Here is a 56,761-nt window from a genome sequence, read left to right as displayed (position 1 = left end):
GAGTATGAATTAACAGAATTTGGAAAGACGCTTATTCCTTTACTGAACTCTATTGCTGAATGGGGAATGGAAACTGCAAAAAATAATAAACGCATACAAGCTGTTGAATAACACTTATACGGATTGTGGAACTTTTTAATAAAAAAACCCGGATTTACATATATAAAATGTAAATCCGGGTTTTAGCTTTAATTGTCTTAAAAACAATTAGGATATATCAAAATACAGTTTAGTTTAACTGCATATCTGCAATAATGTTCTGGATTTTTTCGTCTAAGAATTTTTCAGCATCATCAAAATCTAAAACTGATTCTAATTCGGCATTAACGCTGATATAGAATTTAATTTTTGGTTCAGTTCCGCTTGGTCTTGCACAAATTTTAGAACCGTCTTCGGTATAATAAATCAATACGTTTGATTTTGGAATATCCATCGAAGATTCTTCGTTTGTCAATAAATTCAATGCAGTTGATGATTGGTAATCTTCAACCATAATAACACGCTGTCCGTTGATTTCTTTTAATGGGTTCTGGCGTAGATTAACCATCATCTGGTTGATTTCTTCTAAACCTTCCATTCCTTTTTTAGTCAATGAAACTAAAAATTCTTTGTAGAAACCATTTTCTACGTAAAGTTGTAAAAGTTCTTTGTAAACAGAGCTTCCTGCTGCTTTTGCCTGAGCGGCAACTTCGCAGATCAATAGGGTAGCGGCAACAGCATCTTTGTCTCTAACAGCATCGCCAACCATGAATCCGAAACTTTCTTCACCGCCGCCGATAAATTCAAGTTCAGGAAAATCTTTGATCATTTTAGCAATCCATTTAAATCCTGTTAAGCCTACTTTGCATTCAACTCCATAACTTGTTGCCAGTTCCATCATCATTGGAGTCGAAACGATTGTTGATCCAACGAATTGTTTCCCATTGATTTTTCCAGCTTTTTTCCATTGTTTTAAAAGGAAAGAAGTCATTAAAACCATAGTCTGGTTTCCGTTAAGCAAAATCATTTTACCGTCGTTATTTCTAACAGCAACACCTAAACGGTCACAGTCAGGATCTGTTCCAACCACGATATCAGAGTTTGTTTTATCGGCTAAAGCTAAAGCCATTGTTAAGGCTTCAGGTTCTTCCGGATTTGGAGATTTTACAGTTGGGAAATCTCCGTCTGGAACGGCCTGTTCTGGTACAATATGTACATTTTTGTAGCCTGCCTGTGATAAAACATCCGGGATTGATTTTATAGAAGTTCCGTGCAGTGAAGTAAAAACAATGTGAAGATTGTCTTTGGCTTCAGCCGGAGTATTAAAACTTGCGTTTTCTATAGATGATTTTATAAATGCTTTATCAAGTTCTGTATCGATGTACTGAATTAAGCTTTCGTTTGCATTGAATTTGATTTTGTCATAGCCTAAGCTTTCAATTACATTGACAATTTCTTTGTCTTGTGGAGGAACGATTTGTCCGCCGTCCTGCCAGTACACTTTGTATCCGTTATATTCTGGCGGATTGTGTGATGCAGTAAGAACAATACCGCATTGACATCCTAAATATTTAAGTGCAAAAGACAATTCAGGAGTTGGTCTTAAATCTGAAAACAAATAAACCTGAATTCCGTTTGCAGAGAAAACATCAGCAACAACTTTAGCTAAAGTATTACTGTTATGACGACAGTCGTAAGCAATAACAACTTTTAAAGGTTCGTTTGGGAAAACCTGATGCAGATAATCAGATAATCCCTGAGTGTTTTTTCCAAGTGTGTATTTGTTGATTCTGTTGTTTCCTACGCCCATAACACCGCGCATACCTCCGGTTCCAAATTCCAGATTTTTGTAGAAACTTTCTTCAAGATCTTTTGGAGAAGTAGTCATTAATTCTTTTACAGCTGTCTGCGTTTCCTGGTCAAATGTCGGCGTAAGCCATTCGTTTACTGCGTTTAATATATTAGGTGCAATATTCATTTTAAATTTCTTTTTAATATTTTAATTAAAGATAGAGAAATTTTGGAAGTTATTTCCTGCTATCATTTTAATTTTTTTTGTCTCTCCTTGATAAAGTATTGGAGAAAATGTTTTTAAAAATTAACCTCTCGTGATACTTTATAACGTTCTTCGTTGTTTTTGGTTCTTAAGATAATTTCTCCTAAAAATCCGGCTAAAAACAGCTGAGTTCCCAGGATCATTGTTGTTAAAGCTATAAAAAACCAAGGGTTATTAGTTACCAGGCTGTATTTCATTCCATTATACATGTGGTATAATTTTGAAACTCCAATATATCCGGCAGATAAAAAACCAATAATAAACATGATAGAACCAATAGCGCCAAATAAGTGCATTGGTCTTTTTCCGAATCTTGATAAAAACCAAATCGTAATTAAATCAAGGAATCCGTTAATAAAGCGTTCCATTCCAAATTTGGTTTCGCCGTATTTACGTGCCTGATGAATTACTACTTTTTCACCAATTTTTCCAAAACCGGCATTTTTTGCCAAAACCGGAATGTAGCGGTGCATCTCGCCCGAAACTTCAATGTTTTTAACTACAGTATTTTTATAAGCTTTTAATCCGCAGTTAAAATCGTTAAGCTCAACACCAGAAGTTTTTCTGGCTGCCCAGTTAAATAATTTTGAAGGAATGTTTTTAGCCACTACAGAATCGTAACGTTTCTTTTTCCAGCCAGAAACTAAATCGAATTTCTGTTGTGTAATCATTTCGTACAATTCAGGAATTTCATCCGGACTGTCTTGCAAATCAGCATCCATAGTAATAATAACATCACCTTTTGCTTTTGCAAAACCTGCGTGTAAAGCCTGCGATTTTCCGAAATTTTTCATGAAACGAATTCCCTTTACATTTGGGTTTTCGTTAGAGAAACCTTCAATAATATTCCAAGAATCATCTGTACTTCCATCATCTACAAAAATGATTTCATAAGAGTAATTATTAGACTGCATCACTTTAATAATCCATGAATAGAGTTCTTTAAGCGATTCCTCCTCGTTTAGAAGCGGTATAAGTATAGATAGATTCATTTATAATTTTTATTCTTGAGTAGTTTTGCTTTTAAAAAATGCTGCGAAAATTAATCCGAAAATTGCGCTGATTACCATAGCAAAAACTGATCCTTTTAATAATTCAAGAGTCGAATAAGGATTTGTTAGTTTCATTTTAGCAATAGCTTCGTTGATTGATGAAGCCGGAGCGCCAAATTTCTGCATCATGTTTGCAGTATATTTTACCATTATGTCGCTTAAAGTGTCTTTTGCACCCGGGTCAATAACGTTAAATAAGATAATATTAAAAGAAGTAGAAATTAAAATACCAATTACTGCTGCTATAAAATAAGTGGTAAAAGCATCTTTAAAAGGAAAAACACCGTTTAATTCTTTCTTAGTTTTAGAAAGTAAAATGATGCTGATTGTAATGCTGATTGCGATGCCTATTAATCCCATCCACCATGCAGTAAACAAGTTTAAATCAATAGCATAGATAGTTGCAGTAACCAATGCAGATGCAATTCCAATCATTACACCATACGCAATACCATTCTTTTTTATAACTTCATTAATCATATTTCTATATGTTTTAAAATTAATCCACAAATATAGCAATTCCCAATATACATCGATGAGAAAAAAAGCTTTTTGAATTTAACTAAAAAAAAGTAAGCTAAGTATTTGTTTATTAAAAAAGAATTGTAAATTTGCACACTCAAAATTAATTAAAATTTTAAATAAAAAAGAGCATTGTTTGTTTATACCTTTTTCTAACCATGGAAAAGCTTCAAAATAAAAATGTTCTAAACAATAAATAAAAAGAAAGATGAAAAAAGGAATTCACCCAGAAAATTACAGATTAGTTGCATTTAAAGACATGTCAAATGATGACGTTTTTATCACTAAATCTACTGCAGATACAAAAGAAACAATTGAAGTTGACGGAGTTGAGTATCCAGTTGTAAAAATGGAGATTTCTAGAACATCTCACCCTTTTTATACTGGTAAATCTAAACTTATTGATACTGCAGGACGTATTGATAAATTCAAAACTAAATATGCAAAACACGCTAAAAAATAATAGCTGTTTAAAATATATAAAAGCCTTCCAAAATTGGAAGGCTTTTTTTTTACAAATTAATTTATAGGTTAAGAAATTTCTATTTTAAAATAGCTGTGGTTTTAGTAACCACGAGTACGTTGTGAATATATTGCGTTCCAGTGGTTGAAACAGCTGGCTATGTTTTGGTATACGAAATCAAAATCTAATAGGATTTGGAAAATAATCGTAATCTAAATGTACGAAAATTGAAAATTTGCGGCTATTTACATATAAACATGATTAATCTAAAAAATAAATATTTGTAACTTTGGTCTCGGTAACCAAATCAAATTTTAACACATTAAATTAAATTTATGAATTACATTCTTTTCGACGGTCCCGTCCGGAATGCTTTATTACCTTTTACTTTTACACGACCAGTTGCAGATATTTTAATCGGAATTATGACAATTCGTCAAAAGTGGGAGGCTCGTTTAGGTTCTACTATAACAACTATTACTGAAGACTATCTTTCTGCCAAATTCCCAATGGTAGAAATGGAAGAGAACGTAATGATAAACGCAGCGTATTTGCCAAATGATACGCTTGCAGAATTAGTTTCTGATTTAAAAGAGAATCAGGCAATTTTTAAAGGCGATGATGTAATTGCTTTTTTTACAACCGAAAACCAGGAAGAAGTCGATTTTGATACGTACGAAATTATTCAGTACAATGAAGAATGTCTGACAGTTGAACATACATGGGATATTTTCTCAAAGAATGATGCTGCCATTCGTGCCGATTTTGCTTTTTTAACCGAAGACAGAAAATCACAGCCTATTCCTAAAAGCGTAAATGTTATTGCGCCAGAAAATGTATTTATTGAAGAAGGAGCAAAACTGGAGTTTGTAACTTTAAATGCATCTAATGGTCCTATATATATAGGAAAGAATACCGAAATTATGGAAGGAACGGTTATTCGCGGGCCTTTTGCTTTATGCGAAAATGCAATGGTAAAAATGTCGGCTAAGGTTTATGGAGCAACAACTGTTGGTCCGGGATCCAGAATAGGCGGTGAGGTTAAAAACTCAGTTCTTTTTGCGAATTCAAACAAAGGACACGAAGGATTTTTAGGAGATTCTGTTTTAGGTGAATGGTGTAATATTGGTGCTGATTCGAATAACTCAAACCTAAAAAACAATTACGAAGAAGTGAAATTATGGAGCTATGAAACAGAAGGTTTTGCTAAAACCGGACTTCAGTTTTGCGGTTTAATGATGGGAGATCATAGTAAATGCGGTATCAATACGATGTTTAATACAGGAACCGTAGTTGGTGTGAGCGCGAATATTTTTGGATCTGGTTTTCCTCGTAATTTTGTTCCGAGTTTTTCTTGGGGCGGTGCTGCAGGATTTACAACTTATGTAACCAAAAAAGCTTTTGAAACGGCAAGATTGGTTATGAGCCGAAGAAATATTGATTTCGACGAAACAGAAGCAGCGATCTTAGAGCATATTTTCGAAGAAACTAAAAAATGGAGAAAAGACTAATGAGATAATTAGTCAATTTGAAAATGAGATAATTTTACAACCCGACAGGTTTTTGTGATCTGTCGGGTTTTGTTATTTTAAGGTTTTAGAGAATTTTCTAATTTCCGAATTGACACATTTTCTAATTTTACTTATTTATCAATCTTAATAAAATCCCCTTTTAAACTGAATTTCAATTCTAAACCATTCGTTAGTTTTGTTTCATATCCTGAAGATTCGATTTCTATTTTGGTTACTTTTTCTTTCGGGAAGTTTTCTTTTATATAAGAAGCAACCTTTTTAGGAATAATAGATTTCGGAATTTTAGAATTTTTGCCGTCAACTTCTTTCCAGTTTCCTTTTTTGTCGAATTCAATTTCAATCTGGTTATCAAATTGAACTTTGTATTCTGTCGAAAGGATTTCTTTGTCTTCCAATATATAGCTCGGTTTTTTCGATCCAAAATGTGTTTTTAAAAATGTCTGCGCGTTTGCGGGTAAAGCTTCTTTTTTGATTACAGTTTTTTGCGCATTCGCAGAAAGTCCAAATAGTAATCCTGCAATTAAGGAAACAGCCAGTTTTAATTTCGTTTTCATATTTTGCTGATTTTTAAATTTATATACAAGGTAAGATTAAAATTTTAAAATTGAGAAATCTAAGTAGGTTTAACATCAATCATGCTTCTTTTTTTGCCGCAGATTAAAAGATTAAAAAGATTTTTTAGAAGGAATTTAAAAAAGAGAATCAGTGAAAATCCTTTTATCTGCGTCGAAAAAGATATTGTCTAATTGACACATTTTCAAAATTATCTAATTATCAAATTGGACATTGTCTAATTAAATCTATCTTTGCAGCACGAAAAAAATGGGTTGTCAGATAAACGATTAACCGATTAAACAAAATTCACAAACACAAATGATTACAGTTAACGATATTTCGGTTCAGTTTGGCGGAACTACACTTTTTAGCGATGTTTCTTTTGCTATTAATGAAAATGATAAAATTGCCCTTATGGGTAAGAATGGTGCGGGAAAATCGACACTTTTAAAAATAATTGCAGGTGTAAATAAACCTTCTACAGGAAGTATTTCTGCGCCAAAAGAAGCTGTAATTGCTTACTTGCCACAGCATTTGCTTACTGAAGACGGTGCAACTGTTATGGAAGAAGCATCAAAAGCTTTCAGTGATATTTTTAAAATGAAAGCCGAAATTGACGAAATCAACGAACAGTTAACCGTTCGTACTGATTATGAAAGTGACGAATACATGAAATTAATCGAAAGAGTTTCTGACTTAAGCGAAAAATTTTATGCTATTGAAGAAATAAATTACGAAGCTGAAGTTGAGAAAATTTTAGTTGGTTTAGGATTCGAAAGAGAAGATTTTACACGTCAGACTTCAGAATTTTCAGGAGGATGGAGAATGCGTATCGAATTAGCTAAAATCCTTTTGCAAAAACCAGATTTGATTTTGCTGGATGAGCCTACCAACCACATGGATATCGAAAGTATTCAATGGTTAGAAGATTTCTTATTGAATCAGGCTAAAGCAGTTGTGGTGATTTCTCACGATAGAGCGTTTGTAGATAATATTACAAACCGTACTATCGAGGTTACAATGGGAAGAATCTACGATTACAAAGCAAAATACACCCATTATTTAGAGTTAAGAAAAGACCGTCGTATTCATCAGCAGAAAGCTTATGACGAGCAGCAAAAAATGATTGCCGAAAACCGTGCTTTTATTGAGCGTTTCAAAGGAACATTCTCAAAAACAGATGCTGTTCAGTCTCGTGTAAAAATGCTTGAAAAGTTAGAAATCGTTCAGGTTGATGAAGTAGATACATCTGCATTACGTTTGAAATTCCCGCCGGCAGCACGTTCAGGGCAATATCCAGTTGTTGTAAAAGAAATGTCAAAATCGTATGGAGATCATGTGGTTTTTAAAGATGCAAACATCGTAATCGAACGCGGACAGAAAGTAGCTTTTGTTGGTAAAAATGGAGAAGGAAAATCGACTATGATTAAAGCAATTATGAAAGAAATCGGCGTTGATTCAGGAAGCGTTGAAATTGGACATAATGCACAAATTGGATACTTTGCTCAAAATCAGGCCGCTTTATTAGATGAAAATGCTACTATTTTTGAAACTATCGATAGTATTGCGGTTGGAGATATTAGAACGCAGATCAAGAATATTTTGGGAGCTTTCATGTTTCAGGGAGATGATATTACTAAAAAAGTAAAAGTGCTTTCCGGAGGAGAAAAAACACGTTTGGCAATGATTAAATTGTTGTTAGAACCAGTGAATTTATTAATTCTGGATGAGCCTTCGAATCACTTGGATATGAAGACAAAAGACATTATTAAAGATGCATTGCGTGATTTTGACGGAACATTGATTTTGGTTTCTCACGACCGTGATTTCCTAGACGGATTAGCAACTAAAGTTTTTGAATTTGGAAACAAAAGAGTAAAAGAGCATTTTGAAGATGTTGCAGGTTTCCTTGCTCACAAGAAAATGGATTCTATGAGAGAAATAGAAAAATAGAGTCTAAATACATATAGATCAAAAAGCACAAGTTCATTCTTGTGCTTTTTTTTGTTTTAATAACATTATTTTAATGCAACTTTTTTTACAACACTTCTATTTTTTTTGTTATTTTAGTACTTCATTTCGTGTCGACTATAGATAGTTAACTTTTTGATCTTCAAAAAGGATAGTGCTGATTCTGAATTCAGTTATAAGAAACTAATATTTTTATTAATTTGAAGTCTATGAATAAAATTCTACTAGTTCCGATTATTATTCTCTTTTTTATAACTCCATTTTCTCTGCATGCTCAAGGCGATGTAAATGCTGGAGAAAAAACCGATAGCGAGATAAAATATCCTCAATATCAGCTAAAAGGACTTTTACAGGCAAGATATCTGGAAAGTTTTGGCGACAATGTTGATGTTCTAGGAGTACATCATTCTACTGGAGATGTTACCCAGCAGTCTTTTGATATTAAAAGAATGCGTGTTGGCTTGAATACCAGGTTAAGTGAAGCTACAGAAGTCGTAATTCTGGTAAACTTAGCCGATTTTAAATCAGATACCAAAGGCAAAGTTCTCGAAAACGCTTACGGAAAATATACCTTCAATAAATATATTGCTTTGACCGGAGGACAGTTTCGTCCGGCATTTGGAATTGAAGAGCTTGTTCCTGTAGATATTATCAAATCTTTTGACTTCTCAAATCAATATTATGAATTCGGAAAAAACGGCTGGACCAGTTTTCAAATTGGGGCTTCGGCAACCGGATCTTTTGATATTGGAAAAATTCCGGTTAGTTATGCTGTCTCAGTTTTGAACGGAAATGGAAAAAACGTAGAAATGGATAAAGACAACGGAAAACAATATTCTACAAGATGGGTTTTTGAATTGTCTAAAGAGCATAAAATAAATCTGGGTTTAAATGGTGGTATTGGAAAAGTGTTTAAAGAAGATGTTTTTGCAGTTGGAGCTGATATAACCAGCGATTTTAAACTAACAGACCGATTTACTTTTGATCTTCAAATTGAATACAAACAAGGAACAAATCATAATTTATATTTTTCACTGCCAGCCGAAAGCAGAGTAGGTGATGTTTCCAATTATCAAATGCGCGGGATTTATTTTCTGCCAAATTTGAGATATGTGGTAAATTATAAAAAACTAACGGCATTAGAACTATCATGTCGTTACGAAACTTTTAATCCTAGTTACAAAGTAAATTCAAATGTCAGACAAACTTATACACCTATGATTAGTCTTGAATTTGGAAAAAATTATACAGGAAGAATTGAAATGGGGTTTGAAATTGACCGTTTTGATAAAAATATCCCGGATACATCAACCTATAATGATGAATTATTCCTGATTCAGTTACAACTCCGACTTTAGTTTTAATATAAATCTAAATTATTATGAAAGAAGTACAAATTCCTCAAACCCTGATTACCCTTGCTGTTGGAATTGCAATTTGGTTTATTCCTGCACCAAATGGAGTCGTTATTGAAGCCTGGCACTTGTTTGCGATTTTTGTGGCCACTATTTTGGGAATTATTCTAAAAGCGGCTCCAATGGGGACGATGTGTATGATTGCAATTGCGTTAACGGCTTTTACGCAGGTTCTGGCACCGGGCGATCCTGGAAAATCAATTACGCTGGCCTTAAAAGGATTTGGCGATAAAGTAATCTGGCTTATCGGAATTTCGTTTTTTATAGCCAGAGGATTTATAAAAACAGGTTTAGGAAATAGAATTGCTTTTTTATTCATTCGAATTTTCGGAAAAAGCTCTCTTGGATTGGCTTATGGATTAGGTCTTGCTGATTTAGTTTTGGCTCCGGCTGTGCCAAGTAATACAGCAAGAGGAGGTGGAATTATTTATCCTATAATGAAATCCATGTCAATGAGTTTTGGTTCTGTACCGGATCAGCCTGAAACACATAGAAAATTAGGTTCTTATTTAACATTGAATTGCTATAATATGAATTTAATAGCTTCATCAATGTTTCTGACCGGAACGGCAAGTAATCCAATGTGTCAGAAGTTTGCGCTTAATTTAGGGATTAAAATAACCTGGATGTCATGGGCAGCTGCAGCAATCATTCCGGGATTGTGTGCCTTTTTTGTGATTCCCTTTGTGTTGTATAAGATATATCCGCCAGAACTAAAAAAGACTGGAGATGCACCGCAGATTGCCATGCAGAAATTAAAAGAAATGGGGCCGATTACCCGTAACGAATGGATGATGCTTTTAACATTCTTTATCCTCTTGTTTCTTTGGATGACAGGCGATTTGTTTTCTATAGACGCTACAACAACTGCATTTATTGGTTTGGTGATTTTATTGCTTACTTCAGTTTTAACATGGGATGATGTAAAAGCCGAAAAAGGAGCGTGGGATACCATTGTATGGTTTTCGGTTTTAGTAATGATGGCGAGTTCGCTTAACGAACTTGGATTTATCGGCTGGTTTAGTAATGTTGTAAAAGCCGAAATTGGAGGTTTGAGCTGGCAGATGGCATTTCCAATAATTATATTGGTCTACTTTTTCAGTCATTATCTTTTTGCAAGTGCAACGGCACACGTAGCGGCAATGTATGCGGCACTTTTGGGTGTTGGGGTTTCACTTGGTATTCCGGGGTTGCTTTTGGCTTTTATGCTTGGTTTTATGGGATCAATTTACGGAACGTTGACGCATTACGGACATGGTCCGGCTCCCGTTTTTTTCGGAAGCGGATATGTCGATTTAAAAAGCTGGTGGGTCAAAGGTTTGGTAACCGGACTTGTAATGCTTTTTATTTATATGGGAATTGGCGGATTATGGCTTTGGGTAATAAATTATTTTTAAATTCTGATTCCCGGCGGTAATAATTCTTTGTACTTTGGATTTTTTTTGAAAAATGCTGCGATTTTTGGATGAATCGGCACAACTCTGAAATTTTTTTCTGTACTTAGTTCCATAATGTTTTTAAGTAAAGTGTCAATTACAGACTGGTTTTCGAAGTTTTCGGGTGTGTTGATTTTGGTTAAAAAGATTTTCTTTTCCTGAAAAGAATATTCAACGCTTAATAATCCCTCAGGGACTACGGTTTCAAATTGTCTGGCAAAGGTATTGTCTTTGATTTCCATAGTTTCAGTAGGCTCCATATTTGTCATGTTTTTGGGGTGGATAAAATATTAGAAAAAGAACGATAAAAAATAAACAAATAAAATCTTTGGAAAAGATATTTAAATGCGAGTAATTTGGATTGCAAAGTTAATCATTTGATTTTCAATATTGAAGTATTTTAAGTAAGATTTGGACTAGTTTTTTAAACTGCTCTGTTTTGTAGTTTAATTTGTTTTAATATGTAAGAATGGTGTAAGATTTGCTGTGCATATCATTGAAAAAAGTAAAAATATTTTGAAATTAAAATTCGCAATTATAATCCCTTTTCATACAAATGAGTAAAATTCCAGTATATTTTATGCCCGGTTTGGCGGCAAGTCCGGCAATTTTTGAAAGAATCCAGTTAGATGAATCTGTTTTTGAAATGTGTTTATTAGAATGGGAAATTCCGCATCCAAAAGAAGCCTTGTCAGATTATGCGCTTAGAATTTCTAAAAAAATCAAACACGAAAATCCTGTTTTGGTTGGAGTTTCTTTTGGAGGGATTTTAGTTCAGGAAATCGCAAAACACATTCAGGCTCGAAAAGTTATTATTATTTCTAGTGTTAGAAGTAATATTGAATTCCCAAAAAGAATGAAAATCGGAAAAACTACAAAAGCCTATAAGCTGATTCCGATGAAGCTGATTTTAAATATCGAAAGTCTGGCAAAATATTCTTTTGGAGAAAAAGTAAATAAACGTATTAAGTTATATGAGAAGTTTTTAGCGGTTAGAGATCTTAACTATTTGCAATGGGCTGTAGAATCAGTTATTTTATGGGATAGGAATAAGGTTGATGAAAACGTAATTCATATTCACGGCGACAAAGACGAAGTTTTTCCAATAAAATACATCAACAGCTGTATTGTGGTAAAAGGCGGTACACATATTATGATTCTCAATAAATATAAATGGCTTAATGAAAATCTGCCTTCTATTATATTAGAAGATTGAATTTTTTAAGTTTTTCAGTCTCAGTTTTCAGTTTTGAACTTTGTCAATGATGTGCAAAGATTTATGCGTAATCTTGTCATTTCGACGAAGGAGAAATCTTCGCAAGCAGCTCCTCAAAAGTATATTTTAAATCTTTGTAGAGTTTCGTGCGAAGATTTCTCCTTCGTCGAAATGACAAAACGGGACGTTTGCGGTATAAAAAAATCCCAAACTCCTTAGGAATTTGGGATTTGATATATTGAAATTTAAAAAAATTAGATTTTCTTCATTTGCTCTTTCATCATAGAAATCTGCTCTTTCAGCATTCCCTGCTTGTCTAATTTCTTAGCTTCGTTTAATAAATTAGTAGCTTCAAGTTTTCTTCTGCGTGACATTGCAACTCCTGCAAGGTTTAATTTAGCTACTGCTAAATCCATATCCATAGATAATCCCAGCTCAATTGCTTTTTTGAAATGTTTTTCAGCCTGGTTAATGTTAGTCTGCGATAACATGATACCTTGTAAATAGTTTAAGTATCCTTGTTGTTTTCTAACTAATGCTCCTTCCGGATTTTTGATATATGATAACCATTTATTTGCGCCTTCAAAGTCTTGTTTTCTTAATTTAAGGAAGGCTAAAAGGATAAATTCGTTTTTAAAATAAAGAAAAATTGGAATTGCAGTCAATAATATAAGAAAGATTCCATTTCCGATATTACTTTCTGTAAATTGCCAAATGCCCGCCACTACAAGAAGTCCGGCCAAAATAAGTTTAATATTTTTGTGAAACATAATTAATGTAAATTTGTGATTGCAAAGATAGTAAAAGGAATTAAAAATATTTTTATAAAACTGCTTGCCAGAAAAAAAAGTCTTTGTATATTTGCACTCGGTTTTTGAATAACGATATCCAAAACCAAATAACGAGTTAATAGATACCATTTTTAAAGATACAAAGCAATGAGCAAAAGAACATTTCAACCATCGAAAAGAAAAAGAAGAAATAAGCACGGATTTATGGACAGAATGGCTTCTGCGAATGGAAGAAAAGTTCTAGCGCGTAGAAGAGCAAAAGGAAGACATAAATTAACTGTTTCTAGCGAGCCTAGACACAAAAAATAATGTTTGTATAAACATACATAAGGCGATTACTTTTTTAGTATCGCCTTTTTTTATACCTTGTCGGTAAAAAATATCCCAACTTTCTAGTTTATAACGCACTAGATATGTTTTTTAAATCGTAAATAACTACACAATACATACAAAATGCCTAAAGACACATCAATAAAATCAGTTTTAATAATAGGGTCAGGACCTATTGTTATTGGCCAAGCTTGCGAATTCGATTATGCGGGATCTCAATCTGCACGCTCGATTCGTGAAGAAGGAATTGAGGTTATCTTGATTAACTCGAATCCAGCGACAATTATGACCGACCCATCTATGGCGGATCATATTTATTTGAAACCTTTAACGACAAAATCGATTATTGAAATTCTTAAGGAACATCCTCAAATTGATGCTGTTTTACCAACAATGGGAGGACAGACAGCTTTGAACTTGTGTTTAGAGGCTGAGGAAAAAGGAATCTGGCAGGATTTTGGGGTAAGATTAATCGGTGTTGATGTAAATGCAATTAATATTACAGAAGACAGAGAGCAGTTTAAACAGCTTTTAGAAAAAATTAAAGTACCAACTGCACCTGCAAAAACAGCTACTTCTTACCTTGAAGGAAAAGAAATTGCTCAGGAATTTGGCTTCCCGCTTGTTATTCGTCCTTCGTTTACACTTGGAGGAACAGGAGCAGCAGTGGTTTATAAAAAAGAAGATTTTGATGAGCTTCTAACTAGAGGTCTTGAAGCTTCTCCAATTCACGAAGTTTTAATTGATAAAGCTTTAATGGGATGGAAAGAATACGAGTTAGAGCTTTTAAGAGATAAAAATGACAACGTTGTAATTATCTGTTCTATCGAAAACATGGATCCAATGGGAATCCATACTGGAGATTCGATTACAGTTGCGCCTGCAATGACATTATCTGATACAACTTTCCAAAAATTACGTGACTACGCTATCTTAATGATGAGAAGCATCGGAAACTTTGCGGGAGGATGTAACGTACAATTTGCAGTTTCTCCAGACGAAAAAGAAGATATCGTAGCAATCGAGATTAACCCTCGTGTGTCTCGTTCTTCTGCTTTAGCATCAAAAGCAACTGGATATCCAATTGCAAAAATTGCTTCTAAATTAGCTTTAGGATACAATTTAGATGAATTACAAAATCAAATTACAAAATCTACTTCGGCTCTTTTCGAACCAACTTTAGATTATGTAATCGTAAAAATACCACGTTGGAACTTCGATAAATTTGAAGGTTCAGACAGAACTTTAGGTCTTCAGATGAAATCTGTAGGTGAAGTTATGGGAATTGGACGTTCTTTCCAGGAAGCACTTCACAAAGCAACTCAATCTTTAGAGATTAAGAGAAACGGTTTAGGTGCAGACGGGAAAGGATATAAAGATTACGAATTAATTATCGATAAACTGACTCACGCAAGCTGGGACAGAGTTTTCGTAATTTACGATGCGATCGCAATGGGAATTCCGTTGAGCACAATTCATGAAATTACAAGAATCGATATGTGGTTCTTGAAACAATACGAGGAGCTTTACACTTTAGAAAAAGAAATCTCAAACTATAAAGTTACAGATCTTCCTAAAGAGTTATTGCTTGAAGCGAAACAAAAAGGTTTTGCTGACAGACAATTAGCGCACATGATGAATTGTTTAGAAAGTGAAGTACACACTTTGCGTATGGAACAAAAAATCAACCGTGTGTTTAAACTGGTTGATACTTGTGCGGCTGAGTTTAAAGCGCTTACTCCTTATTACTACTCAACTTTTGAGGCTGAAATTGAAAAAGCAAACGGAGAGCGTTTTGTTGACAACGAAAGTATCGTAACAGATAAAAAGAAAGTAATCGTTTTAGGTTCCGGACCAAACAGAATTGGACAAGGAATCGAGTTTGATTACTCTTGTGTACACGGAGTTTTAGCAGCTAAAGAATGCGGTTACGAAACGATCATGATTAACTGTAATCCTGAAACGGTTTCTACTGACTTTGATACAGCGGATAAATTATATTTCGAACCAGTTTTCTGGGAGCATATTTATGACATCATCCAGCACGAAAAACCAGAAGGTGTAATCGTTCAGTTAGGAGGACAAACAGCTCTTAAATTAGCAGATAAACTTTCTAAATACGGTGTAAAAATCATCGGAACTAGTTTCGACGCACTAGATTTAGCAGAAGACAGAGGAAGATTCTCAGACTTATTAACTGAGTTAAATATTCCTTTCCCAAGATTTGGAATCGCTGAAACAGCTGACGAAGCTTCTAAATTGGCTGATACTTTAGATTTTCCGCTTTTAATTCGTCCTTCTTATGTATTAGGAGGTCAGGGAATGAAAATTGTAATCAATAAAAAAGAGCTTGAAGAGCACGTTATCGATTTGTTGAAAGCAATTCCAGGAAACAAATTATTACTAGATCACTACTTAGCCGGAGCAATCGAAGCTGAGGCAGATGCGATTTGTGATGCTGATGGGAATGTGTACATCATCGGAATTATGGAGCACATTGAGCCTTGCGGTGTTCACTCTGGAGATAGTAACGCAACATTGCCTCCTTTTAACTTAGGAGAATTTGTAATGCAGCAAATTAAAGATCATACACATAAAATCGCCAGAGCTTTAAAAACGGTTGGTTTAATCAATATCCAGTTTGCGATTAAAGATGATACAGTTTACATTATCGAGGCAAACCCAAGAGCTTCTAGAACGGTTCCGTTTATTGCAAAAGCTTACGGAGAACCTTATGTAAACTACGCTACAAAAGTAATGTTAGGTCACAATAAAGTAACTGACTTTGATTTCAACCCGCAATTAAACGGATATGCAATCAAACAGCCAGTTTTCTCTTTCAGTAAATTCCCGAACGTAAACAAAGCGTTAGGACCAGAAATGAAATCAACAGGAGAAAGCATCTTGTTTATTGATGACTTAAAAGACGATCAATTCTACGAATTATACTCTAGAAGAAAAATGTATTTGAGTAAATAATCTCAAATTCTACTATAAAAGAAAAGCTCCAATGAAAATTGGAGCTTTTTTTATTTTAAATAGGTTTAAAACTTTTATTCGTTTTGACCAAAGCTCATATTGTCTCTGGTATTTTTTTGCACAGAAATAGCACCAAACAATGCTAATAGAAATGCAAATGCATAAAAACCTTTTTCGCTTGGTAAAATTGTTGCATTCCATAATCCAACAACTAAAAGAACAATTGATAATAAAGTTCCAAACCAGCAGATTCCGTAGTAAATATCGGTTACCGGAAGTTTTTCAAGTCGGTCTCTAACACTTTTTTGTAAAGAAACAACAGCAAAAAGTCCGAACATTAAAACAGTGAAATAATATCCTTTTTCGTTTAACAGCATTTCAGCTCTGGCAAGTCCAACAATAAAACCGATTGTTCCGGCTCCAAGAGCAACCCAAGATGCTGCGATAAAGGCATTTGATGTTTTTTGTATCATAATTTATTATTTTGGTAAGTTGCAAATATAATTAAATTGCATTCATATCAAAATAAATACCTGTTATTTTGCTCAGTAAAATCTTTCAAATATATATAAGAAAAAAGCTCCAGTTATGGAGCTTCAGTCGTTTATAAAGTAAGTAAAAGTCTATTGTTTAATTAATTGCTGCAATGGTTTTAACTGCTCCATGTCAATTTTTGATTCTTTTAAAACTGACATAAGTGTTATAATGTTATTCGGGTTCATATCTTTTCCTAATACTCGAACTACAGCAAAACCATTTTCTTTTTTATTGGCAAAAACCACAAATTCTTTAATGTTTTCATCTGAGCCAACATAACTTATTGATGCTCCATCTTTTCCAGAACCAAATTTCATTAGTTCCTGGTATTTAGGATTTTTTAATATCGCCGTAACTTTTTTACGTTCCGTTTCAAATTCTGCCTGATTTTTATCTGTTGCTTTAAAAGCTAAGATGTTCATTTTATCAAATGAGTTTACAGCTTCTTTTTGCTCTGCCGAAAGTTTTGTTTTTTCTAAGTTTAAAATATCAGACGAAACATCAACAGAAATAAAATCTTTTTTATCTGTATTTTCAACAAAATATTTTTGCAGTGAAGGTTCAGAATTACAGCTTACTAAAGTTAGTAATGCTAAAATGGCTGTGGTGAAAACATTGACTTTCATGATTATTTTTTGTTTTTAGAAGCTTTCTTTAAGTCAGAACCGCCAGGAAGCTGCATTTTGTCTGTTAGAACAGAGATCTCATTTAAATCAAAGTTTCCTGTAAGAGACAATAAAACAGTTTCGTCGTTTTTTGCTCCGTCAACAAACATTAGTAATTCTTTGATTTGAGTGTCGCTTGCTCCAGATTTTACCATTATTTTGACATTTTTACCGCTGTCGTTTACACGCATCAACTCTTCTAAACCTGCAGTTTTGATGTATTTATCTGCAGAAGCTTTCATGTCAGCTTCGATTTTAGGATTTTTAGTTGTAAACACTTTTAGGTAATCTAATTTTTTAATCAGATTAATATATTGCTGTGTTTCTTTATCAGAAGCATCAACCTTTACCTTGCTCATTAAATCGAACATTTTTTTGTTTACAATTACTGATGTTACATCGTCCTGACCATCAAATTTGTCAAAAGCACCTTGTGCATAAAAAGCTTGGGTAACGAATGCGAAAACTAGTGTTATGATGAAATTTTTCATTTTTGTGTGTTTTAATTTACTGTTTAAAAATTCTGTTTTTTGATTGTTCATATTCGTTAATGTATTGTACACTTTCGATACCTACATTAACATTGCTCGATAATAGGGACAAAGCTTTTTGTGTTGCTTTTAAAGCTTCTTCCGGATCATCGTAGGTTCCTAATTCTGATTGGGCTGTAACCGAAGTTGTTTTTTCGCCAGTAAAATAATAGGTTCCAATTCCTAGTAAAACAACAATTGATGCTGCAATTGATAGCCACGCCACATTTCGTTTCTTAGTTTTTAGTGGTATTTCCTGCATTGATTTTTGTTGTTTTACCTGAGAGAAATAACCAAAAATAGGTTTGTACTGCTCCAAATGCTGCGCAACATCTGATGAAGAAAAATATTCTTTTAATTGATTTTCTTCGGTAATAGTAGTTTCTCCCTGAAAGTATTTTTCTAATATATTTTCTATTTTATCTAATTCCATAACTGTGTGCATTTACCATTGATTCTCTTATTTTTTTTCTTGCTCTCGAAAGTGCTACCCTGATTGCGGTTTCGTTCATGTTGACAATTTTCGCAATTTCTTCAAATTCATATTGTTCAACATCCCGCAGCTGAATTAATATTTGAAGCTGTTCCGGCAGCTGGCTTATAATTTTTCCTACCCATTCTAAACTATCTGCATCCTCCAGTTTTCGGTCTAATTGCGGCTCCCGATCTGTAAAATTATTATGTACAATTTTAAGATTTCCTGCTCTTTTCGATTTTAACTGATCTAAACAATAATTTTTTGTCATGGTCATCGCCAAAGCTTCAACATTATTGTAAGCGTCAAGATTCTCTTTTTTGTTCCATAATTTTACCATTACTTCCTGAGTTGCATCTTCAGCTTCTTCGGTACTGGTAAGCAATCGTTTTGCCAGACGAAACACTTTGTCTTTAAAAGGATTAACTAATTCTATAAACACATTCTGGTTCATAAATTAAAAGGTTATTCGTTAGCTTATATAGTCAAGACGAGGCACAATTATATTTGTTACAACATAAATGTAATTTTTTTTGCAAAAAAGAATAATACTTAAAACTAAAGGTAGTATTTTTACGTTAATACAATACCGAAACCTACTTTTATGAAACCAATTTTAAAATCGATACTGTTTTTGTGTCTGTTATCATTCTTTTTGCAATCTTGTGAGGATGAGGACGATGTGAGAACTCCTGCTCAATTGCAAGTGAATGATTTTGTGTGGAAAGGCTTAAACGAGCTTTATTTGTGGCAGGGTGATGTGGCTAATTTAGCAGATGATCGTTTCAGTTCTCAGGAAGAATTAAACTCTTATTTAGAAGGATATTCAAATCCTGAAGACTTATTTCAGGATTTATTAAATAAACCAGTAAGTAAATATCCAAGTAATGCGATTGATCGTTTCAGCTGGATCGTTTCAGATTATACCGTTTTAGAGCAGGAATTAGGCGGTATTACAAAAAATAACGGAGTTGATTTCAGGCTTACCAGAGTTGCAGAAGGTTCAAATGATGTTGTGGGATATGTTCGTTACATTATTCCTAATTCTGATGCATCTTCAAAAGCCATCAAAAGAGGAGATTTCTTTACAAGTGTAAACGGAACAAAACTGACGGTTTCAAATTATAAATCATTATTAGTTGATCCGGATAGTTATACCTTAGATTTTGCAGATTATAATGGAACTGCTTTTGTTTTAAATGGAAAATCAGTTGCATTGACAAAAACTGTTTTAGAAGAAAATCCAATTTTAATAAACAAAGTAATTAATACCGGCGGACATAAAATTGCTTATTTAATGTACAATGGATTTTATGCTGAGTATGACAGTAAATTAAATCAGGCTTTTCAGGGATTTAAAAATGAAGGGGCAACAGATTTGGTTTTAGATTTAAGATATAACGGGGGAGGTTCTGTACGTACTTCTACACGTTTGGCAAGTATGATTACAGGGCAGTTTGAAGGAAAAATATTTTCGAAGAGACAATATAATTTCAAACAAATGGCGGGTATGACTGCTGAGGATCTGGAAGTTTTAAACGAACGATTTGTAAAAGATATTGACGGCACTCCAGTAAACAGTTTAAATTTATCGACAGTTTATATTTTAACAACTTCTAGTACAGCATCAGCAAGTGAATTGATTATAAATGGACTAAAACCTTATATTAATGTAGTTCAGATTGGAGAAACGACTACAGGTAAAAATGTTGGATCAGTTACACTTTATGATTCGCCAACTTTTACTAAAAGAAACGTGAATCCAAACCATAAATATGCCATGCAGCCTTTGGTATTTAAAATCTCGAATGCATCAGATTTTGGAGATTACACACAAGGTTTAGTTCCTACTTATGTTCAGTTAGAATATTTACGCAGTTATGGAGTTTTAGGAGATACCGCTGAACCGTTGTTAAATATGGCAATTTCTAAAATCACTGGAGCAGCAGCTAAAAAAGTACAGAATGATCACGGTTTAGTTTTACCTTATATAAGTGATTCTAAAAAAATCAACGGATTACGAAACGAAATGTATATAGACGGTAATGCCGGAGAGTTTATAAAAACTTTAAAATAAAAAAAAGGCTTTCAGAAATGAAAGCCTTTTTTTAAACCATAAATTCAAAAATGAATTAATCGTTAAAGTAAAAACCATTTGGAGATATTCCTACTGTAAATGATTTGTTTTTTGTTCCTGTAAGTGAATAAATGTATGCTTCTCCAGGATCTTGGTTATTTATAGCATCAGCTGCATAAATTTTATTGTCTTCTACTGCAAAACCGTAAAGATTTGTAACATCCGCAGCTTTAAATAATGCTGTTGCTGGTAAAGATGTCGCATTAGCAGCCATAGAATAAATGTTGTTTCCAATAGTATAATATACTTTGCTGTCTTCGATATCTAAGAATCCCGGATGTGTTATGCCTGTAAAATCTAATGTTGATGATACAGTATTAGTACTTAAATTCACTTTTACAATTTTTCCGGCAGTTTCAACATCTGCATAATATGGTTTCCCGTTACATAAAATATATAAGGTTCCGTTATCTTTTACCAAGTCGCTTGGCACATCTCCCACAACAAAATTGGTAACAACCGTATTAGTAGCAGAGTTGATAACTGTTAACGAATTCCCTTGGTTCCAGCCTCCTTTGTGTGCTACATAAAGTTTACCATCATTTTCAATAATTTTTTCCGGACCTTCAGCTACTGAGATTGAAGAAGTAACTGTATTAGTAGTAAGATCTAAAACTGCTACATAATCATCAGCAGGATCGCTTCCTTCTCCCCAGTTTGTTACATATCCTTTTCCGTTTGCAAATGCAATAAATCTTGGATTATTTAAATTAGCAGTAACTGTAGCAATGCTTTTAAAAGTATATCTGTTAACTACTTCAATTTTATTTGATCCGTTTACAACTATATATGCTGCATCATCTTTAAAACCAATAAATAAAGGAGTATCTCCAGTAGTTTTACCAGGATTAACTAAAGAAAAAACATTGTTTTCGATACTCAAATCATCTGATAAATAAGAAATAGTTCCGTTGGTTTTTCCAAAATTACCTTCATTAACAATAAAAATTCCATTCTCATAATCGCCGCGCGGCTCATCGTTATTGTCATCATCGTTGCTGCAAGACACAAAAAATGCCGAGCTTATAAGGACTGTTAAAAATAGTTTGTTAAATTTTTTCATGAAATTTAAAAATTAAGGTTTATGTATATAGTATAATTTCTACCCGGCATTTGTCTGCTTGTTACGGGTTGATAATTTTCGTTCCACAGGTTTAAAACCTGAAATCCAATTTTGTAACTGTTTTTTGCTCCAAAATCATAATCGACACCAATATTTCCAACATTATAATCTTTAATTTTTGATGCACGATTATTAAAAGGTGTAGTGTAAACTTCTCCATTATAGAGGTATTGAAAGTAAGAAGACAGTTTTTTCCAGTTGTAAGCGACAGAGCCTGTTAATTTATGATAAGGAACATAAATTAACTGTTTGTAGATTAATTCGTTTTTAATTAGCTGCTGACTTTCTGAAACTGTATAAGCGTACGTGCCGTTGATTGTGAAATTATTTTGCCCAAATTTTGGTTTCCATTCTACAAGAACTTCTGCTCCGTAGGCTCTCACTTTATCTGTGTTTTCAGGCGCCCATACATCACCGCCACCTTCACCCGGAACCCAGCGCAGTAAATCTTTAATAGAATTATAATAGGCAGTAATTGATAAAGTAAAGTTTTTTCTAAAGAATTCATTGCCAATTTCTGCCTGATAAGAAGTTTCGGGTTTTAAATTAGGGTTGCCGCTTCCTTCCCAAAACAAATCATTATAGGTAGGCATTCTAAAATTCTTTGAAGCATTGAATTTCAAATGATAAAAACTGGTGAAATCATATTTTGTTCCAAATGAAAAAAGAAAAGGATTACCGTAGTTGTCTGTAATTTCCTGACGAATACTGGCGTTATAATCCCATTTTTCAGTTAACAAATGATGCAAAAGCAGACTGGCAGTACCAACTTCTCTTTTTACATTATCAATACTCGAACCGTATCCTTTGTTTCGGCTGTAGTCTACAATTGAGTTTAATTTGATTTTATCATTTACATCAAAAGCTAAATCGTATTTTATGATTGAAGTTTCAACTTTTCCGTAAGTAAAATTATTGGAGGTAATACTTGGAAAATATTTATAAGATTCGCCAATATGTGCTGCTCGCAATTTAGATGTAAAACGTCCCAGCTGACTTTCCCATTCTAATAAATTACGAGTATTAAAATCGTTGTATTTTGTTTTTGAAGCATTTGGCGATGTTAAAGAAAAGTGACGTTCTGAATCGTAAAACTGGCTGTAAGCTTTTAAAGTATTATTAGCATTGATTTTATAACCAAAAGTAGTATTCATACTTGTGTTATAATATTGGCCATTAATGTTTCTTTCGTCTGAATTGCCAGGATATTTAAAATCATTATCAGAACTGTTTCTTGAAATACTGACCTGTAAGCTGTATTTATCTGATGAAACTATAGTGCGGTAATTTGCACTGTATGTATTGTAACTTCCAGCGCTGAAAAAAACATGATTAGAAAATTCGTTTTTAAAAAGTAAATCATTGTTCAGGTGAATGCTTCCGCCAATAGCGCTGCTTCCGTACAAAACACTTCCACCTCCGGCTTTTACTGTTATAGAATTAAAATCTCTCGTTCCAATAGTATTAAAATCGGCCTGACCTAAAAATTGTGAATTTATATTTATACCATTCCAGATAACAGCGGTCTGTGCGCCTGTTGTTCCTCTAAAAGATGGGGCAGAAGTCATTCCGAGCCCATTTTCTTTGAAATAAATAACAGTATTAAAATTTAAAAGAGAGGTTAAAGAAGGCTGGTTTGTGTCGAGAATTGAATCGTTTAAAACCTGAACAGACTGCGAAGTAGAATATTTCTTAAGATTAGAATCTGAAACTACAACTTCTTTTAGTTTAATAGAATCGCTCTGCGCCCAAGTGAATTGGCACAACATCAAAAGAAAAAAAGCAAAACGTATTCTTAAAGTCATAATTTCTACACTCTTTTTCCCGAGAGCTCGATATTCGTTACAAAGGCAGGTCTCCTGGCTTGCGTCTTGTTGTTTACCTTCCCATTCGCGGGGGCGAGCAGTGGTTTTGCAGTTTACAACAAGCATTCTTTTTTAGAACTAAGCTTACAGTTGCGGGTACAGCTCAAGATTTTACTTGATTCCCTTTTTAATGTGTTAATCAAAACACAACCTTAATTTTGTGCAAATATAAAGTTAAAAATACTGATAATTCAAATATGTATTGTTTTTGTAATCAAATAATCAAACAAATAGCCAGATTATAGTTCAATTCTTATGACTTCCCCAAAATCGACTTTGTTTTGAAAAGCCTCTTTTAAAGGCAGTGAAGTTTGATGGCATAAAATGCTTCGTATAATACCCGCATGAGCTACAATGATTACAGGATGTTTAAGGTCTGAAATCTGCTCAGCTAAAAAGCCGCCGACTCTTGAATGTAATTCTGTAAATGATTCTCCATTAGAAACGGGAATATTTACAAAATCGTCCATCCACGGATTTAACTCTTCTGGCGGAATCTCATCCCAGGGTTTTAATTCCCAGTCGCCAAAATTCATTTCTTTTAAGCGGTCATCTTCCTGATAAGAAATGGCGTTTGTATTTTTGTGAATATGTTTTGCCAGAATAGAACAACGTTTTAACGGGCTTGAAAAAATTACCGCTTGAAACGGCAATTCAGATATAATTCTGTCAAAGATTTCGTCAAAAGGCGCAGCAATATCAACATCCGATTGTCCGTAGCAAATTCCTTTTTCGCAGATCGTTTCGGTATGGCGAACTAGATAAATTTCCATATAAAAAGAATACTTAAATAATATACAACTTCACAAACCTGCTGCGTGGCGCCAAGACAATCACCCGTGTAGCCGTCAATCCATTTTTGAAAATAACGAGCCAGAAAATATCGGGTAATAAAAATTGGAATTAAAGCCAAAAGAGTTTTATAATTGAAATAGGAGAGTGCCAATAACGGAATTAATCCGAAGAAAAATGAACCCAAAACTTCTCTCCAGCTGTGGTTTTTTGCTATTGGTTTACTTTTACTCGAAGCATCATCGCGAGAATATTCATGTGTAAAAATAATACTGATTGCTGCTAAACGACTTAAAGAATGTGCAGAAATAAATAAAAGAAAAAACAGAAAAATGCTGTGAGTAAAAAGTGAAATAGATTCTGAAAGCAGTTTAAATTTTACCAGAAAAAGCAAAACCAAACCAATTGCTCCATAAGCACCAATGGCGCTGTCTTTCATAATTGTGAGGATTTTTTCTTTAGTCCATCCTCCGCCAAATCCGTCGCAGACATCAGCAAATCCATCTTCGTGAAAAGCACCGGTAGTTAAAACCGAAATAATAATTGAAAAAATCACTGCTGTTTCTGTTGAAAGAAATAATGAAAAAAGATAAAAAGCCAGAAATGAAATTGATCCGACAATCCAGCCAATAAAAGGGAAATATCGTGTGGCTTTATTTAAATAATCAGGATTATGATCGATGTTTTTTGGACATGGAATTCTGGTGTAGAACATTAAACAAGTAAAAAAAATATGTAGTTCTTTTTTCATTTATGGATAATTGAAGTTATAAACTGTGACTGAAAACCGCGACTGAAAACTATTTCCTGCTAACGCCCGCGCTTTCAAAACTAGCCATTTCATTCAAAAAAGCTTCTGCCGATTTTAAAATAGGAAAAGCAACTGCACAGCCGGTTCCTTCTCCCAGACGCAGATCTAAATTTAAAATGGGTTTTGTTTCAAGATATTCCAGCAGTTTTAAATGTGCTTTTTCGGCAGAACAATGACAAAAAATGGCATTTTGTTTTATGTTCGGATTTATTTTAAAAGCAATTAAAAAAGCCACACTGCAAATAAAACCATCAACAAGAATCAGCATTTTGTTTTCAAAAGCTGTCAGCATCCCGCCTGCCATCTGCATAATTTCAAAACCTCCAAAATAAGCAAGATGCTGTTTTAATTCGGCTTGACCGGAATAATTTTCCAATGCTTTTTTTAGAATATTTTGTTTGTCGAACAGTTTTTGGTCGTTAATTCCCGTTCCTTTTCCAACGCATTCTTCTATAGGCAACCCCGTTAAAAGACTCATTAAAATAGAAGCTGTAGAAGTATTTCCAATTCCCATTTCGCCAAAACCAATACAGTTAGAACCTGTTTTGGCAATATTTTCTACAATTGATTTTCCTTTTTCAAAACACAATTGAAGTTCAGTTTCGCTCATTGCCGAAGCGTGAAGAAAAGATTGTGTGCCTTTTGCTATTTTGGCATTAATTAATTTAGCATTTGTTGGGAAATCGTAATTTACGCCCGAATCTACAATCGATAATTCGATACTATTCTGCTTGCAGAAAACATTTATTGCAGCACCGCCATTCAGAAAATTATTCACCATTTGGCGCGTTACATCTTGTGGATAATCACTTACGCCGTGATTGGCAATTCCGTGATCAGCTGCAAAAACAACAACATTAGGGTTTATAATTTTCGGATTTAAAGTTTCAAAAACAGATGCCATTTGAAAAGCCAACGTTTCTAATTTCCCCAATGAACCAAGAGGTTTGGTTTTTGAATCTATTTTTTCTTGTAAAAGTCCAGCGAAATCAGTTTTAGAATCTGCTTTGTTTTCTTTTTTTAAATCGAAATCAGAAATATTGATTTGATGAATTTTATTGATTTCCTTGCAATCTGCAGTTTCAGATTTTTGTTTCCAGTGTAATTGCTGTAACATGGGCTGATTGCCATAATTTGTAGCAGGTTTTCCAATGCAGAAATAACCAAGCGGTTCTATATTTTCGGGTAAATCAAGAATTTTTTTGAATTGGAAATAATTTAAAATCGAAACCCAGCCCATTCCGTAACCTTGTTCTGTTAGTGAAAGCCAAATATTCTGCGCTGCACAAACCGAACTGAACTTCACAGCCTCATTACTGCCAATGGTTCCAATCGTAAACTGATTTAAAACCGATCGATCGTAAGCAATAATAAGTCCAATTGGTGCTTCTTCTATAGCTTCTAGCTTTAGCGATTTGTAAAGTTCTTTCTGTTCCGGATTATCAGTAAGTTCTTCCGCTTTTTTATTATAATCTAAAAACAGGTTTTTAATCACACTTTTAACAGCATCCGATTTAATGATATAATAACGTGTCGCATCGGTCAATCCAACAGATGGCGCCCAATGTCCAGCCTGTAAAGCTTTTTGAATGACTTCATCAGGAACCTCATCGGTAGTAAAATGTCGGGTGTCGCGGCGTGATTTTAATATATCGTCTAAATGGCTCATAATTTTTCAATTTCAAAAATCAATATCAATGACAAAATTCAATTTCAAACTTCAATATCAATTTACTCTTTATGTAAAGATACTCCACGATATTGGAATTTGGAATTTAAAAGTTTAGAATTTGTTTTATTGATTCTTGAAATTGAAATTGATTTTTGCGATGGTTAACCTTTTATCTTAACTGGAATTCCGGAAACCATTAAAACTACTTCATCTGCTTTTGAAGCCAGAAACTGATTCATCCAGCCTTGCAGTTCTGTAAATTTTCTGCCAATTTCGGTAGCAGCGTGAACTCCCATTCCAATTTCGTTGGTCACAATAATCAACGTTGCATTTTCTTGATTTGCTATCAATAGAAACTCTTTTTTTGCTTCTTCTAAACTTGATTCAACATTATTTTTATTGTCTACGAAGAAATTGGTAAGCCAAAGCGTTACACAATCAATTAAGGCGACTTTACCTGAAAAATCAATTTCGCTGACATATTTTTCCTTTTCAATATTTGTCCAGCGTTGGTCTCTTTCCTGTTGATGACGATCGATTCGGTTTTGAAAATCTGAATCCCATTTTCTGGCCGTTGCCACATACATAGGAGAATCAGAAAGCTGTAATGCCAGATTTTGTGCATAAGTGCTCTTTCCTGATCGTTCGCCGCCGGTAATTAGGTAAATCATTTATAATTGTTAATTATTGATTGTTAATTATTAATTTATTGAAGAAGTTTTTTTTATTGATGAATTTTTAGAAGTTTTAAGAATACTCGTTATTAGTTTTAAAATTGAAATTGCATCATTGTTGATGTTTTCAAATTCTTTTTCATTCAAGTAATCGGTTGCTTTTAATAATTCTAACCAATAAACAGTTTCATTGGCTTCCTTTTGAGCAATTGAAAATTTATGAATAAAGTCGCTTTTACTTTCTGCATGCTCAGCTTCTCTAATGATTGCCCCAACGCTTGTTCCTGATCTTAAAAGTTGTTTAGAAAGTATAAATTCTTTTTTATCATTATTTAGATATTGATATAATCGGATAATTCTGACTGCAAAATCAAAACTTTTATTTTTAACAACATTGTTTTTCATAATTAACCACTAACAATTTATAATTAACAATCAATAAGGGCAATGTCTGCAATTGTTTCCACAGCAAGTACCACGTTTTAGGTGATACCAGGTTTTAAAAACCATGTTGCCGTTTTCAATGTAATAGTCAATTCCCTCAATTAGTTTAGTTGTTTGGGGTAAAGATATGGCTTTATTTTTAAGGGCATTTTTAGGAGTAATAGTCTCGATATAAGCATCGATTTTGTCTTCACAGGCTTCTTTAAAACAAACAGGACATAGACAGTCCGCTCCTTCAGAAAGGTTGAAAATAGGAGGATAGTCATTACACCAGCATTTACTTTCAACCGAAATATCTCCACAGCTGAATTCTGATTCGCAGCTTGAGCAAATTTTAATTTTTGTGGTATTCATAAATGTAAAGATACAATTTGTTGTTTTTGTAAGAATAAAGGTAAGTAAAAAAAATATAAAATGCTTTACCTTTGTTCCTTTCGAAAACGTAAAATATGAGACATTTATTCCCTAAATTGATTTTTATTTCTTCTTTTTTTATCCTCTTCGGATGTAAGAAGAACGAAACGAGCGAAGTAGCAAAAACAGATGCTGCAAAAAACAGTATCGAATATGCATCTGGACTTTCGATCGTTAAATATGACGATTATTCAGTAGTTACGGTTTCAAATCCCTGGCCTAATGCGAATAAGGATTTCAAATATGTTTTAAAAGAAAAAGAAGCAAAAGTGCCGGATAGTTTACAGGCTTATACTTCAATTCAGGTTCCGTTAGAATCTGTTGTAGTAACTTCAACCACTAATATTCCTTTTTTAGAAATGCTGGAAGTAGAAAACAAGCTGGTTGGTTTTCCGCATACCGATTATATTTCGTCTGAAAAAACCAGAGCTTTAATTGATAAAGGTTCTGTGAAAAACGTTGGACAGAATGAAAAATTAAATATCGAACAGTTAATAGAATTATCACCAGATTTAATTGTGACTTTTGGTGTTGACAATAACAACCCGATGCTGGATAATTTAAAGAAAAGCGGATTGAATATTTTAATTCAGGGCGACTGGATGGAACAGTCTCCGCTTGGAAAAGCAGAGTGGATCAAACTTTATGGAGCTTTGTTTGGTAAAGAAGAAAAAGCAAAAGAATTGTTTGATAAAATTGTTCAGAGTTACGAGCAGGCAAAAAAACTGGCGGCAGAAAAAGCAGTAAACTCTACCGTTTTATACGGATCTATGTATGAAGATGTGTGGTACGTTGCAAAAGGAAACAGCTGGGTTGCTGAGTTTATGAAAGATGCTCATGCCAATTATTTATGGGCAGATTTAAAAGGAACAGGAAGTGAAGGTTTATCTTTTGAAAAGGTACTGGATAAAGCAAAAACGGCGAGTGTATGGATTGCTTCAAGTTCGTTTAAAAGTCTGGATGAACTGCAAAAGGCAAATCCGCATTATGGAGAATTTGATGCTTTTAAAAATAAAAATGTATATAGTTTTGAAGGAAAACTGGGAGCGACAGGAGGAACAGTTTATTATGAACTGGCACCAAGCCGTCCGGATTTAGTTTTAAAAGACTATATCAAAATTTTTCACCCTGATTTACTGCCAAGCTACGAATTTACTTTTGCATCAAAACTGAATTAAATTGGCTGACAAAAAACGAAATACCATTTTATTTGTCATCTTGGCGTTAGGTCTTTTGCTGATGTTTTTTGCGAGCATTAGTTTAGGATCCGTTACGATTCCGTTAAAAGATGTTTTTTCAAGTTTAACCGGAGGACACGCAGCAAAATCGACCTGGGAATACATTATTATAAATTATCGCCTGCCAAAAGCGATTACCGCAGTTTTGGTTGGAACCGGGCTGTCGATCAGCGGACTTTTAATGCAGACGCTTTTTAGAAATCCGCTTGCAGGTCCTTATGTTTTAGGATTGAGTTCCGGGGCAAGTTTAGGTGTTGCTTTTGTCATTTTAGGGGCTGGGTTTCTGCCTTCGTTTTTAAGTGTAATTGCTTTATCGTCATACGGAATCGTAATTGCATCGACATTTGGAAGCACATTGGTTTTGTTATTGGTTTTAGTAGTTTCTCAAAGACTGCGTGACACAATGGCAATTTTAATTGTGGGATTAATGTTTGGAAGTTTTACAACTGCAATTGTAAGTGTTCTAACGTATTTTAGTACGGCAGAACAATTGCAGAAGTTTACATTTTGGTCAATGGGAAGCTTGGGAAATCTTTCGTGGTCAACAATTGGAATCTTGACTTTTTGTGTTGGTATTGGTCTGCTTTTAAGTGCTAAAAGTATTAAGCCTTTAAATGCTTTGCTTTTAGGAGAAAACTATGCAAAAAGTATGGGCTTAAATTTTAATCAGGCGAGATTGATTATCATATTTGCAACCAGTATTTTATCTGGAGCGATTACGGCTTTTGCGGGTCCAATTGCTTTTATTGGTTTAGCAGTGCCGCATATTGCAAAACTGACTTTTCAAACGAGTAATCACACTATTTTGTTTTGGAGTACTTTGTTTTTTGGATCAATTATAATGTTGTTTTGTGATATTGTTTCGCAAATGCCGGGATTTGATGTAACGCTTCCAATAAATGCCATAACGTCTATAATTGGTGCGCCGGTTGTAATTTGGCTTCTAGTACAGAAAAGAAATTTTCAGTAAATTTTTGGCCGCAGATTTTACTGATTAAACGGATGGTTACAGATTATTTTTAAATCTGATAAAAGAAAAAACTCAGCATCTTAGAACCTTAGCATCTTAAAAAAATGACAAGTATCTTAAAAACTTCAAACTTAACTATTGGGTATAAATCCAAGAAAGCAACTGTGACTATTGCTGAGAATTTGAATTTAAATTTAAAGTCAGGAAAACTGATCTCTTTAATTGGTGCAAATGGAATTGGGAAATCGACTTTACTGCGCACGATTACCGGAATTCAGCATCCGTTATCTGGAAATGTTTATTTGAATGATGCAACTATTTCGGTTTATAAACCTTTGGATTTAGCGCAAAATTTAAGTTTGGTTTTAACAGAAAAACTGCCGCCAAGTAATCTTTCGGTTTTCGAATTAGTTGCACTTGGCAGACAGCCTTATACCAATTGGGTTGGAACTTTGACCCAAACTGATATCGAAAAAGTTCAGGAAGCGATGGAATTGACTCAAATAGAACATCTTTCTCATAAAAAACATTACGAAATAAGCGACGGACAATTGCAAAAGGTTTTAATCGCTCGCGCTTTGGCACAAGATACACCGCTCATTATTCTGGATGAACCAACAACACATTTAGATTTACTGCACAAAGTTTCATTATTTAAATTGCTGAAGAAACTAACTCAGGAAACTCAAAAATGTATTTTATTTTCTACACACGATATTGATCTGGCAATTCAATTAAGCGATGAAATGATTGTCATGACTCCTGAAAATGTTGTGCAGGACGAACCTTGTAATTTAATTTCAAACGGAAATTTTGCAGCTTTGTTCAAAGATGAACATATAATTTTTGATGCTGAAAAAGGAAAGTTTATTGTAACTTAATTTTTCTCAATTAACCAGTTAAACAAATTAACGATTAAACCTTTTTAAGTCCAATCTGTCTTTTAGCTTCACCAACTACAAAAGCAACTGAATTTGCAATATTAAAAGAGCGAATCAGCGGTGACATCGGGATCGTTAAATGATTTTCAAATCGAGCCATAAATGCTGCACTCAAACCAACGCTTTCTTTTCCAAAAACCAGCCAGTCGCCGTCCTGAAATTCATTCTCTAAATATGATTTTTCAGAATGAGAACTCATCAAAAATACTCTGGAGTGATCAGGAATTTGCTGGATCCATTCTTCAACATTCTGATATTCGGTTACATCAAGATGCACCCAATAATCCAAACCCGAACGTTTTAGGTTTTTATCGTTAATTACAAATCCAAAAGGATGAATTAAATGAAGCCGGCTTTCTGTACCTACGCACAATCTTCCAATGTTTCCGGTATTGTTTGGTATTTCTGGTTCTACAAGAACTACGTTTAGCATTATCGTTTATTTATTAATTCGTTTAATCGTTTATTTGGAAATCGTTTACTTCTAAAACTTCTCCTGCTTTTAAGTTTTGCAAATATACGTTTCCTATTCGAACACGAACGAGACGTAAAGTAGGAAAACCAACTGCTGCGGTCATTTTTCGAACCTGGCGGAACTTTCCTTCGTTTACAGTAATAGAAGCCCAGGAAGTAGGGCCATGACGCTCGTCTCTGATTTTTTTGGCTCTTGGTCCAAAATCAGGAATTTCGCTTACAATAAAAGCAGTGCAGGGTTTTGTTTTGTATTTACCGCCTTCAAAACCAATTTCTACTCCTTTTTGCAGTTGTTCAATGGCTTCAGGCGTAATTATACCGTCGACCTGAACATAATATTCTTTGTCTACTTTTTTGCTTCTTATCTGCTCGCTTACTTTTCCATCAGTTGTCAGCAAAAGCAAACCTTCAGAATCTTCATCTAATCTTCCAATTGCCATTGTTCCTTCGGGAAAATCGTGCAGTTCGCCCAAAAGCTTTTTCTTTCTCTTCAATTCATAAATAAATTGACTCAAATAGCCGTAAGGTTTAAAAAGAATGAAGTGTCGATGCATGTTTAATTTTTTGCAAAGATAGTGTTGTTCTGCAAGTATTAAAGTAAATCAGGTGATCGATTATTCATTTTTCGTTTTCATTTTTTTCAGCCATTCATATACAAACCAGATTGCTGTAATTGCAAATATAACCAGCAGTATGGTATAATAACTTTCGAAAAAATCATGAAAATAGCTTCCAATAAAAATATAGGCAGAAGCCATACACAGTTTTATCAAAATGAATTCGGCATTAGACCAGCTGGTTTTAATTTTAAAAAAGTTCATTGGTTTTAGGGTTTAAAGGTTTGATAAAGAGAAGAGTTATGAGATTTTAATTAAAGTTATGAAATTGCTTTATAAACTAAAAGCAATGTTAAACCATTTCCTTTTAAAATTTAGAATTCGTAATATTAATATAGAAACTCAAAATAATAAGGATATGGAAACTAATAATTTAGGCTCTAAAAAGATAAATGGAGTACAAAAAGATATAGATGAAACGAAAGGGAAAAATATTTCACACGACGGAAAAGCTGATGATGCCAATTTAAAAAAAGAGGTAGTAACAGATGCTGAAGGAAATAAAGAAGTTGTGGAAAGAGCCCGAAATGAAAATGAAGATATTAAAAAAGTAAAAGACAAAGTGAACCCGGATAACCCAAACGCAAACCGAGGTGTTTCATCTGATGAAGAAGCTGAAAAAACGGTTGAGAATAAAGATCGTAATTCTGATATTACGTCAAATCGTTATCCAAACTCGCATCCGGATAATCATAAAGATCGGGGAAATATGAAATTAGATGAAGATAATTAAAATAAGAAAAAATGAGCAGATTTATGTGATTTTAATGTGAAATAACATTTGATTGTGATAAAGTCTTAATCTTGTTTTAAACTCGGTTTTTCTCATGGTCAGCGCGCGATATCTTCGTAAATTTAGAGTACAAATTTTTAAAAATATAAAAAATGGCACTTTTAGAAAATAAAGTAGCTTTTGTATCTGGAGGCGGTTCAGGAATTGGACGCGCAGTAGCAGAAGCCTACGCTCGAGAAGGAGCAAAAGTTGTAGTTTCGGATATTAATGTTGAACACGGTGAAGAAACCGTAAAAGTTATAAAAGCCAGCGGCGGAGAAGCTTTTTTTGTAAAAGGAGATTCGTCGAGTGCAAGTGATAATAAACACATGGTTGAGGTGGCTGTTTCAAAATACGGCCGATTGGATATTGCCTGCAACAATGCCGGAATGGGCGGACCTGCAAAACCAACCGGAGAATACGAACCGGAAGCCTGGGATCGTGTAATTGCACTTAATTTAAGCGGTGTATTTTATGCTTGTCGTTATCAGCTTGAGCAAATGGAAAAAAATGGCGGCGGAAGCATTGTTAACATAGCTTCTATTCACGGTCAGGTTGCGGCGCCGTTAAGTCCTGCTTATACGGCTTCGAAACATGGAGTAGTAGGGCTGACAAAAAACATCGCAGCTGAGTATGCACTAAAAAATATTCGTTGTAATGCTGTTGGTCCGGGTTATATCGAAACGGCACTTCTAAAAGATAATATGAATAAAGACACAATGAATGCGGTTGCGGCAAAAGCACCTATGAACCGTTTAGGAACAGCAGAAGAAATTGCCGAACTGGTAACTTTTTTAAGTTCTGAAAAATCATCTTTCACAACAGGAAGTTATATTATTGCCGACGGTGGTTATACCGCAGTTTAATTCTTTTTGTGCTAAATAGTTTACGAAAAGCTGTCTCTTTTGAGACAGCTTTTTTTGTTTTAGAAAATAACATTTATACAAATAAAGAGTGTTTTCTTGTTAAAATTAAATATTGTATGTAAAAAACTACTATAACAGAAAAACTCCAGAAAACGCGTTATACTTAAGAATAATGAAATTTTAAAGCTAAAAATATGATTTTTTCTGACAGATGTTTATAAATTACGTTACGATAACTTTATGTTTTTACAATATTCTCTTAACTTTAAACTAGATAAATTTGAATTCTAAAAACTCTATTATAAAAACGTATGAAAAACAATTACTCTTTTCGTCATTTGATGACATTTTTAGGTTTTTTTTATTGCTTTACGCTAAGTGCACAAACAATGCCGGCGGCACAGACTTTACCTGTTGAACAAAATTTTGAATCATGGCTGGCTGCAGATGCACAGTTTCCAGCTGGGTTTCAGGGTTGGACTCTTGGTGGTAATGACTCTGGAGTAACTCAATATCTAACTTCTCCAACTTTTACAGATTATAACACTATACTTACTGGTAAAGGTGCAAATACTAATTCAGGAGGATTTTATAATTATGTTGGTAAACTAGGATTTTTAAACACGGGGAGTGTTAATCTTAATATTGGTTTTGCTTTTTCAAGTGTTGGAACAACAAATGTTCAGGTTCAGTATGATGTTATGACTATTAGAAATCCTTCTGATGCCTCAAACACGAGAGTAAATGAAGTGATTTTGCAATATAGAGTTGGAACAACTGGAGATTTTATTTCGCTTTTAGGAACTGCATATCGAAATAATTCTACAACTCAAACAGGAACAAATGTCTATCTTCCACAAAATTCCCAACTAAGAAAAATCACTTTACCTGCAGAATGTGATAATCAGCCTGTAGTTCAAATCCGTTGGGCTTCAAGACAAGTTTCAGGGGGTGGAGGACGTCCATCTTTTGCAATTGATAATTTAGATATTAGAAAAGATACTTTTGCTCCAGCTAATGTTTCTGGTTACCCAAAAACAGCTAATGTTTTAGGAGAAAGTTTCGACTTTATTAACAAAATTGATGAGGTTGGAAAAACGTATTATGTTCTACTTCCAGGAGGCAGCGCAGAACCAACAGTTGCACAAATAAAAGCAGGTCAGGATTCAAATGGAACAGCAGCTTTACAAGCAGGAATTTTTGATATAACAAATCCTGCTCTGGAATATATAAAAAGTTTTACAGGATTACCGTTAAGTACAGCATATTCTATTTTTTCTATTTCAGAAGATATCGCTGGAAATATTCAGGCATCAGTTAATAAGATAGATGTAACAACATTAAGTGTGATGCCTCCTGCTATATCTACATCAGTTAGTGTATTGAATTTAGGTGGTACTGAACCAAATTTTGATGCTTTAACAAAAAGCTACCAAATAGGAGCTTCTGATCTTACTGCAAATGTAGTGCTTACTGCATCAGGAAGTTTTACTATTTCTAAAGATAATGTAACATTCACATCATCTTTAACTTTTGTTCCTGCTGATTTTGATTCTAATGTAACTCCCACTATTTATGTAAAATTTACTCCAGCTTCGGTTGGAAGTTTTACTGGTTCAATTACTCATGAAACAACAGGAGGGACAACAAAGACATTAAGTTTAACAGCTCTTGGAGTAAACCCTTTTGTGCAAAATTTTGATGATGCAAATGTTTTTGTAAATAGCAAGTGGTCTCAATATAATGAGGCTGGGCCAATAAACAAATGGGCTTACACTAACCAGACACGTAATGTTAACTCTGGAACTGGAGCAGTTTTAATAAACGGATATTCAGATGCTGGAGCAAGTAAAGATTGGTTAATTTCTCCAAGATTACGATTAGATAGTTTTGCTCAAATTCCGTTATTATCTTTTTATTCTCGTCAGTTTTATGATGGACCATCTTTAAAATTGGTAGTTTCTACAAATTATGATGGAGTAAGTGATCCAAATACAGCAACGTGGATACCACTAGAAGGTAAATTTCCGGGTAATACAGGAACTTATACGAAATCTGAGTTTATAAATTTAGCAGCTTATAAAACAGACCATACATATTTAGCCTGGGTTTACGAAACAACTTCTGGCGGGAATGGAAACGCAGCTGAATGGTCATTTGATGACTTTGCTATTGTTGACGGATCAAAATATGTGGACGCGAACCCAATTTTAGATTTTGCAGATGTAAGTCCAAATTCTGTTTCTGCTAGTCAATCTTTTGTTTTTAATGCAGCTGGCTATGATGATATCACTATTGCAGCTCCGGCTTCTTATGAATTATCATTAGACAATATTTCGTTTTTATCAAGCATTGTTGTTTCTGCTGCAGATGCTGCAGTAGGAAAAACAGTTTACGCAAGATTTGCTCCAACAACAAAAGAAGTATTAATTTCTGGTGTATTAACCCTTACAGGAACATCTCTAAACAAACAAATTGGCTCATTTACCGGATCTTCAATATTAAAAGAAGATACTTATGATGTGGTAACTTATAATTTAGAATTTTTTGGAACTGATGCTAAAGATGCAACTGGTAAAGAATTTGGACCAACAAATGATGATTTACAAATAGAAAATGTGGCGAAAGTAATGAACAAATTAAACGCAGATGTTTATGTAGTTCAAGAAGTTTCTGATGAAATAGCATTAAATACTCTAATTCAAAAAATTAGCGTTAACGGAAAAACATTTGATAAGACAATCTCAACTTCTTGGTCTTACTCATTTCAAGCTTTAGATCCATATTTCCCACCTCAAAAACTGGTTGTAATTTACAATACTCAAACCACTACTGTAAAGAGTACAAAAGTATTATTTAAAGATTTATATGATCAAGTTAGATTTAATACTGTAGTTTTACCGGGCTATCCAGGAACAGATACTCCGCAAAAAAACGATGATAGTTTTTTCTCATCAGGACGTCTTCCTTATTTGGTACAAGTTGAAGCTAATGTTGGCGGAGTTAAAAAAGAAATTAACTTAATTGATCTTCACGCACGTGCAAACAGTGGAACAGATATATCGAAATATAATCAGCGTAAATATGATATTGATTACCTGAAAGATGCATTAGATGCAGAATATCCAGACGCAAATTTGATTCTTTTAGGAGATTTTAATGATGACGTAAAAGCTTGGGTTGGTAACGCAAATACACCATCATCTTACAAGAAATTTGTAGACGATACTACTAATTATAATGCTTTAACATTAGGTATCAGTCAAGCAGGAGCTTATAGTTTCTTAAGTTCACAAGGATTTTTAGATCATATCTTAATTTCAAGTGAATTAAATGAAGATTATATCGCTAACTCGATTACAGTTTATGATCCTCGTAATGATATTGCAAATTACACAACGACAACTTCAGATCACGGACCGGTAATTGCACGTTTCAACTTGAAACAAGATGTACTTTCGACACCAGATTTTGGAACTAAAAACGGATTTTACGTAAAAGCATATCCAAACCCTACATCTGATGTAATTAATTTTACAGTTAAAACAAACGAAAGTAAAAATCTTAAATTAAGACTTTACGACTTAAACGGACGTGCTTTAGGAAATCCAATTGATATTCAAAGCAGCGAAGAAGTAAATACAACTGTAATGTCTTTACGCAATTTAAATGCAGGACTTTACATTTACACTTTATCAGAAAACAATAAAGTAGTATACAAAAACAAAATCTTAAAGAATTAATTAAGATTATACTAATTAAAAAAAGGCAGTTCAATTCGAACTGCCTTTTTTGTTTTTTTTTATTATTTTTTGCCAAGCAAATGTTTCGCACGATTTAAGTCTGTTTTGTCTGAAACAAACAAGAAATAATCCAATTGCCATTGCTGTGTTTTTTGAGCCTGTTTACTCGTTGTTTCATCCCAGGGCGGATAAACTCTCGTAGCCCTTATTCCTTCTTTAGCTTCTGAGGTGAAAACACCTTTTTTAAGTAAAATTTCTTTTGGAAAAATAAACTGTCCCAATAAATCCTCTTTTTGAACACTTACAATAACAAAATCGATGTTATCTTTATAATCAAAAGGTTCAATTATGCCGTTTATATTGCGTTTCCATAAAGTTACAAACTGACCCGTTTTAGTGGGCGTAATTTTGGCAGATCTAAATTTAATCTGGCTTTCGCCGATTTTAAAATCAAACGCATCATATTCCTGACTTTCCTTTTCGGGTTGAGGTTCAGAAGATTCAAAACCGCAGATGTCATAAACTAATTCTTTGGCAGTAAGTAAATTTTTAGGAAGACTTAAGTCCTTCCAATTGTTTTTAAAAGTCATTTTAAGTGAAGTATTTTTCGAAATTACGAAAAAATAACCTCATTAAAAGTTAACATTCAAACCAAAATTTAATCCCCATTGAAACTGATTGAAAGACTGGCTGTTTAGCGGATTTGCATAATAATTTACAGCAGGTTCTACAAAAACATTTGTTTTCTTGTAAACGCGATATTGAATCGTACTGCTTAACGTAGAACCATAAACATAATCATTTGCGTTTATATTTTCGCCAATAGAAGTACCGTCTAAAGCCACATTATTCGAAATTAATTTACCAACAAAAGCCCCGGTATTCAAATTGATGCTAGTTTTCTTTCTGTTAAAAATCGAATATGAAACCTCCAAAGGCATTTCCAGATATCGTAAATTCTGATCTAGGTTACCAGTTTGAATATTACTGCTGTTTATGGCTTCTTTTGCATTATTTGAAACCAGTACATAATTGGCATCACTGGTAAATTGTGATGGACCAGCACTTTGAGCAAAATAATCAACCGGAGTAAAAAGAGCACTGTTTTTAGCATTATAATACGAAACATTCGCAACACTCTGCCCAAGTTCATTAATCTTAAATCCAGAAGCAACGGCCCATTTTTTATTGATTTTATACTGTGTTTTTACACCGTACGAATTACTTTGTTTAGAATCGTTTACATTTCCTAAAGTTTTGTTTTTGCTGTAGTTTTCAGAATTTGCAACTCCGGCAAAAACTTGTAAAGCCCATTTATCAGCTTTAGAAAGCAGTTTGTCTTCTTTTTTCTTTTTCTCTTCTTCTGGAGTTACAATTCCTTTTTCCAAATTTTGAAGTTCAGCCAGCTGTGCAGAATCTTTTTTAGTTAAAACATTCACGTTTGTAAAAGCAGTATTTCCTTTCGAATTGTCTTTTTGAACACTTGCAATGCTTTTATCAGTTGATGTTTTTTGAATGTTTTGTTTTTCTTTATTAGAATTTACAGCATTTTGATTTCCATTTAAACCAGAATTTGAACCTGTAAACGCAATAGTATTGTTGTTTTTTGAATTTGGAATATTTTCAAAAATTGAATTAGAGATTTGATTTTTCTGACCTGCATTAAATTTATTCTGTTTTCCTCCATTAAATGTTTTCTCCGCAAGAACCTTATCTGCGTTTCTTTTTTCAATATCTGATAACTGACTTTTTGATGCCGAATTTAAACGATCAGCCTGATTAGGACTAAATGTTTTTTCGGCTAAAGCCTGATTTGTTTTCCCGGTTTTATTACCAGAAAATTGATTTTTAGAAGCCGGAATAAATGCATTCTCTTTAGCAGGAACGTATGTTTTTTCGGCTGCAAGCTGATTTGTTTTTCCGGTTTTATTACCAGAAAATTGATTTTTAGAAGCAGGATTAAATGTATTTTCTTGAGCAGGAACATATGTTTTTTCTGCAACAGTCTGGTTAGACTGACCATTTTTACTGCCCGGAAACTGATTTTTAGAATCCGGATTGAATTTGTTTTCTTTTACAGGTGTTAATGATTTTTCAGCTACAGTTGTATTATTGTTTAAACTGTTTTTTCTCCCATTTGATTTTGGTGCAAATGAATTTTTATTCAATTTGTTTTGAGAATCGGAGCCAACTGTTTCTGTTTGCTGTGTTTTGTTTAATTGATTTTCGGATTGATTTATTGTTTCTTCTGATGATGAAATTTGATTGTTGTTTTTTGATTGATTATTGATGTCGTTTTCTATAGAACGTTCAGTATTTTTATTTGTCTTTTCGGCATTGTTTTCTTTCTGATCAAGGACAATGCTGTTGTTCTCTAAAGTGTTATTTTGAATTGGGTTTGTCTGTTTATCACTAGAAGAAAAATGTAAAACAGACGGAAGCATTAAGCCTAATAATAAGCATGCAGCAGCCGACCACCAAAGAATAACTCTCTTCTTCTTTTTAGGCTTGTCTAGTTTTTCTTCAATCTGACTCCATAATTCAGGAGGCGGAACACTCGAAAAGTCTTCCATTGATGAAAAAATATCTTCTATTTTGTGCTTCTTCATGCCGTCTTAAAATTTTTTATGCTCAATATTTTTTTTTGCAAAATGTGCTTTGCCCGATTTAAATTTGATTTTGATGTTCCTTCTGAGATTTTTAATAAATCGGCTATTTCTTTGTGCTTCATTTTTTCAAAAACATACAGGTTAAAAACCGTTCGGTACTGATCTGGTAAATCCCGTATATATTCCAGTAATTTTTCTTGTTCTATTGGGAGTACTTCTAGTTCTTCTTCTTCAACAAAATCTGTATCCGGATCAAAAACATCCAAAAAGAAACTTTCTTTTTTCTTCTTGTTTAAAGTCTCGATGAGTTTGTTTATAAAGATCCGTTTGAGCCATCCTTCAAAACTTCCCTCAAATTTATATTGGCTTATTTTCTGAAAAACAATCACAAAGGCTTCCTGAAAAACATCCTTTGCATCATCTTCATTCTTCATATATTTAAGGCATATACCATATAAAACAGGAGAGAACAACTGATAAATTTTCAGTTGTCCCTCTCTGTCATTTTTCATGCACAGCTTAATATATTTTTCTAAATCGTCTTTCAAGAAAATGGTTGCTTTTGGTTTTGCAAAAATAGTTTTTATAAGGTTATAAAACTACCTTTTGTAGATAGTTCGAACAGGATCAGCATTATTACTTGTAATTGTTAGGTTTTGATTATCAAGGTTTTCTATGATATATGTTTTCCCTTCAAAAGTAATTAAGTCATGCTCTGCCTGATCTAAAAAACCAAGGCCTTTTTCTATTTGATAATTGCTTACTCTAATTTCAACATTGTTTTTATACGTAATAACTTTTCCTTCCGGAGTAAAAATTACCTTTTTTGTAAACCCAATAGTTTTAGGAGTTACCGTATAAGGATTAGCTCCGCTTCCAATTGATTTTTCCCATATCCAGGTATTTACAATAGAACCCGCACCTTCAGTTGTAGATTCTAATGAGTATGCCGAAGAAAAAAGAGTGATAACAATTAAAAATATAAAATGCTTTTTCATACTGCTGTTATTTTAAGCTTGTAATTTTATCCTGAATCGCTTTTTTAAATGCTTTTACTTCAGTACTTTGATCTGCCGTGTCGGTATTGTCAATAAAAACTTTAGTAACATCAATTCCTTTGCGTAATTCAAAGTAAATACCTTGTGAATCAGGAGCGCCGTAAGTTTTTGTCTGACCTTTTAAAGCAGTAATTTCAGCAGGAATGCTTTTTGAAAATAAAGTATATTCACTTCTTTTTGCTTTTTGAGAATATTTATATTGGCTGAAATCATATTTACCAGTTATTACATTCTGAAAATTCAAAATATTATAGTCATTGATCTGGAAGAAAGAATTAGTAGTGCCAAAACTTCCAATTATAATATTATCAGCACTTTCGTTAGTTCTGTTAAAATAAATAGGTTTACTGGTTTTTGGAATCAGAATAAAATCTGATGGATAAGTTGGAGCCTGAGTGATATTTTCGCCTGCAAGAGGTGCTTTCTCAAAAAAGTTAATGGTAATCTGGCAGCTGTTTTCTACCATTGAAGTTATTTTTATGGCATAACCGCTTGTAGGTTTTGCACCTGCAAAAATTCCAACCAATAAATTTTTACTAAAATCAATGTTAGGATCGCTGGCTACAGAACAAGTATTTTCATGTTTTGTAAAATAAGTATCCATTTTTTCTTGTGACTCCAGTACATAGGCAGTCGGGTTATTAGGAAGTGATTTTACACTATAATTACATAAAAGGGGAAAACCTGTAAAAGATACATCCACATCGTTTCCACAGCTTACATTATAATCGTCGTTATTAAGCGAGCATCCATTCAATCCAAAAGCTATAAATAAGCTCAACATTAATTTTTTCATGATAAAATTTTAATAGGTTATATCATGTAGATGAACGTCTTATAAAAAGGTTGCGTAAAAAAATATTTTTTTAAGGATTTCCGTAAATCTTATTTAGATTGTTTGTTTAATTTAGAACTCATACTAATTCGTGAAATTTTAATTTTTAGAATCCCGAACTACGTATTATTGCGTACTTTTACTTAATAAAAACTTAGTTATGTTTGATTTTCTTCCATATTTAACAGCTTTTGTAGTGGCTTTGTTCTTAGGGATTTATTTAGGAAAAATATTGTTTTCGGCTAAATTTCAGTCGGAGAAAGTTTCTCTGGAAGAAAGACTCAATGCAAATGCCAATCAGTTACAGCAGCAAAAAGAACAGTTTGATATTGAAAGAAACAATTTTCAGAAACAGTTTCAATTATCCAATTCTGAAAAAGAAAGTATCAGAACAGAAAAAGACAGTCTGGCAATTCAGCTTTCTAAAAAAGAAGTCGATTTTGAAAACTTATGGGAACGCCACAAAGAGCAAAAAGCTGAAATAAACGAACTGCAGGAAAAATTTACCAAAGAGTTTGAAAACCTTGCCAATAAAATCCTTGAAGAAAAATCAGCCAAATTTACAGAGCAGAACAGCGAAAACATGAAAAATATTCTGTTACCGCTTCAGGATAAAATTCACATATTTGAACAAAAGGTAGATCAGACTCATAAAGAAAGTATTGATTATCATGCCGCACTCCGCCAGCAGATTATTGGATTAAGCGAGATGAACGCACAAATGAGTAAAGAAACCCTAAACTTAACTAAGGCATTAAAAGGAGACAGTAAAATGCAGGGCAATTGGGGCGAATTAGTTTTAGAACGCGTTCTCGAAAAATCAGGTTTAGAAAAAGGCCGTGAATATGAAGTACAGCAGAGTTTTGTAAATGCAGAAGGAAATCGTGTTATGCCCGATGTAATTATCAATTTACCCGATGGAAAGAAAATGATTGTTGATTCTAAGGTTTCTCTTGTCGCTTATGAAAGATGGGTAAATGAAGAATCTGATTTATTGAAAATCGATTTGCTGAAAGAACACGTTTTGTCTATAAAACGTCACGTAGAACAACTCGGAAACAAGAATTATCATGATTTATATAGAATGGAAAGCCCGGATTTTGTTTTGCTTTTTATTCCAATAGAACCCGCTTTTGCTATTGCCTTAAACGAAGATTCGACATTATATACAAAAGCTTTCGACCGAAATATTGTAATCGTAACCCCAAGTACATTATTAGCTACTTTGCGAACAATTGACAGTATGTGGGCTAACCAAAAACAACAGGAAAACGCTTTTGAAATTGCCAGACAAGCCGGAGCTTTATACGATAAATTTGAAGGTTTTGTAACTGATTTGGTTCGAATAGGAAACAAAATAAAAGATACAAAAACAGAATACGAAAACGCCATGAACAAATTGGTCGACGGAAAAGGAAACCTTATTACAAGTGTTGAGAGATTGAAAAAAATGGGAGCAAAAGCCAAAAAATCACTTCCTGAAAACATTATCAACAGAGCTTTAAATTCTGATGAAACCGAATTACTGAATTAAAAAACATTTTAAACACATAGCTATGTTTGTTAATGCAAGTGAAACGCCTTTAACGACATTGAAAACTATGTTTCTATGTGTTTAAAATAATAATTATAGAAATTTCCAAAAACAAAACAAACATGACTGCAGATTACAAACCCGTTTCATCATCAAAAATTAGTATATCAGAATTAATGCTGCCTTCGCACACCAATTTCAGCGGTAAAATACACGGAGGATATATTTTGCAATTGCTGGATCAAATTGCTTTTGCTTCTGCATCAAAATTCAGCGGCAATTATTGTGTAACGGCTTCTGTAGATACAGTAAACTTTTTAAAACCAATAGAAGTTGGAGAATTGGTAACTATGAAAGCTTCTGTAAACTATGTAGGAAGAAGTTCCATGATTGTGGGTATTCGTGTAGAAGCAGAAAACATCCAGACCGGAGTCATAAAGCACTGTAACTCGTCTTACTTTACAATGGTAGCCAAAGATAAAGATGGAAAAAGCGTTCAGGTTCCCGGACTTATTTTATCTAATCTCGAAGAAGTACGACGTTTTAGAAAAGCAATTAAACATATTGAAGTTAGAAAAGAAATCGAAGAACACGAAAAAATTACGACCGTAAACTCAATCGAGGACTTAGCGAGTTTAGATAAATACAATGTGCTCTTAGAAATCAGCTAAATTTTCCTATCTTTATTTAAATACATTTAAAAAAATAGTAAACATGGTAAAATTTGGATATACAATTTTGTACGTCGAAGACGTAGAAAAATCAATAGAGTTTTATGAAAACGTATTTGAATTTGAGAGGAAATTTATAAGTCCTGATAACGATTACGGAGAATTAAACACAGGAGAAACCACAATTTCGTTTGCATCAAAAAAATTGGGGGCTCAAAACTTAGAAGATGGTTTTCTGGAAAGCAGTTTAGAAGACAAACCCTTTGCCATAGAGTTAGCTTTTATAACAGACGATGTTGGGCATTTGGTACAAAAAGCAACTTCATTTGGAGCCGTTTTAGTATCAGAACCAAAGAAAAAACCTTGGGGACAAGTTGTAGCGTATGTAAGAGATACAGATGGGTTTTTATTGGAAATTTGTACGCCGGTACATTCTTAAAACATAGAAATTATACATTTTATACATTATTATTTTCTGCCGATATAGATATTCTGTTAGGGATTTAATATCGGTAGAAAAAAAATAAAATTACAGCCCATTTTTTGTCCCTTAGGAACATATTATTTCACATCCCAAAATCAGCATTTCACAAACAAAAACATTCACAAATATTTAGCATTAGTTCGAGAACTTTGCATATAGAAATTTCGTAACTTTAAGTGTAATCAATGGGTTACAGGATTTTTTCACGGAGTACTGCCGTTCTGTTTTTTTAAAGGCCAGTTTTTTCTCTTCTTAAAACAAAATAGAATGACATAATTGTTTAACTGCTGACGATTATGAAAAGAACTACATTACTTATTTTACTTTTTACCGCATTTTCGTTACTTGCTCAGGATAAATTTAAAACAACTACAGCAATTGTAAATTTTGAAGCTTCTGTTCCTTTTTTTGAAGAAGTAAAAGCGGTAAATAAGCTCGGAACTATTGTTCTTGAACCTTCAACCAGTACTTTGATCTGTACGGTTGTTATCAAAGATTTTCGTTTTAAAATGGATTTAATGCAGGAACATTTTAATGAAAATTATATTGAAAGCCATCGTTATCCTAAATCAGTTTTTAAAGGGAAAATCGAAAAATTTGACTTAAAAGATATTGACGGTCTTGAAAAAGAATACGATGTAAAAGGGAAACTTTATCTTCATGGAAAATCGAAAATAATCGAAATGAAAGCTTTAATTAAGCGAGTTCCTGAAGGAATACAAATTTCTTGTAATTATCCTATTTCAGTTTCAGACTTTAATATCGCCATACCAAGTGTCGTTGCCAATAAAATTTCGAAAACAGCCAATACTAATTTACTTGGTGTTGTACAAAACGGAGAAGAAAAAAAATATCTGACATTAAAATAAAACTTTAATGAATACAGCTAATTAATGCTTTTTCTAAATCTGTAAATTGAAATTCAAAACCTGTTCTTTGTATTTTTTCGGATGACACCCTTTGCCCTTTTAAAACAGCTTCGCTCATTTCGCCTAAAACAATTCTCAAAACAAAAGGAGGAACTTTGGGAAGCCATATTGCATATCCGTATAATGAAGCTAATAATCTGGAAAATCTAGCATTAGTTGTATTATCAGTAACAGCAGCATTGTACGGGCCATGCATTTGGTCATCTGTAACCGCTTTGCAATAAATCTGGCATAAATCTTCAATATGAATCCATGGCAGATATTGCTTTCCGGTTCCTAATGCAGCGCCAAAACCAGACTTAAAACTCGGATTCAGTTTTTTTAAAAAACCTTCATCTTTACCTAAAACAATCCCGGTTCTGATTTTTACAGTTCGAATTCCTAATTTTTCAATTTTATCGACTGCATTTTCCCATATCTGACAAGTGGTTCCTAAAAAATCATCTGCAGGCGGCGCGTCTTCTGTACAAACTTTATGACTTGTTACTGCGCCATAGATCCCAATTGCCGAAGCTGATATAAAACCATTTAGCTTTTTATTGTTTTTTTCTAAAACAGAAAAAATTAAATCGATAGGTTTTACACGACTGTGTATAATTGCTTTTTTTCTTTTTTTTGTCCAGCGTTTTTCAACTATTCCTTCTCCGGCTAAATGAATTATAAAATCAGCATTAAGGACCGCTTCTTCTTCAATATAGTCCTTATCTAAATTCCATTTATAATAAGTAACTGTATCCGTGTTTTCTTTTTTGTTTCTACTCAAAATTGATACAGTAAATCCGGCTCCAATAAGAAGATTTGTGAGGTAACTTCCAATAAAACCGCTTCCGCCTGTTAATAGAACATTTTGAGCCATAATAGTTTATAATATATTTAACAGTGTATATTGTTTAAGGATAAGTAAAGGTACTTAAACAATGTTTACCTTTATGGCAAATTCTAAATTTTAATAAAATGGCGGCTAAAAAAAAGGTAATTACCAAAGATGAAATCGTTTCACTATATATGGATCACGTTTTAGAAAAAGACCAAAAACCAAAATCGGTTTATCATTTTGCTAAAGAAAATGATTTTACCGAAGCCGATTTTTATTCCTTTTTTGGAACACTTGAAGGTTTAGAAAAAGAAATATTCCGACTGTTTTTTGAAAACACAGTCAATTTACTTCACACAAATGAAGAATATCAGCAGTATGATATGAAGAATAAAATGCTGAGTTTCTATTTTACTTTCTTCGAAGTTTTAACAGCAAACAGAAGTTATGTTTTGCAGACGCTTAAAGCAGACAGAAATCCGCTTAAAAATTTTGTACAGCTGACTACGCTTCGCGAAAGCTTTAAAAATTATGTTTCAGAAATCCTGACTGATGATTACAGACTGGAACAGGAAAAATTTCAGAAATTTCAGGAAAAAGCCATTCAGGAATCGGCTTGGCTTCAATTAATGCTGACAATTAAATTCTGGATGGAAGACGAATCGGCCGGATTTGAAAAGACAGACATTTTTATCGAAAAATCAGTTAATGCTTCATTTGAATTAATGAATGTAGCGCCAATGAATCATTTAATAGATTTTGGAAAATTTCTATTTAAAGAAAAAATACACAGCAGACAATGAAAACGATCGATTATATTCCAACTTCAAAAATAGAAAGAGCCGGAAAACTGGTTCAAACCGGAGCAAAAATTGGAGTAAACTACATTAAGCATTATGCCGAAAAAGTAGTAAATCCAGATTTGACCCGAGATAAATTAAACGAAAATAACGCCGAAGATATTTACGACGGACTAAAAAGCTTAAAAGGAAGTGCACTTAAAGTCGCGCAGATGTTAAGTATGGACAAGAATTTTCTGCCTCAGGCTTATGTAGAGAAATTCTCTTTGTCGCAGTTTTCTGTTCCGCCGCTTTCTGCACCTTTGGTTTTAAAAACTTTTAAAAGCAATTTTGGAAAAACACCTTATGAAATTTTTGATGAATTCAACCCAAATTCGGTAAACGCAGCCAGTATTGGTCAGGTACATCTGGCTAAGAAAAATGATAAAAAACTAGCCGTTAAAATTCAATATCCAGGTGTTGCCAATAGTATTTCTTCAGATTTGGCTTTGGTAAAACCAATTGCAATTCGAATGTTTAACCTGCAGGGAAAAGATTCTGATAAATATTTTAAAGAAGTTGAAGACAAACTAATCGAAGAAACTAACTATTTGCTTGAATTAAAACAAAGTCAGGAAGTAGTTGATGCCTGCGGTAAAATAGAAAATATCATTTTCCCGAATTATTATCCAGAGTTTTCATCAGAGAAAATCATTACGATGGATTGGATGACAGGAATTCATCTTTCTGAATTTACAGCTAAAAATACAGATCAGGAAGTGGGCGATAAAATAGGGCAGGCGCTTTGGGATTTTTATATGTACCAAATTCATGTTCTTCGAAAAGTTCATGCCGATCCGCATCCGGGAAATTTCTTGGTTAACGATCAAAATCAGTTAATTGCTTTGGATTTTGGTTGTATGAAACAAATTCCGGAGGAATTTTACACACCCTATTTTGAGTTAATCAACAAAAACGTGATTACAGATGAAGCGCTGTTTAATAAAAAGTTATTCGAATTAGAAATACTTCGTCCAGACGATACGCCGGCTGAAGTAGAATATTTTACAGATATGTTTCATGATTTGTTGTCGCTTTTTACAAGACCTTTTCAAAACGAAGCTTTCGATTTTGCCGATGAAACTTTTTTTAACGCTATCGCCGAATTAGGAAAACGTTTTTCAGAAGATACCAATCTGAAAAAAATGAACGGAAATCGTGGTTCTAAACATTTTATCTACATGAACCGCACTTTCTTCGGACTTTATAATTTAATGTTCGATTTGAAAGCGAAAATCATGGTTGATAATTATTTGAAGTACTAGTCATTGCGAGGAACGAAGCAATCTCATGAAGCATAATTTTGATATGTGGCTGCTTCGTTCCCAAGATTACAAAAATGAGTATAAATCTGCTCAATCTGCCAAATCTGCGTGAAACAAAAATTAAGGTTCCAGTAAATACCTGAAACCTGAAACCTGAAACCTGAAACCTGAAACAAAAAAACAAACCTATTTCAAAATTCCCGCTTTGTATGTTGCAATCGCACGATCTCTAGCAAAAGCATGATCTACCATTGGTTGTGCGTAGCCAAAATCAAATTCTGGAATCCATTTGCGGATGTATTCTCCTTTTTCGTCAAATTTCTTTTGTTGGATTTCGGGATTAAAAACTCTGAAATAAGGCGCAGCATCACAGCCAGTTCCTGCTGCCCACTGCCAGTTTCCTACGTTTGAAGCCAATTCAAAATCTAGTAATTTTTCGGCAAAATAAGCTTCTCCCCATTGCCAGTTAATTAATAAATGTTTGCATAAAAAACTTGCCACAACCATACGAACGCGATTGTGCATATAACCCGTTTCGTTAAGCTGACGCATTCCTGCATCTACCATTGGATAACCTGTGTTTCCAGAACACCAGCGTTTGAAATCTTCTTCGTTGTTTCGCCATTGAATTCCGTCATAAGCCGATTTAAAATTATGGTTTACACAATTCGGAAAACTAAAAAGAATCTGAATAAAGAACTCTCTCCAGATTAGTTCACTTAAAAAAGTTTGATTTTTTCGATTTGCCCAGTTTACCAGTTTGCGAATGCTTACCGTTCCAAAGCGTAAATGAGGCGAAAGGTAAGACGTACTGTCTAAAGCAGGAAAATCGCGTGTTTCTTTATAATTGGTAATTTGAGTTAAGTTGTGAGGAATGACTTTTATAGAGCTTTTTTCAAAACCAATTTCAGCCAAATCAGGAAATGAGAATTTGTTTTTCGCAAAATTTGAATGCATCGAACTTGAGTCACATTCAGGAACTGTTCCTAAAAAGTGATATTTTTCAAGCCATTTATTTTTATATGGAGTATAAACTGTGTAAGGGCTTCCATCCGCTTTTGTGATTTCTTTTTCTTCAAAGATTACATGATCTTTAAATGAAAAACATTCGACGTTATTTTCTTTTAAAAGAGAACAAATTGCCGTGTCGCGTTTAATTGCAAACGGTTCGTAATCTTTATTAAAAAATACGTTTTGAATGTCAAATTCTGAAAGAAGTGATTTCCAAACTGCTGTAGTTTTTCCTTTTTTAATTAAAATTGAAGATTCAAAAGTGTTTAATTCATTGTTTATTTTTTGAAGTGAATCATATATAAAACTGACTCTGGCGTCATTTTTAGGCAGATTATCCAGAATATCTTCATCAAAAATAAATAAAGGAATTACAGGAAAATCAGATTGTAAAGCATGAAATAATCCGGTATTATCTTCTAAACGCAAATCGCGTCTAAACCAGAAAAAGGAAACTTTTTGTTTTGTCATTGTGTAGTTTTCGCTTGACGAGTATTTTGTATTGTGAATAATTCTAAACACATAGAAACATAGATTTTATTTTTTCTTGCAGAAGAACAAAGAAACTGGTTTCTAACTCATAGCTATGTGTATTTTGATAAGTGAAACGGCTTTTCCTGCGCAATGAAAACTATGACTCTATGTGTTTAAAAAATAAAAAATTATATACTTTTTTGCTCTGCGTTAATTTGAATAATCTTTGGCTGTGATTTTGAATTAAACAATTCTTCGATTTTGTTATGACGGAAATCGAAAATAGTTTTCAATTTATTTTTTACTACTAACAAATTCATTAATCTTCCCAAAATTCCAAGCGGAAGTGCGTAGTGTACTATGTCAGTCATTTTGGTGCCGCCATCGGCAGTTTTTTCAAAAAAGTGTTTGTGATGCCATAATTTGTATGGGCCAAAACGCTGTACATCGATAAAATATTCGTTTTCCTTACAAGCCGTAATTTCGGTAACCCAGGAAATCTTAATTCCTAAAAGAGGTCTTAAAGTATAGGTTATAATTTGTCCGTGATACATTCGCTTATCGTCAAAATCTTTAATTTCAAAATTCATGTTATCAAGCGTAATGGTCTGCAGGTTTTTTGGACTGGAGAAAAAATCCCAGCAGTCTTCAACACTGGCATTTACATATTGAACGGTTGCTATTTTGTATAATTTCATAAATCAGTTTGTTGTAAATGTTACGAATCAAGTTACATTTTATAATACTTAAACGGTACAAACAACATTCCGAAACATTCTCCTTTTTCTTTTCCTAAGTGTTTATGGTGTATTTTATGAGCTTTTCTGAGTGCAATAAGGTATTTGTTTTTAGTGTTCTTAAACCATTTAAAACGCTGATGAATCAATACATCATGAATTAAAAAGTAACAAGCTCCGTAAAGTGTAACACCGCAGGCAATGAAAAACAAATAATTGAATCCGCCCTGAACACCAAAATAAAATAAGAGAATACTCGGAATGGCAAAAATGACAAAGAAAATGTCGTTGCGCTCAAAAGTATCTTCGTATTTCGGCTGATGGTGGTCAGAATGAAAATACCACATAAAACCGTGCATTACATATTTGTGTGTAAGCCAGGTAACACATTCCATAAACAGAAAAACGCCTATAAAAATTAAAAAAGAAATCATTTTATAAATGTTGTAAATTAAAATTATGACTTTATTTCCTTTGAGTTTAGCTTTAGATTATAAAAGATTGACTCTAATGAATATTTTTTTCAGTCCCCGATTTTCTCGTTTTGTCATCCTGAGCGAAGTCGAAGGATCGCAAGTAACTCCGTAACGATAATACAATCTTTGTCGAGCTTCTACCGATCCTTCGACTTCGCTCAGGATGACAAACTGTTGGCTGCTTAATATAAAATTAAACCAGTTTTAGCTTATAAGTAACAAACGACTGCGCCAAAAGCCCGGCTTTTGTATAATTAGAAACCCTGATTCTGGCATTTCCAATTTCATGCGACGGCGTATTTTTTAGTTTTTTGAGTAATTTTTTATAATAAACATAAGCTGTATAAACTCCAAACTTGGCTTCGATTGGCAGTTTTACAATTCCCTGATAAGCAATACGGAAATCTTCTTCAATTTCTTTGATAATCTGCTCTTTTGAATCTTCATTGAAATTGCTGAGGTTGATTCCTGGAAAATAGGCCCGGTTCAAAATCGTGCTGTCATCTTTTAAATCTCTCAAAAAATTGACTTTCTGAAAGGCAGATCCTAAACGCATGGCTTCTTCTTTTAGCTGTTCGTATTTTTGTTCTTTCCCCGAAACAAAAACCTTCAGGCACATTAAACCCACAACATCCGCAGAACCGTAAATATAATCAGCATACTCAGTTTGGGTATTGTACGTTGATTTAATCAAATCGAGTTTCATGCTTTTTAAAAACGCCTGAACCAAATCGTCGGTAATGTTATATTCTTTTACAGTATGCTGAAATGAGTTCAGGATAGGATTTAAGCTGATTCCTAATTCCATTGCTTTATAATATTCTTTTTCGAAATCATCAATCAGGTATTCTTTTTCGTAATCGTGAAAAGAATCTACGATTTCATCGGCAAAACGAACAAATCCGTAAATGCTGTAAATAGCGTCGCGAATGCTTGGTGACAGCATTTTTACGGCAATCGAGAAAGAAGAGCTGTAGTTTTTGGTAACCAGCTTACTGCATTTAAAAGAAACGGCGTCGAATAGTGATTTCATTTTTTTAAGATCTTAAAGATTTTTGAATTAATTCAGCGGCTAGTTTTCCAGAAATTAACGCAGGAGGAACACCTGGGCCGGGAACAGTTAATTGTCCTGTAAAATATAAGTTACGAACTTTTTTGCTTTTCAGTTTTGGCCGCAAAAAAGCCGTTTGTAATAAAGTATTGGCCATTCCGTAAGCATTTCCTTTGTACGCATTATAATCTTGTACAAAATCATTTTTACAGAATGATTCCTTAAAGATAATATTATTTCTAATTTCTTGTTGTGTAAGTTGTTCAAAACGAGTGATTATCTTTTCGAAATATTCTTCTCTAAGTGATTGATTGTCTTCAATTCCGGGTGCAAGCGGAATTAAGAAAAAACCGGTTTCCATTCCGTCTGGCGCACAAGTCAAATCAGTTTTGGATGGAAAATTGGCATAAAATAACGGTTCTTTTGGCCATTTCGGTTTATCATAAATATCAATTGCATGCTGATTAAAGTCAGTATCAAAAAATAAGGCGTGATGCGAAATGTTTTCGATTTTTTTATTGAAACCTATAAAAAACAGGAGCGAAGAAGGAGCGAAGATTCGGCTTTCCCAATAATTGTCAGAATAAGCGCGATGTTCTTTTTCTAATAAAGTCTCTGTATGCTGATAATCGGCTCCACTTAAAATAATATCAGATTTTATGATTTCGCCGTTAATAACAATTCCTGTGGCGGTTTTGTCTTCAACGATTATTTTTTCGATTGGCGAATTGGTTTTAATGGTTACGCCAAGTTCCAAAGCTAATTTTTCGATGCCGCGAATAACATCAAACATTCCCGTTTTAGGATGCCAGGTTCCAAGACCGAAATCGGCATAATTCATAAAATTGTAAAAGGAAGGCGTTTTAGTTGGTTTCGCACCGAGAAATAAAACCGGAAATTCAAGAATTTGAATCAGTTTTTTGTTTTTGAATTTTTTACGAATATCAGCACTAACATTTCCTAAAAACTGATTGAGTTTAAGGGCAGTTTCTTTCGTAACCAGTTCAAGCGGAGAAACTCCGGGACGATATACCAAATCTTTTATAGCAATATCGTAATTGCTTTTGGCCTGATTGATAAAGGTTTCAAGTTTTTGACCGCTTCCTTTTTCAATTTCTTCAAATGTATTTTTGATTGCTGCAAGATTATCATAAATGCTGATAAAATCATTTATGCCAAAATAAACCCGATAAGCCGGATTGAGTTTTACAAGCTCGTAATAATCTGAAGGTTTTTTGTTGAAATCCTGAAAAAAACGTTCAAAAACATCGGGCATCCAATACCAGCTTGGTCCCATGTCAAATGTAAAGCCGTCTTTTTTAAATTGTCGGGCACGGCCTCCAATTGTTGGATTTTTTTCATAAATAATCACTTTGTTCCCTTGTTGTGCCAAGTAACATGAAGCGGCTAACGAAGAAAAGCCTGATCCTATTATGGAGATTGTTTTTGTCATTTGTTTAACAAATATACAAAAACTTTAAACAAAGTAATTAAATTGTTTCCATTGTTTCTTCCATAGAATCGAAAATTCGGATTCTTTCGGGTAAATTTTTTCTGTCGATATGTTCAACCATTTTGCCCATAAGCCATACTTCATTGTTTTTTTGAAGTAGTTTTTGTCCCATCGATTTTACATATTGATTAATAACGCTTCGATCCGGCTGTATAGTCATGAAAGAAACAAAAGTGATGTTTTCAAAATGTTTGGTTAAATCCTGTAAGTTTTCGATAGGCATGCTTTCGCCTAAATAAATTGTCTTATATCCTTTTGATAAAATTTCATATTGAAGATATAATAACCCAATTTGATGAATTTCGTTTAACGGAAGAGAAAGCACAAAGATTCGGTCAGTTTTTGTTGGTTTCTGAATCTGCAGGCTTTCGGTATAAATTAAGATTTTCTGTTTAATCAAATGACTCATAAAATGTTCATTTGCTGGTGTTATGGTTTCAGACTGCCATAACAATCCTAATTCTTTTAATAAAGGTAAAAAATGCTCCTTAAAAACTTCTTTGAATGTTTTTTCAGAAATAAGCCAGTCAAAAGTGTTGAAAAATAATTCCTGGTCAAAATTCATCATCGCCATTTTAAAAGACGTGATGGCATAATTTTGAGAGTTTTTCTTTGATATAATTTCGCGGACTAATTGAGGGATTTTTTCCTCTGGATAAGTTGCGATTTTAGAAATTTTATAACCGTATTCGTGTAATAAAGTAATATTTAAAAGTTTCTGTAAATTCTGCAGGTTATAAAGCCTGATATTAGTATCGGTACGCATTGGTTCAAGAATGTTGTATCTCTTTTCCCAAATACGAATTGTATGTGCTTTAATTCCGGATAAATTCTCAAGATCTTTTATACTGAAAACAGTTTTTATATTGTTTATCATTTTTTTTGGTTAAGTGAACAAAAGTAAAATAAAATCTCAAAAAACCCTCGCAACTTGTTAAAAATCATAGATTACTAGGGGGTTACGTCGTTTTTAGCTTTAAAATTATTTACGAATAAAATGATTTGAAAGATTTTTTAGCGCATAAAAAAAGCAATCTGTAAATAAAATTTTACAGATTGCTTTTACTTGTTTTTTGCGTTTGGTTATTTACAAAATGAGTTTCTGTTTTTTATGGCGCTTTGGCTTCCTAATTCGATTGCTTTAGAAAAATCTTTGCATGAATTTTTCTTGTCTCCAATGTTGTTATAGGCCAAACCTCTTAAGTTGTAGGCAACATAGTCTCTTGGGTTTAAATCAAGACAAGAGGTGCAGTCACTAATTGCTTCTTTAAAATTTGATAGTTTAAAGTTTACATTGGCACGGCCTGTAAAAGCATCGGCATTCATGTTGTCTAATTCGATTGTTTTGTTAAAATCAGACATGGCGCCTTTTAAATCGTTTAGTTTGAACTTTGCAACGCCTCGATTTTGATAAGCTTCAACAAATTTAGAATCCTTGCCGATGGCTTTTGTGTAATCGGCGATTGCACTTTTGTAATTTCCGGCTGCAGCTTTATTAAAAGCTTTGTTAAAATAAATCGCTGCGGTTTGCGACCACGACGAAAAGCTTATCATAATAAATGATAGTACTAGTAGGTTTTTCATAAGACTAATTTGGGATTAGTGGTTTAATTATTTCTAAACGAAAATAAGAAAGTTTTTTTTGTAAGAGGATTTTTGGATCTGAATTTTTTCATCTGATTTTCACAATAGAAGTGTGAGTGATAAATTCAAAAAAAATATGGAAGGAAAAGTAGTAAATAAAAAAAGGCCAAGTAAAAAATACTTGACCTTTTGTGACCCGACTGGGGCTCGAACCCAGGACCCCATCATTAAAAGTGATGTGCTCTACCGACTGAGCTATCGAGTCTGTTGTTTTCTCGAATGAGGGTGCAAATATAAGTACTTTATTTAGTTTATGAAGCCTTTTTTTGCAATGATTTTTGTGATAAATTAGATTGTAGTTGTAAAAGCTTATTATGCAGTAGGATATGTTTTTTAAAATATCATAGTGCAGTATTCAAAGTCCTAATTTTCTGAATTATTTATTTGATTAGTTTCTCAAGTCTTTGCATCATCTCGTCTTTTTCTTTCAACATCCTCTCATACAAAGCAATTTTTTCTTCATGAAGCTGAATTATTTTGTCGATTGGATTGTTGTTAAAAGTTGGACTGTAATTTATTAAACCTTGAGTGTCGTGAAAAGTACTAGAAATAATATTTATTGCCTGTTCTTCGTTAAAATTCTGAAAAGCTTCTATCGGAATTTTTAATATTGCAGAAATTTGTTTTAGAAGATTTTCCTCAATTACATCTTTCTGCTCCAATAAAGAAATTTTCTTTTGGCTCCAGTCTTCGCCCAGATCATAAGCGAGTGCTTCCTGTTTTATGTTAAGCATTTCTCTAAAACGTTTTACGTTTCTTC

General features: G+C 33.5%; 58 protein-coding genes, 1 tRNA gene and 1 riboswitch (1 of these 60 running past the window's edge). Of the genes, 22 read left to right on the top strand and 37 right to left on the bottom strand.

Going from position 1 to position 56,761, the window contains the following annotated elements:
- Window positions 1-111, top strand: partial view of a winged helix-turn-helix transcriptional regulator gene (locus ACTJIW_RS00455; protein ID WP_012022223.1) — the end only. Its footprint begins 237 nt before the window's first position; 111 of the gene's 348 nt are visible here — the last part of the coding sequence; its start codon lies beyond the left edge, outside the window; its stop codon occupies window positions 109-111.
- A 118-nt stretch (window positions 112-229) separates the two neighbouring features.
- On the opposite strand, the gene ACTJIW_RS00450 is transcribed toward ACTJIW_RS00455, so the two are convergent.
- The 3 genes from ACTJIW_RS00450 to ACTJIW_RS00440 form a co-directional block, all read right to left on the bottom strand.
- A complete protein-coding gene (locus ACTJIW_RS00450; protein ID WP_440715398.1) occupies window positions 230-1,957 on the bottom strand; it encodes a phospho-sugar mutase in 1,728 nt (575 codons plus the stop codon).
- A gap of 113 nt (window positions 1,958-2,070) precedes the next feature.
- Window positions 2,071-3,027: a glycosyltransferase family 2 protein gene (locus ACTJIW_RS00445; RefSeq protein ID WP_274251250.1), complete on the bottom strand. Its 957-nt coding sequence runs from the start codon at window positions 3,025-3,027 to the stop codon at window positions 2,071-2,073.
- A 9-nt stretch (window positions 3,028-3,036) separates the two neighbouring features.
- Entirely contained in the window at window positions 3,037-3,567 is a 531-nt protein-coding gene (locus ACTJIW_RS00440) for a DUF4199 domain-containing protein (protein WP_011921627.1), read from the bottom strand.
- A 250-nt stretch (window positions 3,568-3,817) separates the two neighbouring features.
- On the opposite strand from ACTJIW_RS00440, the gene ACTJIW_RS00435 reads away from it, so the two are divergent.
- Together ACTJIW_RS00435 and ACTJIW_RS00430 are read left to right on the top strand one after the other, a co-directional pair.
- A complete protein-coding gene (locus tag ACTJIW_RS00435) occupies window positions 3,818-4,072 on the top strand; it encodes a type B 50S ribosomal protein L31 (RefSeq protein ID WP_011921626.1) in 255 nt (84 codons plus the stop codon).
- Window positions 4,073-4,407: 335 nt separating this feature from the next.
- Window positions 4,408-5,583, top strand: a complete 1,176-nt coding sequence (locus ACTJIW_RS00430) for a GlmU family protein (protein WP_440715399.1) — start codon at window positions 4,408-4,410, stop codon at window positions 5,581-5,583.
- Window positions 5,584-5,714: 131 nt separating this feature from the next.
- On the opposite strand, the gene ACTJIW_RS00425 is transcribed toward ACTJIW_RS00430, so the two are convergent.
- Window positions 5,715-6,158, bottom strand: a complete 444-nt coding sequence (locus ACTJIW_RS00425; RefSeq protein WP_011921624.1) for a PepSY-like domain-containing protein — start codon at window positions 6,156-6,158, stop codon at window positions 5,715-5,717.
- Between the two features lie 319 nt (window positions 6,159-6,477).
- Between ACTJIW_RS00425 and ACTJIW_RS00420 the strand changes: the two genes are divergently transcribed.
- The 3 genes from ACTJIW_RS00420 to ACTJIW_RS00410 all read left to right on the top strand — a co-directional run bounded on the left by ACTJIW_RS00420 (window position 6,478) and on the right by ACTJIW_RS00410 (window position 10,942).
- A complete protein-coding gene (locus tag ACTJIW_RS00420) occupies window positions 6,478-8,112 on the top strand; it encodes an ABC-F family ATP-binding cassette domain-containing protein (protein WP_011921623.1) in 1,635 nt (544 codons plus the stop codon).
- Window positions 8,113-8,339: 227 nt separating this feature from the next.
- Window positions 8,340-9,488 carry a porin gene (locus tag ACTJIW_RS00415; protein WP_440715400.1) on the top strand — a complete coding sequence of 383 codons (1,149 nt, stop codon included), beginning with the start codon at window positions 8,340-8,342 and terminating at the stop codon, window positions 9,486-9,488.
- Window positions 9,489-9,511: 23 nt separating this feature from the next.
- Window positions 9,512-10,942, top strand: a complete 1,431-nt coding sequence (locus ACTJIW_RS00410; RefSeq protein ID WP_440715401.1) for an anion permease — start codon at window positions 9,512-9,514, stop codon at window positions 10,940-10,942.
- Here ACTJIW_RS00410 and ACTJIW_RS00405 read toward each other — a convergent pair.
- Window positions 10,939-11,250 (bottom strand): GNAT family N-acetyltransferase, encoded by a 312-nt coding sequence (locus ACTJIW_RS00405; RefSeq protein WP_254796536.1) that lies wholly within the window; start codon window positions 11,248-11,250, stop codon window positions 10,939-10,941. The two genes, ACTJIW_RS00410 and ACTJIW_RS00405, sit on opposite strands and share 4 nt — an antisense overlap.
- A 287-nt stretch (window positions 11,251-11,537) precedes the next feature.
- On the opposite strand from ACTJIW_RS00405, the gene ACTJIW_RS00400 reads away from it, so the two are divergent.
- Window positions 11,538-12,197, top strand: a complete 660-nt coding sequence (locus ACTJIW_RS00400) for an alpha/beta hydrolase family protein (RefSeq protein WP_011921619.1) — start codon at window positions 11,538-11,540, stop codon at window positions 12,195-12,197.
- 254 nt (window positions 12,198-12,451) lie between these two features.
- Here ACTJIW_RS00400 and ACTJIW_RS00395 read toward each other — a convergent pair whose 3' ends face one another.
- Complete coding sequence (locus ACTJIW_RS00395; protein WP_011921618.1) at window positions 12,452-12,967, bottom strand: hypothetical protein; 516 nt, start codon at window positions 12,965-12,967, stop codon at window positions 12,452-12,454.
- A 168-nt stretch (window positions 12,968-13,135) separates the two neighbouring features.
- Between ACTJIW_RS00395 and rpmH the strand changes: the two genes are divergently transcribed.
- The gene (rpmH, locus tag ACTJIW_RS00390) at window positions 13,136-13,297 is read left to right on the top strand and encodes a 50S ribosomal protein L34 (RefSeq protein ID WP_008464848.1); all 162 of its coding nucleotides are present in this window, start codon (window positions 13,136-13,138) and stop codon (window positions 13,295-13,297) included.
- A gap of 144 nt (window positions 13,298-13,441) precedes the next feature.
- On the top strand, window positions 13,442-16,297 hold the full coding sequence (carB, locus tag ACTJIW_RS00385; protein WP_011921617.1) for a carbamoyl-phosphate synthase large subunit: 2,856 nt from the start codon (window positions 13,442-13,444) through the stop codon (window positions 16,295-16,297).
- 74 nt (window positions 16,298-16,371) lie between these two features.
- Here carB and yiaA read toward each other — a convergent pair whose 3' ends face one another.
- From yiaA to ACTJIW_RS00360, 5 genes are all read right to left on the bottom strand, one after another.
- On the bottom strand, window positions 16,372-16,770 hold the full coding sequence (yiaA, locus tag ACTJIW_RS00380; RefSeq protein ID WP_011921616.1) for an inner membrane protein YiaA: 399 nt from the start codon (window positions 16,768-16,770) through the stop codon (window positions 16,372-16,374).
- A gap of 150 nt (window positions 16,771-16,920) precedes the next feature.
- Window positions 16,921-17,460, bottom strand: coding sequence for a DUF4252 domain-containing protein (locus tag ACTJIW_RS00375; protein WP_011921615.1), 540 nt, complete (start codon window positions 17,458-17,460; stop codon window positions 16,921-16,923).
- Between the two features lie 2 nt (window positions 17,461-17,462).
- Window positions 17,463-17,990: a DUF4252 domain-containing protein gene (locus tag ACTJIW_RS00370; RefSeq protein WP_011921614.1), complete on the bottom strand. Its 528-nt coding sequence runs from the start codon at window positions 17,988-17,990 to the stop codon at window positions 17,463-17,465.
- Window positions 17,991-18,006: 16 nt separating this feature from the next.
- Window positions 18,007-18,462, bottom strand: coding sequence for a hypothetical protein (locus tag ACTJIW_RS00365; protein WP_440715402.1), 456 nt, complete (start codon window positions 18,460-18,462; stop codon window positions 18,007-18,009).
- Window positions 18,449-18,958 carry an RNA polymerase sigma factor gene (locus ACTJIW_RS00360; protein WP_440715403.1) on the bottom strand — a complete coding sequence of 170 codons (510 nt, stop codon included), beginning with the start codon at window positions 18,956-18,958 and terminating at the stop codon, window positions 18,449-18,451. The genes ACTJIW_RS00365 and ACTJIW_RS00360 overlap by 14 nt, the downstream gene beginning before the upstream one ends.
- 150 nt (window positions 18,959-19,108) lie before the next feature.
- On the opposite strand from ACTJIW_RS00360, the gene ACTJIW_RS00355 reads away from it, so the two are divergent.
- On the top strand, window positions 19,109-20,581 hold the full coding sequence (locus ACTJIW_RS00355; RefSeq protein WP_440715404.1) for a S41 family peptidase: 1,473 nt from the start codon (window positions 19,109-19,111) through the stop codon (window positions 20,579-20,581).
- 55 nt (window positions 20,582-20,636) lie between these two features.
- Here ACTJIW_RS00355 and ACTJIW_RS00350 read toward each other — a convergent pair whose 3' ends face one another.
- From ACTJIW_RS00350 to ACTJIW_RS00315, 8 genes are all read right to left on the bottom strand, one after another.
- Window positions 20,637-21,704 (bottom strand): YncE family protein, encoded by a 1,068-nt coding sequence (locus ACTJIW_RS00350; RefSeq protein ID WP_073408876.1) that lies wholly within the window; start codon window positions 21,702-21,704, stop codon window positions 20,637-20,639.
- A gap of 5 nt (window positions 21,705-21,709) precedes the next feature.
- Window positions 21,710-23,569, bottom strand: coding sequence for a TonB-dependent receptor plug domain-containing protein (locus tag ACTJIW_RS00345; protein ID WP_440715405.1), 1,860 nt, complete (start codon window positions 23,567-23,569; stop codon window positions 21,710-21,712).
- A 27-nt stretch (window positions 23,570-23,596) separates the two neighbouring features.
- A riboswitch (cobalamin riboswitch) is annotated at window positions 23,597-23,799 on the bottom strand.
- A gap of 69 nt (window positions 23,800-23,868) precedes the next feature.
- Window positions 23,869-24,402 carry an alpha-ribazole phosphatase gene (gene cobC, locus ACTJIW_RS00340; RefSeq protein WP_440715406.1) on the bottom strand — a complete coding sequence of 178 codons (534 nt, stop codon included), beginning with the start codon at window positions 24,400-24,402 and terminating at the stop codon, window positions 23,869-23,871.
- A complete protein-coding gene (locus ACTJIW_RS00335) occupies window positions 24,387-25,172 on the bottom strand; it encodes an adenosylcobinamide-GDP ribazoletransferase (protein ID WP_440715407.1) in 786 nt (261 codons plus the stop codon). The genes cobC and ACTJIW_RS00335 overlap by 16 nt, the downstream gene beginning before the upstream one ends.
- Before the next feature lie 49 nt (window positions 25,173-25,221).
- Complete coding sequence (gene cobT / locus ACTJIW_RS00330) at window positions 25,222-26,901, bottom strand: nicotinate-nucleotide--dimethylbenzimidazole phosphoribosyltransferase (protein WP_440715408.1); 1,680 nt, start codon at window positions 26,899-26,901, stop codon at window positions 25,222-25,224.
- Window positions 26,902-27,065: 164 nt separating this feature from the next.
- Entirely contained in the window at window positions 27,066-27,575 is a 510-nt protein-coding gene (gene cobU / locus ACTJIW_RS00325; protein WP_440715409.1) for a bifunctional adenosylcobinamide kinase/adenosylcobinamide-phosphate guanylyltransferase, read from the bottom strand.
- Between the two features lie 30 nt (window positions 27,576-27,605).
- Window positions 27,606-27,983 carry a four helix bundle protein gene (locus tag ACTJIW_RS00320; RefSeq protein ID WP_440715410.1) on the bottom strand — a complete coding sequence of 126 codons (378 nt, stop codon included), beginning with the start codon at window positions 27,981-27,983 and terminating at the stop codon, window positions 27,606-27,608.
- A gap of 30 nt (window positions 27,984-28,013) precedes the next feature.
- A complete protein-coding gene (locus ACTJIW_RS00315) occupies window positions 28,014-28,376 on the bottom strand; it encodes a DUF5522 domain-containing protein (protein ID WP_011921602.1) in 363 nt (120 codons plus the stop codon).
- Between the two features lie 95 nt (window positions 28,377-28,471).
- Here ACTJIW_RS00315 and ACTJIW_RS00310 point away from each other — a divergent pair, with 95 nt between their 5' ends.
- The 3 genes from ACTJIW_RS00310 to ACTJIW_RS00300 all read left to right on the top strand — a co-directional run bounded on the left by ACTJIW_RS00310 (window position 28,472) and on the right by ACTJIW_RS00300 (window position 31,525).
- Complete coding sequence (locus tag ACTJIW_RS00310; RefSeq protein WP_440715411.1) at window positions 28,472-29,614, top strand: ABC transporter substrate-binding protein; 1,143 nt, start codon at window positions 28,472-28,474, stop codon at window positions 29,612-29,614.
- A gap of 1 nt (window position 29,615) precedes the next feature.
- Entirely contained in the window at window positions 29,616-30,644 is a 1,029-nt protein-coding gene (locus tag ACTJIW_RS00305) for a FecCD family ABC transporter permease (protein WP_440715412.1), read from the top strand.
- Window positions 30,645-30,748: 104 nt separating this feature from the next.
- On the top strand, window positions 30,749-31,525 hold the full coding sequence (locus tag ACTJIW_RS00300) for an ABC transporter ATP-binding protein (RefSeq protein WP_440715413.1): 777 nt from the start codon (window positions 30,749-30,751) through the stop codon (window positions 31,523-31,525).
- 34 nt (window positions 31,526-31,559) lie between these two features.
- On the opposite strand, the gene ACTJIW_RS00295 is transcribed toward ACTJIW_RS00300, so the two are convergent.
- From ACTJIW_RS00295 to ACTJIW_RS00285, 3 genes are read right to left on the bottom strand one after another with little or no spacing between them, the layout of a single operon-like run.
- Window positions 31,560-32,018: a tRNA (cytidine(34)-2'-O)-methyltransferase gene (locus tag ACTJIW_RS00295; protein WP_121360274.1), complete on the bottom strand. Its 459-nt coding sequence runs from the start codon at window positions 32,016-32,018 to the stop codon at window positions 31,560-31,562.
- A gap of 22 nt (window positions 32,019-32,040) precedes the next feature.
- A complete protein-coding gene (locus ACTJIW_RS00290) occupies window positions 32,041-32,613 on the bottom strand; it encodes a pseudouridine synthase (RefSeq protein ID WP_433813426.1) in 573 nt (190 codons plus the stop codon).
- A gap of 60 nt (window positions 32,614-32,673) precedes the next feature.
- On the bottom strand, window positions 32,674-32,880 hold the full coding sequence (locus tag ACTJIW_RS00285; protein WP_440715414.1) for a hypothetical protein: 207 nt from the start codon (window positions 32,878-32,880) through the stop codon (window positions 32,674-32,676).
- 154 nt (window positions 32,881-33,034) lie between these two features.
- On the opposite strand from ACTJIW_RS00285, the gene ACTJIW_RS00280 reads away from it, so the two are divergent.
- The 3 genes from ACTJIW_RS00280 (at window position 33,035) to ACTJIW_RS00270 (ending at window position 38,057) form a co-directional block, all read left to right on the top strand.
- Complete coding sequence (locus ACTJIW_RS00280) at window positions 33,035-33,409, top strand: hypothetical protein (protein WP_440715415.1); 375 nt, start codon at window positions 33,035-33,037, stop codon at window positions 33,407-33,409.
- A 152-nt stretch (window positions 33,410-33,561) separates the two neighbouring features.
- Window positions 33,562-34,314, top strand: coding sequence for an SDR family NAD(P)-dependent oxidoreductase (locus ACTJIW_RS00275; protein WP_073408865.1), 753 nt, complete (start codon window positions 33,562-33,564; stop codon window positions 34,312-34,314).
- Window positions 34,315-34,625: 311 nt separating this feature from the next.
- The gene (locus ACTJIW_RS00270; RefSeq protein ID WP_433813418.1) at window positions 34,626-38,057 is read left to right on the top strand and encodes a T9SS type A sorting domain-containing protein; all 3,432 of its coding nucleotides are present in this window, start codon (window positions 34,626-34,628) and stop codon (window positions 38,055-38,057) included.
- Window positions 38,058-38,119: 62 nt separating this feature from the next.
- Here ACTJIW_RS00270 and ACTJIW_RS00265 read toward each other — a convergent pair whose 3' ends face one another.
- From ACTJIW_RS00265 to ACTJIW_RS00245, 5 genes are all read right to left on the bottom strand, one after another.
- Window positions 38,120-38,647 (bottom strand): MepB family protein, encoded by a 528-nt coding sequence (locus ACTJIW_RS00265; protein WP_440715416.1) that lies wholly within the window; start codon window positions 38,645-38,647, stop codon window positions 38,120-38,122.
- A 42-nt stretch (window positions 38,648-38,689) separates the two neighbouring features.
- The gene (locus ACTJIW_RS00260) at window positions 38,690-40,666 is read right to left on the bottom strand and encodes a hypothetical protein (RefSeq protein ID WP_440715417.1); all 1,977 of its coding nucleotides are present in this window, start codon (window positions 40,664-40,666) and stop codon (window positions 38,690-38,692) included.
- Window positions 40,663-41,178 carry an RNA polymerase sigma factor gene (locus ACTJIW_RS00255; protein WP_011921589.1) on the bottom strand — a complete coding sequence of 172 codons (516 nt, stop codon included), beginning with the start codon at window positions 41,176-41,178 and terminating at the stop codon, window positions 40,663-40,665. The genes ACTJIW_RS00260 and ACTJIW_RS00255 overlap by 4 nt, the downstream gene beginning before the upstream one ends.
- Window positions 41,179-41,265: 87 nt before the next feature.
- The gene (locus tag ACTJIW_RS00250) at window positions 41,266-41,664 is read right to left on the bottom strand and encodes a hypothetical protein (RefSeq protein WP_073408860.1); all 399 of its coding nucleotides are present in this window, start codon (window positions 41,662-41,664) and stop codon (window positions 41,266-41,268) included.
- Window positions 41,665-41,671: 7 nt separating this feature from the next.
- Window positions 41,672-42,520 (bottom strand): protease complex subunit PrcB family protein, encoded by an 849-nt coding sequence (locus ACTJIW_RS00245; protein WP_440715418.1) that lies wholly within the window; start codon window positions 42,518-42,520, stop codon window positions 41,672-41,674.
- Window positions 42,521-42,719: 199 nt separating this feature from the next.
- On the opposite strand from ACTJIW_RS00245, the gene rmuC reads away from it, so the two are divergent.
- The 4 genes from rmuC (at window position 42,720) to ACTJIW_RS00225 (ending at window position 46,117) form a co-directional block, all read left to right on the top strand.
- Complete coding sequence (gene rmuC / locus ACTJIW_RS00240; RefSeq protein ID WP_149206360.1) at window positions 42,720-44,093, top strand: DNA recombination protein RmuC; 1,374 nt, start codon at window positions 42,720-42,722, stop codon at window positions 44,091-44,093.
- A gap of 122 nt (window positions 44,094-44,215) precedes the next feature.
- Window positions 44,216-44,764 (top strand): acyl-CoA thioesterase, encoded by a 549-nt coding sequence (locus ACTJIW_RS00235; RefSeq protein ID WP_011921585.1) that lies wholly within the window; start codon window positions 44,216-44,218, stop codon window positions 44,762-44,764.
- Between the two features lie 43 nt (window positions 44,765-44,807).
- Window positions 44,808-45,203, top strand: coding sequence for a VOC family protein (locus ACTJIW_RS00230; protein ID WP_011921584.1), 396 nt, complete (start codon window positions 44,808-44,810; stop codon window positions 45,201-45,203).
- A gap of 341 nt (window positions 45,204-45,544) precedes the next feature.
- Window positions 45,545-46,117, top strand: coding sequence for a YceI family protein (locus ACTJIW_RS00225; RefSeq protein WP_149206361.1), 573 nt, complete (start codon window positions 45,545-45,547; stop codon window positions 46,115-46,117).
- A gap of 4 nt (window positions 46,118-46,121) precedes the next feature.
- Here ACTJIW_RS00225 and ACTJIW_RS00220 read toward each other — a convergent pair whose 3' ends face one another.
- Entirely contained in the window at window positions 46,122-47,033 is a 912-nt protein-coding gene (locus ACTJIW_RS00220) for a TIGR01777 family oxidoreductase (protein WP_440715419.1), read from the bottom strand.
- 98 nt (window positions 47,034-47,131) lie between these two features.
- Here ACTJIW_RS00220 and ACTJIW_RS00215 point away from each other — a divergent pair, with 98 nt between their 5' ends.
- Together ACTJIW_RS00215 and ACTJIW_RS00210 are read left to right on the top strand one after the other, a co-directional pair.
- A complete protein-coding gene (locus ACTJIW_RS00215) occupies window positions 47,132-47,794 on the top strand; it encodes a TetR/AcrR family transcriptional regulator (RefSeq protein WP_121360286.1) in 663 nt (220 codons plus the stop codon).
- The gene (locus tag ACTJIW_RS00210) at window positions 47,791-49,095 is read left to right on the top strand and encodes an ABC1 kinase family protein (RefSeq protein WP_440715420.1); all 1,305 of its coding nucleotides are present in this window, start codon (window positions 47,791-47,793) and stop codon (window positions 49,093-49,095) included. The genes ACTJIW_RS00215 and ACTJIW_RS00210 overlap by 4 nt, the downstream gene beginning before the upstream one ends.
- Window positions 49,096-49,281: 186 nt before the next feature.
- Here the strand turns inward: ACTJIW_RS00210 and ACTJIW_RS00205 are convergent, their stop codons facing one another.
- The 9 genes from ACTJIW_RS00205 to ACTJIW_RS00165 all read right to left on the bottom strand — a co-directional run.
- Window positions 49,282-50,577, bottom strand: coding sequence for a cryptochrome/photolyase family protein (locus ACTJIW_RS00205; RefSeq protein ID WP_440715421.1), 1,296 nt, complete (start codon window positions 50,575-50,577; stop codon window positions 49,282-49,284).
- Window positions 50,578-50,768: 191 nt separating this feature from the next.
- Complete coding sequence (locus tag ACTJIW_RS00200) at window positions 50,769-51,278, bottom strand: SRPBCC family protein (protein ID WP_011921578.1); 510 nt, start codon at window positions 51,276-51,278, stop codon at window positions 50,769-50,771.
- A 32-nt stretch (window positions 51,279-51,310) separates the two neighbouring features.
- A complete protein-coding gene (locus ACTJIW_RS00195; protein ID WP_011921577.1) occupies window positions 51,311-51,751 on the bottom strand; it encodes a sterol desaturase family protein in 441 nt (146 codons plus the stop codon).
- Window positions 51,752-51,986: 235 nt separating this feature from the next.
- On the bottom strand, window positions 51,987-52,826 hold the full coding sequence (locus ACTJIW_RS00190; RefSeq protein ID WP_011921576.1) for a phytoene/squalene synthase family protein: 840 nt from the start codon (window positions 52,824-52,826) through the stop codon (window positions 51,987-51,989).
- A gap of 4 nt (window positions 52,827-52,830) precedes the next feature.
- Window positions 52,831-54,297: a phytoene desaturase family protein gene (locus tag ACTJIW_RS00185; RefSeq protein WP_440715422.1), complete on the bottom strand. Its 1,467-nt coding sequence runs from the start codon at window positions 54,295-54,297 to the stop codon at window positions 52,831-52,833.
- Window positions 54,298-54,334: 37 nt separating this feature from the next.
- Window positions 54,335-55,234, bottom strand: coding sequence for a MerR family transcriptional regulator (locus ACTJIW_RS00180; RefSeq protein WP_011921574.1), 900 nt, complete (start codon window positions 55,232-55,234; stop codon window positions 54,335-54,337).
- A gap of 206 nt (window positions 55,235-55,440) precedes the next feature.
- On the bottom strand, window positions 55,441-55,941 hold the full coding sequence (locus ACTJIW_RS00175; protein ID WP_073408850.1) for a tetratricopeptide repeat protein: 501 nt from the start codon (window positions 55,939-55,941) through the stop codon (window positions 55,441-55,443).
- A gap of 192 nt (window positions 55,942-56,133) precedes the next feature.
- Window positions 56,134-56,206 (bottom strand) — tRNA-Lys (locus ACTJIW_RS00170).
- Between the two features lie 175 nt (window positions 56,207-56,381).
- On the bottom strand, window positions 56,382-56,761 hold a 380-nt coding region (locus tag ACTJIW_RS00165), incomplete at its 5' end, for an XRE family transcriptional regulator (protein WP_440718429.1).

It is taken from the genome of Flavobacterium sp. 22659 (assembly GCF_052044235.1).
In the GTDB taxonomy this organism is placed as follows: domain Bacteria; phylum Bacteroidota; class Bacteroidia; order Flavobacteriales; family Flavobacteriaceae; genus Flavobacterium; species Flavobacterium johnsoniae.
Note: the sequence above shows the minus strand (reverse complement) of the source record. Positions and strands in the feature narration are given on the sequence as shown.

What these genes read in the sequence shown, in the direction of transcription:
- ACTJIW_RS00450 (WP_440715398.1), bottom strand. Translation starts at nt 1,957, where the DNA reads ATGAATATTGCACCTAATATATTAAACGCAGTAAACGAATGGCTTACG.
- ACTJIW_RS00445 (WP_274251250.1), bottom strand. Translation starts at nt 3,027, where the DNA reads ATGAATCTATCTATACTTATACCGCTTCTAAACGAGGAGGAATCGCTT.
- ACTJIW_RS00440 (WP_011921627.1), bottom strand. Translation starts at nt 3,567, where the DNA reads ATGATTAATGAAGTTATAAAAAAGAATGGTATTGCGTATGGTGTAATG.
- ACTJIW_RS00435 (WP_011921626.1), top strand. Translation starts at nt 3,818, where the DNA reads ATGAAAAAAGGAATTCACCCAGAAAATTACAGATTAGTTGCATTTAAA.
- ACTJIW_RS00430 (WP_440715399.1), top strand. Translation starts at nt 4,408, where the DNA reads ATGAATTACATTCTTTTCGACGGTCCCGTCCGGAATGCTTTATTACCT.
- ACTJIW_RS00425 (WP_011921624.1), bottom strand. Translation starts at nt 6,158, where the DNA reads ATGAAAACGAAATTAAAACTGGCTGTTTCCTTAATTGCAGGATTACTA.
- ACTJIW_RS00420 (WP_011921623.1), top strand. Translation starts at nt 6,478, where the DNA reads ATGATTACAGTTAACGATATTTCGGTTCAGTTTGGCGGAACTACACTT.
- ACTJIW_RS00415 (WP_440715400.1), top strand. Translation starts at nt 8,340, where the DNA reads ATGAATAAAATTCTACTAGTTCCGATTATTATTCTCTTTTTTATAACT.
- ACTJIW_RS00410 (WP_440715401.1), top strand. Translation starts at nt 9,512, where the DNA reads ATGAAAGAAGTACAAATTCCTCAAACCCTGATTACCCTTGCTGTTGGA.
- ACTJIW_RS00405 (WP_254796536.1), bottom strand. Translation starts at nt 11,250, where the DNA reads ATGACAAATATGGAGCCTACTGAAACTATGGAAATCAAAGACAATACC.
- ACTJIW_RS00400 (WP_011921619.1), top strand. Translation starts at nt 11,538, where the DNA reads ATGAGTAAAATTCCAGTATATTTTATGCCCGGTTTGGCGGCAAGTCCG.
- ACTJIW_RS00395 (WP_011921618.1), bottom strand. Translation starts at nt 12,967, where the DNA reads ATGTTTCACAAAAATATTAAACTTATTTTGGCCGGACTTCTTGTAGTG.
- rpmH (WP_008464848.1), top strand. Translation starts at nt 13,136, where the DNA reads ATGAGCAAAAGAACATTTCAACCATCGAAAAGAAAAAGAAGAAATAAG.
- carB (WP_011921617.1), top strand. Translation starts at nt 13,442, where the DNA reads ATGCCTAAAGACACATCAATAAAATCAGTTTTAATAATAGGGTCAGGA.
- yiaA (WP_011921616.1), bottom strand. Translation starts at nt 16,770, where the DNA reads ATGATACAAAAAACATCAAATGCCTTTATCGCAGCATCTTGGGTTGCT.
- ACTJIW_RS00375 (WP_011921615.1), bottom strand. Translation starts at nt 17,460, where the DNA reads ATGAAAGTCAATGTTTTCACCACAGCCATTTTAGCATTACTAACTTTA.
- ACTJIW_RS00370 (WP_011921614.1), bottom strand. Translation starts at nt 17,990, where the DNA reads ATGAAAAATTTCATCATAACACTAGTTTTCGCATTCGTTACCCAAGCT.
- ACTJIW_RS00365 (WP_440715402.1), bottom strand. Translation starts at nt 18,462, where the DNA reads ATGGAATTAGATAAAATAGAAAATATATTAGAAAAATACTTTCAGGGA.
- ACTJIW_RS00360 (WP_440715403.1), bottom strand. Translation starts at nt 18,958, where the DNA reads ATGAACCAGAATGTGTTTATAGAATTAGTTAATCCTTTTAAAGACAAA.
- ACTJIW_RS00355 (WP_440715404.1), top strand. Translation starts at nt 19,109, where the DNA reads ATGAAACCAATTTTAAAATCGATACTGTTTTTGTGTCTGTTATCATTC.
- ACTJIW_RS00350 (WP_073408876.1), bottom strand. Translation starts at nt 21,704, where the DNA reads ATGAAAAAATTTAACAAACTATTTTTAACAGTCCTTATAAGCTCGGCA.
- ACTJIW_RS00345 (WP_440715405.1), bottom strand. Translation starts at nt 23,569, where the DNA reads ATGACTTTAAGAATACGTTTTGCTTTTTTTCTTTTGATGTTGTGCCAA.
- cobC (WP_440715406.1), bottom strand. Translation starts at nt 24,402, where the DNA reads ATGGAAATTTATCTAGTTCGCCATACCGAAACGATCTGCGAAAAAGGA.
- ACTJIW_RS00335 (WP_440715407.1), bottom strand. Translation starts at nt 25,172, where the DNA reads ATGAAAAAAGAACTACATATTTTTTTTACTTGTTTAATGTTCTACACC.
- cobT (WP_440715408.1), bottom strand. Translation starts at nt 26,901, where the DNA reads ATGAGCCATTTAGACGATATATTAAAATCACGCCGCGACACCCGACAT.
- cobU (WP_440715409.1), bottom strand. Translation starts at nt 27,575, where the DNA reads ATGATTTACCTAATTACCGGCGGCGAACGATCAGGAAAGAGCACTTAT.
- ACTJIW_RS00320 (WP_440715410.1), bottom strand. Translation starts at nt 27,983, where the DNA reads ATGAAAAACAATGTTGTTAAAAATAAAAGTTTTGATTTTGCAGTCAGA.
- ACTJIW_RS00315 (WP_011921602.1), bottom strand. Translation starts at nt 28,376, where the DNA reads ATGAATACCACAAAAATTAAAATTTGCTCAAGCTGCGAATCAGAATTC.
- ACTJIW_RS00310 (WP_440715411.1), top strand. Translation starts at nt 28,472, where the DNA reads ATGAGACATTTATTCCCTAAATTGATTTTTATTTCTTCTTTTTTTATC.
- ACTJIW_RS00300 (WP_440715413.1), top strand. Translation starts at nt 30,749, where the DNA reads ATGACAAGTATCTTAAAAACTTCAAACTTAACTATTGGGTATAAATCC.
- ACTJIW_RS00295 (WP_121360274.1), bottom strand. Translation starts at nt 32,018, where the DNA reads ATGCTAAACGTAGTTCTTGTAGAACCAGAAATACCAAACAATACCGGA.
- ACTJIW_RS00290 (WP_433813426.1), bottom strand. Translation starts at nt 32,613, where the DNA reads ATGCATCGACACTTCATTCTTTTTAAACCTTACGGCTATTTGAGTCAA.
- ACTJIW_RS00285 (WP_440715414.1), bottom strand. Translation starts at nt 32,880, where the DNA reads ATGAACTTTTTTAAAATTAAAACCAGCTGGTCTAATGCCGAATTCATT.
- ACTJIW_RS00280 (WP_440715415.1), top strand. Translation starts at nt 33,035, where the DNA reads ATGGAAACTAATAATTTAGGCTCTAAAAAGATAAATGGAGTACAAAAA.
- ACTJIW_RS00275 (WP_073408865.1), top strand. Translation starts at nt 33,562, where the DNA reads ATGGCACTTTTAGAAAATAAAGTAGCTTTTGTATCTGGAGGCGGTTCA.
- ACTJIW_RS00270 (WP_433813418.1), top strand. Translation starts at nt 34,626, where the DNA reads ATGAAAAACAATTACTCTTTTCGTCATTTGATGACATTTTTAGGTTTT.
- ACTJIW_RS00265 (WP_440715416.1), bottom strand. Translation starts at nt 38,647, where the DNA reads ATGACTTTTAAAAACAATTGGAAGGACTTAAGTCTTCCTAAAAATTTA.
- ACTJIW_RS00260 (WP_440715417.1), bottom strand. Translation starts at nt 40,666, where the DNA reads ATGAAGAAGCACAAAATAGAAGATATTTTTTCATCAATGGAAGACTTT.
- ACTJIW_RS00255 (WP_011921589.1), bottom strand. Translation starts at nt 41,178, where the DNA reads ATGAAAAATGACAGAGAGGGACAACTGAAAATTTATCAGTTGTTCTCT.
- ACTJIW_RS00250 (WP_073408860.1), bottom strand. Translation starts at nt 41,664, where the DNA reads ATGAAAAAGCATTTTATATTTTTAATTGTTATCACTCTTTTTTCTTCG.
- ACTJIW_RS00245 (WP_440715418.1), bottom strand. Translation starts at nt 42,520, where the DNA reads ATGAAAAAATTAATGTTGAGCTTATTTATAGCTTTTGGATTGAATGGA.
- rmuC (WP_149206360.1), top strand. Translation starts at nt 42,720, where the DNA reads ATGTTTGATTTTCTTCCATATTTAACAGCTTTTGTAGTGGCTTTGTTC.
- ACTJIW_RS00235 (WP_011921585.1), top strand. Translation starts at nt 44,216, where the DNA reads ATGACTGCAGATTACAAACCCGTTTCATCATCAAAAATTAGTATATCA.
- ACTJIW_RS00230 (WP_011921584.1), top strand. Translation starts at nt 44,808, where the DNA reads ATGGTAAAATTTGGATATACAATTTTGTACGTCGAAGACGTAGAAAAA.
- ACTJIW_RS00225 (WP_149206361.1), top strand. Translation starts at nt 45,545, where the DNA reads ATGAAAAGAACTACATTACTTATTTTACTTTTTACCGCATTTTCGTTA.
- ACTJIW_RS00220 (WP_440715419.1), bottom strand. Translation starts at nt 47,033, where the DNA reads ATGGCTCAAAATGTTCTATTAACAGGCGGAAGCGGTTTTATTGGAAGT.
- ACTJIW_RS00215 (WP_121360286.1), top strand. Translation starts at nt 47,132, where the DNA reads ATGGCGGCTAAAAAAAAGGTAATTACCAAAGATGAAATCGTTTCACTA.
- ACTJIW_RS00210 (WP_440715420.1), top strand. Translation starts at nt 47,791, where the DNA reads ATGAAAACGATCGATTATATTCCAACTTCAAAAATAGAAAGAGCCGGA.
- ACTJIW_RS00205 (WP_440715421.1), bottom strand. Translation starts at nt 50,577, where the DNA reads ATGACAAAACAAAAAGTTTCCTTTTTCTGGTTTAGACGCGATTTGCGT.
- ACTJIW_RS00200 (WP_011921578.1), bottom strand. Translation starts at nt 51,278, where the DNA reads ATGAAATTATACAAAATAGCAACCGTTCAATATGTAAATGCCAGTGTT.
- ACTJIW_RS00195 (WP_011921577.1), bottom strand. Translation starts at nt 51,751, where the DNA reads ATGATTTCTTTTTTAATTTTTATAGGCGTTTTTCTGTTTATGGAATGT.
- ACTJIW_RS00190 (WP_011921576.1), bottom strand. Translation starts at nt 52,826, where the DNA reads ATGAAATCACTATTCGACGCCGTTTCTTTTAAATGCAGTAAGCTGGTT.
- ACTJIW_RS00185 (WP_440715422.1), bottom strand. Translation starts at nt 54,297, where the DNA reads ATGACAAAAACAATCTCCATAATAGGATCAGGCTTTTCTTCGTTAGCC.
- ACTJIW_RS00180 (WP_011921574.1), bottom strand. Translation starts at nt 55,234, where the DNA reads ATGATAAACAATATAAAAACTGTTTTCAGTATAAAAGATCTTGAGAAT.
- ACTJIW_RS00175 (WP_073408850.1), bottom strand. Translation starts at nt 55,941, where the DNA reads ATGAAAAACCTACTAGTACTATCATTTATTATGATAAGCTTTTCGTCG.